Source organism: Arthrobacter sp. 49Tsu3.1M3, from assembly GCF_900168135.1.
Classification (GTDB): Bacteria; Actinomycetota; Actinomycetes; order Actinomycetales; family Micrococcaceae; genus Arthrobacter.
This window is the reverse complement of the sequence record NZ_FUZD01000014.1, coordinates 1-57,099: the sequence shown is the minus strand read 5'-3', so window position 1 is coordinate 57,099 and position 57,099 is coordinate 1. Positions and strand designations below refer to the sequence as shown.

The 57,099-nt window shown below is 67.7% G+C and carries 53 protein-coding genes and 1 pseudogene (1 of these 54 only partly in view); 30 read left to right on the top strand and 24 right to left on the bottom strand.

What is annotated here, in order from left to right; genetic code table 11:
• Positions 1-1,265: the 3' portion of a carboxylesterase family protein gene (locus tag B5X90_RS14640; RefSeq protein ID WP_079554272.1), read on the top strand. It extends 55 nt beyond the left edge of the window; the window shows 1,265 of its 1,320 coding nt (coding positions 56-1,320); its start codon lies off the left edge, out of view; the stop codon is at positions 1,263-1,265.
• A 26-nt stretch (positions 1,266-1,291) separates the two neighbouring features.
• Here the strand turns inward: B5X90_RS14640 and B5X90_RS14635 are convergent, their stop codons facing one another.
• The 3 genes from B5X90_RS14635 to B5X90_RS14625 all read right to left on the bottom strand — a co-directional run bounded on the left by B5X90_RS14635 (position 1,292) and on the right by B5X90_RS14625 (position 2,042).
• The gene (locus B5X90_RS14635) at positions 1,292-1,588 is read right to left on the bottom strand and encodes a hypothetical protein (RefSeq protein ID WP_179129155.1); all 297 of its coding nucleotides are present in this window, start codon (positions 1,586-1,588) and stop codon (positions 1,292-1,294) included.
• Positions 1,479-1,712: a GNAT family N-acetyltransferase gene (locus tag B5X90_RS21865; RefSeq protein WP_079554268.1), complete on the bottom strand. Its 234-nt coding sequence runs from the start codon at positions 1,710-1,712 to the stop codon at positions 1,479-1,481. Before B5X90_RS21865 ends, B5X90_RS14635 begins: the two co-directional genes overlap by 110 nt.
• A 72-nt stretch (positions 1,713-1,784) precedes the next feature.
• Positions 1,785-2,042: a hypothetical protein gene (locus tag B5X90_RS14625; RefSeq protein WP_079554266.1), complete on the bottom strand. Its 258-nt coding sequence runs from the start codon at positions 2,040-2,042 to the stop codon at positions 1,785-1,787.
• 177 nt (positions 2,043-2,219) lie between these two features.
• Between B5X90_RS14625 and B5X90_RS14620 the strand changes: the two genes are divergently transcribed.
• On the top strand, positions 2,220-2,507 hold the full coding sequence (locus B5X90_RS14620) for a hypothetical protein (protein ID WP_143264770.1): 288 nt from the start codon (positions 2,220-2,222) through the stop codon (positions 2,505-2,507).
• Positions 2,504-3,055, top strand: coding sequence for a GNAT family N-acetyltransferase (locus B5X90_RS14615; protein WP_079554261.1), 552 nt, complete (start codon positions 2,504-2,506; stop codon positions 3,053-3,055). Before B5X90_RS14620 ends, B5X90_RS14615 begins: the two co-directional genes overlap by 4 nt.
• A 46-nt stretch (positions 3,056-3,101) precedes the next feature.
• On the opposite strand, the gene efeB is transcribed toward B5X90_RS14615, so the two are convergent.
• Both efeB and efeO read right to left on the bottom strand, forming a co-directional pair.
• The gene (gene efeB / locus B5X90_RS14610; RefSeq protein ID WP_079554259.1) at positions 3,102-4,496 is read right to left on the bottom strand and encodes an iron uptake transporter deferrochelatase/peroxidase subunit; all 1,395 of its coding nucleotides are present in this window, start codon (positions 4,494-4,496) and stop codon (positions 3,102-3,104) included.
• Positions 4,493-5,413: an iron uptake system protein EfeO gene (gene efeO, locus B5X90_RS14605; protein WP_079554257.1), complete on the bottom strand. Its 921-nt coding sequence runs from the start codon at positions 5,411-5,413 to the stop codon at positions 4,493-4,495. Before efeO ends, efeB begins: the two co-directional genes overlap by 4 nt.
• A 218-nt stretch (positions 5,414-5,631) precedes the next feature.
• On the opposite strand from efeO, the gene B5X90_RS14600 reads away from it, so the two are divergent.
• Entirely contained in the window at positions 5,632-8,184 is a 2,553-nt protein-coding gene (locus tag B5X90_RS14600) for an AMP-binding protein (protein ID WP_179129157.1), read from the top strand.
• Between the two features lie 32 nt (positions 8,185-8,216).
• Positions 8,217-8,711, top strand: a complete 495-nt coding sequence (locus B5X90_RS21690) for a hypothetical protein (protein WP_256860253.1) — start codon at positions 8,217-8,219, stop codon at positions 8,709-8,711.
• 146 nt (positions 8,712-8,857) lie between these two features.
• On the opposite strand, the gene B5X90_RS14590 is transcribed toward B5X90_RS21690, so the two are convergent.
• From B5X90_RS14590 to B5X90_RS14580, 3 genes are all read right to left on the bottom strand, one after another.
• A complete protein-coding gene (locus B5X90_RS14590) occupies positions 8,858-10,099 on the bottom strand; it encodes a cytochrome P450 (protein WP_079554251.1) in 1,242 nt (413 codons plus the stop codon).
• A 54-nt stretch (positions 10,100-10,153) separates the two neighbouring features.
• Positions 10,154-11,785, bottom strand: a complete 1,632-nt coding sequence (locus B5X90_RS14585; protein ID WP_079554249.1) for an FAD-dependent oxidoreductase — start codon at positions 11,783-11,785, stop codon at positions 10,154-10,156.
• 158 nt (positions 11,786-11,943) lie between these two features.
• Positions 11,944-12,150 (bottom strand): hypothetical protein, encoded by a 207-nt coding sequence (locus B5X90_RS14580; protein ID WP_079554247.1) that lies wholly within the window; start codon positions 12,148-12,150, stop codon positions 11,944-11,946.
• Between the two features lie 142 nt (positions 12,151-12,292).
• On the opposite strand from B5X90_RS14580, the gene B5X90_RS14575 reads away from it, so the two are divergent.
• Complete coding sequence (locus tag B5X90_RS14575) at positions 12,293-13,081, top strand: GNAT family N-acetyltransferase (protein ID WP_079554245.1); 789 nt, start codon at positions 12,293-12,295, stop codon at positions 13,079-13,081.
• Between the two features lie 27 nt (positions 13,082-13,108).
• Here the strand turns inward: B5X90_RS14575 and B5X90_RS14570 are convergent, their stop codons facing one another.
• Positions 13,109-14,551, bottom strand: a complete 1,443-nt coding sequence (locus B5X90_RS14570) for an AAA family ATPase (RefSeq protein ID WP_079554242.1) — start codon at positions 14,549-14,551, stop codon at positions 13,109-13,111.
• Between the two features lie 57 nt (positions 14,552-14,608).
• On the bottom strand, positions 14,609-15,367 hold the full coding sequence (locus B5X90_RS14565; RefSeq protein WP_079554240.1) for a VOC family protein: 759 nt from the start codon (positions 15,365-15,367) through the stop codon (positions 14,609-14,611).
• Positions 15,368-15,562: 195 nt separating this feature from the next.
• On the opposite strand from B5X90_RS14565, the gene B5X90_RS14560 reads away from it, so the two are divergent.
• Entirely contained in the window at positions 15,563-15,886 is a 324-nt protein-coding gene (locus B5X90_RS14560) for a hypothetical protein (protein ID WP_143264769.1), read from the top strand.
• 449 nt (positions 15,887-16,335) lie between these two features.
• Here the strand turns inward: B5X90_RS14560 and B5X90_RS14555 are convergent, their stop codons facing one another.
• The 4 genes from B5X90_RS14555 to B5X90_RS14540 all read right to left on the bottom strand — a co-directional run bounded on the left by B5X90_RS14555 (position 16,336) and on the right by B5X90_RS14540 (position 19,038).
• Positions 16,336-16,836, bottom strand: a complete 501-nt coding sequence (locus B5X90_RS14555) for a DinB family protein (protein WP_079554236.1) — start codon at positions 16,834-16,836, stop codon at positions 16,336-16,338.
• A 67-nt stretch (positions 16,837-16,903) separates the two neighbouring features.
• Positions 16,904-17,566, bottom strand: coding sequence for an MBL fold metallo-hydrolase (locus B5X90_RS14550; RefSeq protein ID WP_079554234.1), 663 nt, complete (start codon positions 17,564-17,566; stop codon positions 16,904-16,906).
• Positions 17,563-18,648: an S-(hydroxymethyl)mycothiol dehydrogenase gene (locus tag B5X90_RS14545; RefSeq protein ID WP_079554232.1), complete on the bottom strand. Its 1,086-nt coding sequence runs from the start codon at positions 18,646-18,648 to the stop codon at positions 17,563-17,565. Before B5X90_RS14545 ends, B5X90_RS14550 begins: the two co-directional genes overlap by 4 nt.
• Positions 18,649-18,780: 132 nt before the next feature.
• A complete protein-coding gene (locus B5X90_RS14540; protein ID WP_011692168.1) occupies positions 18,781-19,038 on the bottom strand; it encodes a mycoredoxin in 258 nt (85 codons plus the stop codon).
• Positions 19,039-19,302: 264 nt separating this feature from the next.
• Between B5X90_RS14540 and B5X90_RS14535 the strand changes: the two genes are divergently transcribed.
• A complete protein-coding gene (locus B5X90_RS14535) occupies positions 19,303-20,049 on the top strand; it encodes an SOS response-associated peptidase (protein WP_079554230.1) in 747 nt (248 codons plus the stop codon).
• A gap of 66 nt (positions 20,050-20,115) precedes the next feature.
• Here B5X90_RS14535 and B5X90_RS14530 read toward each other — a convergent pair whose 3' ends face one another.
• Positions 20,116-20,538 (bottom strand): VOC family protein, encoded by a 423-nt coding sequence (locus B5X90_RS14530; protein ID WP_079554228.1) that lies wholly within the window; start codon positions 20,536-20,538, stop codon positions 20,116-20,118.
• Positions 20,539-20,552: 14 nt separating this feature from the next.
• On the opposite strand from B5X90_RS14530, the gene B5X90_RS14525 reads away from it, so the two are divergent.
• Complete coding sequence (locus B5X90_RS14525; protein WP_028277548.1) at positions 20,553-20,879, top strand: chorismate mutase; 327 nt, start codon at positions 20,553-20,555, stop codon at positions 20,877-20,879.
• A gap of 7 nt (positions 20,880-20,886) precedes the next feature.
• Here the strand turns inward: B5X90_RS14525 and B5X90_RS14520 are convergent, their stop codons facing one another.
• Positions 20,887-21,273, bottom strand: coding sequence for a hypothetical protein (locus B5X90_RS14520; protein WP_018773194.1), 387 nt, complete (start codon positions 21,271-21,273; stop codon positions 20,887-20,889).
• Positions 21,274-21,459: 186 nt separating this feature from the next.
• Between B5X90_RS14520 and B5X90_RS14515 the strand changes: the two genes are divergently transcribed.
• The 6 genes from B5X90_RS14515 to pdxS all read left to right on the top strand — a co-directional run bounded on the left by B5X90_RS14515 (position 21,460) and on the right by pdxS (position 29,871).
• Entirely contained in the window at positions 21,460-21,795 is a 336-nt protein-coding gene (locus B5X90_RS14515; protein ID WP_079554226.1) for a DUF6504 family protein, read from the top strand.
• A complete protein-coding gene (locus tag B5X90_RS14510; protein ID WP_079554224.1) occupies positions 21,792-25,304 on the top strand; it encodes a DNA polymerase III subunit alpha in 3,513 nt (1,170 codons plus the stop codon). The genes B5X90_RS14515 and B5X90_RS14510 overlap by 4 nt, the downstream gene beginning before the upstream one ends.
• Positions 25,305-25,440: 136 nt before the next feature.
• On the top strand, positions 25,441-27,450 hold the full coding sequence (gene thrS, locus B5X90_RS14505) for a threonine--tRNA ligase (RefSeq protein WP_079554222.1): 2,010 nt from the start codon (positions 25,441-25,443) through the stop codon (positions 27,448-27,450).
• 19 nt (positions 27,451-27,469) lie between these two features.
• Positions 27,470-28,105, top strand: coding sequence for an HIT family protein (locus B5X90_RS14500; RefSeq protein ID WP_079554220.1), 636 nt, complete (start codon positions 27,470-27,472; stop codon positions 28,103-28,105).
• Complete coding sequence (gene pgsA, locus B5X90_RS14495; RefSeq protein WP_079554218.1) at positions 28,098-28,736, top strand: phosphatidylinositol phosphate synthase; 639 nt, start codon at positions 28,098-28,100, stop codon at positions 28,734-28,736. Before B5X90_RS14500 ends, pgsA begins: the two co-directional genes overlap by 8 nt.
• A gap of 208 nt (positions 28,737-28,944) precedes the next feature.
• Positions 28,945-29,871 carry a pyridoxal 5'-phosphate synthase lyase subunit PdxS gene (gene pdxS / locus B5X90_RS14490; protein ID WP_079554216.1) on the top strand — a complete coding sequence of 309 codons (927 nt, stop codon included), beginning with the start codon at positions 28,945-28,947 and terminating at the stop codon, positions 29,869-29,871.
• Between the two features lie 136 nt (positions 29,872-30,007).
• Here the strand turns inward: pdxS and B5X90_RS14485 are convergent, their stop codons facing one another.
• Positions 30,008-32,020, bottom strand: a complete 2,013-nt coding sequence (locus B5X90_RS14485; protein ID WP_079554214.1) for a M3 family metallopeptidase — start codon at positions 32,018-32,020, stop codon at positions 30,008-30,010.
• A 253-nt stretch (positions 32,021-32,273) separates the two neighbouring features.
• On the opposite strand from B5X90_RS14485, the gene B5X90_RS14480 reads away from it, so the two are divergent.
• Together B5X90_RS14480 and B5X90_RS14475 are read left to right on the top strand one after the other, a co-directional pair.
• Positions 32,274-33,149 (top strand): alpha/beta fold hydrolase, encoded by an 876-nt coding sequence (locus tag B5X90_RS14480; RefSeq protein WP_256860252.1) that lies wholly within the window; start codon positions 32,274-32,276, stop codon positions 33,147-33,149.
• 69 nt (positions 33,150-33,218) lie between these two features.
• A complete protein-coding gene (locus B5X90_RS14475) occupies positions 33,219-33,998 on the top strand; it encodes an alpha/beta fold hydrolase (RefSeq protein WP_179129156.1) in 780 nt (259 codons plus the stop codon).
• Between the two features lie 34 nt (positions 33,999-34,032).
• Here the strand turns inward: B5X90_RS14475 and B5X90_RS14470 are convergent, their stop codons facing one another.
• Genes B5X90_RS14470 through B5X90_RS14460 form a run of 3 tightly spaced genes read right to left on the bottom strand, consistent with a single transcriptional unit; the run spans position 34,033 to position 36,610 of the window.
• Positions 34,033-34,521, bottom strand: coding sequence for a GNAT family N-acetyltransferase (locus tag B5X90_RS14470; protein ID WP_079554210.1), 489 nt, complete (start codon positions 34,519-34,521; stop codon positions 34,033-34,035).
• Between the two features lie 5 nt (positions 34,522-34,526).
• A complete protein-coding gene (locus B5X90_RS14465) occupies positions 34,527-35,324 on the bottom strand; it encodes a type 1 glutamine amidotransferase (RefSeq protein ID WP_079554208.1) in 798 nt (265 codons plus the stop codon).
• A complete protein-coding gene (locus B5X90_RS14460) occupies positions 35,321-36,610 on the bottom strand; it encodes a Mur ligase family protein (protein ID WP_079554206.1) in 1,290 nt (429 codons plus the stop codon). The genes B5X90_RS14465 and B5X90_RS14460 overlap by 4 nt, the downstream gene beginning before the upstream one ends.
• 113 nt (positions 36,611-36,723) lie before the next feature.
• On the opposite strand from B5X90_RS14460, the gene pdxT reads away from it, so the two are divergent.
• The 9 genes from pdxT to B5X90_RS14415 all read left to right on the top strand — a co-directional run bounded on the left by pdxT (position 36,724) and on the right by B5X90_RS14415 (position 46,817).
• Positions 36,724-37,425 carry a pyridoxal 5'-phosphate synthase glutaminase subunit PdxT gene (pdxT, locus tag B5X90_RS14455; RefSeq protein WP_079554204.1) on the top strand — a complete coding sequence of 234 codons (702 nt, stop codon included), beginning with the start codon at positions 36,724-36,726 and terminating at the stop codon, positions 37,423-37,425.
• 3 nt (positions 37,426-37,428) lie between these two features.
• Positions 37,429-38,184 (top strand): YebC/PmpR family DNA-binding transcriptional regulator, encoded by a 756-nt coding sequence (locus B5X90_RS14450; protein WP_079554202.1) that lies wholly within the window; start codon positions 37,429-37,431, stop codon positions 38,182-38,184.
• Between the two features lie 48 nt (positions 38,185-38,232).
• Entirely contained in the window at positions 38,233-38,811 is a 579-nt protein-coding gene (gene ruvC / locus B5X90_RS14445) for a crossover junction endodeoxyribonuclease RuvC (protein WP_079554348.1), read from the top strand.
• A 125-nt stretch (positions 38,812-38,936) separates the two neighbouring features.
• On the top strand, positions 38,937-39,581 hold the full coding sequence (ruvA, locus tag B5X90_RS14440; protein ID WP_018773177.1) for a Holliday junction branch migration protein RuvA: 645 nt from the start codon (positions 38,937-38,939) through the stop codon (positions 39,579-39,581).
• Positions 39,574-40,698: a Holliday junction branch migration DNA helicase RuvB gene (gene ruvB, locus B5X90_RS14435; RefSeq protein ID WP_079554200.1), complete on the top strand. Its 1,125-nt coding sequence runs from the start codon at positions 39,574-39,576 to the stop codon at positions 40,696-40,698. Before ruvA ends, ruvB begins: the two co-directional genes overlap by 8 nt.
• A gap of 262 nt (positions 40,699-40,960) precedes the next feature.
• Complete coding sequence (gene yajC, locus B5X90_RS14430; protein WP_079554346.1) at positions 40,961-41,383, top strand: preprotein translocase subunit YajC; 423 nt, start codon at positions 40,961-40,963, stop codon at positions 41,381-41,383.
• A gap of 104 nt (positions 41,384-41,487) precedes the next feature.
• Positions 41,488-43,263, top strand: a complete 1,776-nt coding sequence (gene secD, locus B5X90_RS14425) for a protein translocase subunit SecD (RefSeq protein WP_079554198.1) — start codon at positions 41,488-41,490, stop codon at positions 43,261-43,263.
• Complete coding sequence (gene secF, locus B5X90_RS14420) at positions 43,264-44,283, top strand: protein translocase subunit SecF (protein ID WP_079554196.1); 1,020 nt, start codon at positions 43,264-43,266, stop codon at positions 44,281-44,283.
• Positions 44,284-44,498: 215 nt separating this feature from the next.
• Positions 44,499-46,817 carry a RelA/SpoT family protein gene (locus tag B5X90_RS14415; protein ID WP_372702891.1) on the top strand — a complete coding sequence of 773 codons (2,319 nt, stop codon included), beginning with the start codon at positions 44,499-44,501 and terminating at the stop codon, positions 46,815-46,817.
• A 41-nt stretch (positions 46,818-46,858) separates the two neighbouring features.
• Here the strand turns inward: B5X90_RS14415 and B5X90_RS14410 are convergent, their stop codons facing one another.
• The 3 genes from B5X90_RS14410 to B5X90_RS14400 form a co-directional block, all read right to left on the bottom strand.
• The gene (locus tag B5X90_RS14410; RefSeq protein WP_256860249.1) at positions 46,859-47,377 is read right to left on the bottom strand and encodes a type IV toxin-antitoxin system AbiEi family antitoxin; all 519 of its coding nucleotides are present in this window, start codon (positions 47,375-47,377) and stop codon (positions 46,859-46,861) included.
• 291 nt (positions 47,378-47,668) lie between these two features.
• Positions 47,669-49,330 carry a DUF349 domain-containing protein gene (locus B5X90_RS14405; protein WP_079554190.1) on the bottom strand — a complete coding sequence of 554 codons (1,662 nt, stop codon included), beginning with the start codon at positions 49,328-49,330 and terminating at the stop codon, positions 47,669-47,671.
• 61 nt (positions 49,331-49,391) lie between these two features.
• On the bottom strand, positions 49,392-50,198 hold the full coding sequence (locus tag B5X90_RS14400) for a peptidylprolyl isomerase (RefSeq protein ID WP_079554188.1): 807 nt from the start codon (positions 50,196-50,198) through the stop codon (positions 49,392-49,394).
• A 279-nt stretch (positions 50,199-50,477) separates the two neighbouring features.
• On the opposite strand from B5X90_RS14400, the gene hisS reads away from it, so the two are divergent.
• Positions 50,478-51,821, top strand: coding sequence for a histidine--tRNA ligase (gene hisS, locus B5X90_RS14395; protein ID WP_079554186.1), 1,344 nt, complete (start codon positions 50,478-50,480; stop codon positions 51,819-51,821).
• On the opposite strand, the gene B5X90_RS14390 is transcribed toward hisS, so the two are convergent.
• Complete coding sequence (locus B5X90_RS14390; protein ID WP_256860248.1) at positions 51,818-53,197, bottom strand: APC family permease; 1,380 nt, start codon at positions 53,195-53,197, stop codon at positions 51,818-51,820. The two genes, hisS and B5X90_RS14390, sit on opposite strands and share 4 nt — an antisense overlap.
• 123 nt (positions 53,198-53,320) lie before the next feature.
• Here B5X90_RS14390 and aspS point away from each other — a divergent pair, with 123 nt between their 5' ends.
• The 3 genes and pseudogenes from aspS to B5X90_RS14375 form a co-directional block, all read left to right on the top strand.
• Complete coding sequence (gene aspS / locus B5X90_RS14385; RefSeq protein WP_079554184.1) at positions 53,321-55,105, top strand: aspartate--tRNA ligase; 1,785 nt, start codon at positions 53,321-53,323, stop codon at positions 55,103-55,105.
• Positions 55,106-55,212: 107 nt separating this feature from the next.
• A complete protein-coding gene (locus B5X90_RS14380) occupies positions 55,213-56,064 on the top strand; it encodes a GNAT family N-acetyltransferase (RefSeq protein WP_256860247.1) in 852 nt (283 codons plus the stop codon).
• Positions 56,065-56,215: 151 nt separating this feature from the next.
• Positions 56,216-57,099 (top strand): annotated as a pseudogene (locus B5X90_RS14375) (DUF222 domain-containing protein); the annotation flags it as partial.

The following is a 57,099-nucleotide window of genomic DNA, read 5'->3' as shown; positions in this document are numbered from 1 at the left end:
CCGTCGTGCGCGCTGCCGGCATTCCCTACGCCACCGCGGAACGCTTTCAGCCGCCCGCGCCGGCACCCGACTGGTCCGAGACGCTTGAGGCGACATCCCTGTCTCCGGCGTGCCCGCAGGCGCCGGTGCCCTTCCTGGATGACGTGCTCGGCACCCGCTATGGCGAACTTCCGGGCAGCGAGGATTGCCAGCGTCTGACCATCACCCTGCCTGCCGATCTCCACGACGGTGAACGGCTGCCGGTAATGGTGTGGCTGCACGGCGGGTCCTATACGTCCGGTTCCGGGGATCTGGCGATCTTCGACCCCGCAGCGCTGGTTGCCGAAACCCGGGTGATCGTCGTTTCGGTGACCTACCGGCTGGGCCTTTTCGGATATTTGTCCACCAGCACCGGCCGTCCGGCCAATCTGGGCCTGCTGGACCAGATCGAGGCGTTTCGGTGGGTGCAGCGCAACATTGCATCCTTCGGCGGCGATCCGGGCCGTGTCACCGCGTTCGGGCAATCCGCGGGGGGCGACGCCGTCGCGCACCTCATGGCGACCCCTGACGCGGCGTCGCTCTTCCAGCGCGCCATCATTCAAAGTGCCCCGCTGGGCATTACCCGGGGGCGGGAAAGGATGACCGCCGCCATGGGGGTGGCCGCGGAGGCGGTTACCGCCGCGACTCCGGCGATGGACGTCGTCGCTCTTGAAGAGGACGTGGCGCGGGCGGCGAGGAAGTTCGGGCTGATGGCTGCCATGCCGTTCGGGATCCAGTACGGGCATTCACCGCTGCCCGAGGAATCCGGGCTTGACCGGGCCTGGAATGCCGCTGCCCCGGCGATCGACATCCTGATCGGCTACACAGCCGAGGAAGCCCGGCTGTTTCTGCCGCGCAGCCCGCGCCTGGGCCGGGTGGCGAGGATTCCCGTGGTCGGCAGCGCAGTGCTCAAGGCGGTCACATGGGTGGTCACGGAATTGGTGTACGGCAAAGCGGCCAGGCAGTTTGCCAGGCGGCATGTACGTGCGGGCGGCCGGGCCCACAGCTACGTGCTGTCCTGGCGGGCACCAGGAAATCTCTATGGCGCCGCGCACACAGTTGACCTGCCCCTGCTCTTCGGCCACCAGCGCACGTGGGAAGGTGCCGGACTCCTGGCGGGGGCGACGTGGGACGAGATCAATGCCCACGGCCGGGCAATGCGGGCGCTGTGGGCGCGGTTCGCCTATGGGGAAGGCCTCGGACCACGGGGAGAGATTCCCGGCTCGCTCCGGTACCACTCGGTCTGAACTCCGAGGCCTCACCCGGTGCGCTTTCACCCCCACTGGATCAGGACCGCAGCGATCACCCAGAGGAGCACCACGACGCCGAGGGCGATAATCGGGCGGTTCCATGTCGTGGATACTGTTCCGCCGGAAGGGGGGAGTCCAGCGGCGCGGGCGTCGTGCCACGCCTGGGCGATCCTGTCACGGCCGGTGGCCACCTCCGGCTGCCGGATGCGCTCATTGCCGGGGAACATGCTGTGCGGCCGGCTCTTCAGATCCGGACCGGTGGACAAGGGTGAAACCCGGGTACTCGGGAAAGTCGCCCACACGATCAGGGTGGAAGCCAAGTGCCTCGTAAAAGTCGATGGCGGAGGGACTTGCCTGCCAGTCCAGGATCATTGGCTGGGGCCTGACGCGTGACCAGTCGAAGATGAAGTCCATGAGGGCACGGCCGGTGCCGGCCAGACGCATGTCGGGGTCTACAAAGACGTCATGGACCCGGCCCGTCGTGAAGGCAGCCCGCAGGCCTGGGCCGAAGGCTCCTTACCCAGTGAGCTCGGCCAGCACTTCGGCCGCGTCCGTATTGCCGGCGGATGCCAGACGCCGAAGCTCATCCAGATCTTCCTTCTCGGCTGCGAGTTCAACCAGCTGATCCTCAGCGTCGCGGCTGCCGCCGTCGGCAAGTTGCCGCAACTCGTCGAAGTCTTCCCGCTCCGCGGCCAGCTCGATTAGCTCACCGATGGCGTCGTTGTCACCGCGGGCAGCCCGCTCCCGGAGTGCCGAAAGATCAGAATCTGACATTGCGTGGACCTTTCCAAGAAACGGTTTCGTTCGCCGGTCCGGACCGCAGCGGGCGACGTGGCCTGGGAGGCCGACACGGTGTTAGTGCAGAGTACCGCGCTGAACCAATCGGCCCTAGTGTGATGTCAACCGGCGCTCGGCCGGCTTGAGCGGCCACTGCGGTGCGGAGGGGGAGTCGTGGAGGAAATGCCCCAGCCCTGCCCGCCCAAGAGATGGCCCTGGGCGCTGGCTATCCTGCTGGTGATCGCCGTCGACGCCTTGCTTCTCGGCTTTGGGACAGGCGAGTGCATCGACTACACGGCAGAGTCGGGTGCCGCCAGCACCTGCACGAGTGGCCCGGCCCTTGGATCCGAGGGCATGTGGGTCCTCGCGGCAGCCAGCGTCCTCGTCATTGGCTACCTTGCCCGCCGCCTCGCGCGCGCCGCATGGCGCCGCAGACCGCAGTTGATAGATTCTGGACCATGACCACTCCGGACATCAGCGTCAGGACCGCAACCGTGCACGACGCCGCACGGCTGGCCGAGATCCACATCGCGGCCTGGCGGGCCACTTACCGCGGCGTCATGACCGATGAGTACCTGGACCGTCTCGACGTCGACCGCGCGGCGTCCGCCTGGCGCCGAAACATCCTTGAACCCGGGCAAGGGACGATTCACCTCGTCGTCCAAAGCGCCGATGAGGTTGCCGGGTTCGCCATCCTCGGTCCAGCTGCCGGTGCCCCGGACCCAGGCGCCGGTCAGCTGCACGCGATCAACGTGCATCCGGACTGGTGGGCGCGGGGCGTCGGTTCCGTCCTGTTCGCGGCCGCGGAACAACAGTTGATCGACCTCGGCTATGACCGGGCATTTCTCTGGGTGGAGAAAGGCAACGCTCGGGCCATCAGCTTCTACACCAACCGCCGTTGGCTCGACGACGGAGGGACCCTGGAAGACACGAGATTCGATCCGGCTGTGGCCGAGCGACGCCACAGCCGGGTCCTCCTGCCCGGAACGGTCCCGTCCGCGACGCAGTGACCTTCCTCGGCTCCCGGCGGCCTGCCGGCAGCGGTGACTGCCGCCGTCATGTGAAGAGACCTTCGCCGATGAAGCCTCCCGCCCGGATGCCCGGCGGAACCGCGAATAGGCCCGAGCCGGTGTGCTTGAGGTATTCCAGGGCCAGTGTGTCCTCCTTCGTCATGGTCAGCTGCATGGGCACGTAGTGGGTCCTGGGGTCCGTGACGAACGCGATGAAGAACAGTCCGGCGTCGAGGTGCCCCAGGCCGTCCGAGCCGTCGGTGTAGTTGTAGCCGCGCCGGAGCATCTTGACGCCGTCGTTCTGGCTCGAGTGCGCGAGCCGGACGTGGGCGTCCAGTGGGATCAGCGGTTCCCCGCCGCGTCCCTGGATCTGGAAGTCGGGGGCGGTGCATTCCTCGCCGCCGGAGAGCGGGGCCCCTGCGCCCTTGGTGCGCCCGATCAGCGCTTCCTGTTCCCGCAGCGAGGTGCGGTCCCAGATTTCGATGTGCATCCGGATGCGGCGCGCCACGAGGTACGTGCCGCCGGCCATCCAGCTCTCTTCCGGACGCGTTCCCGGGCGCGCCCACGCGTGGTCCTGGAGCAGGGCGGTGTCCTCGGCCTTGAGGTTGTTGGTGCCGTCCTTGAAGCCGAAGAGGTTCCGCGGGGTGGCCTGTGACCTCGACGTGGAGGACGTCCGCCCGAAGCCGAGTTGGGACCAGCGGACGCGGGTCTGCCCGAAGCCGATGCGGGCAAGGTTGCGGATCGCGTGGACCGCCACCTGGGGGTCGTCGGCGCAGGCCTGCACCACGATGTCGCCGCCGGTGCGTCCCGGCTGGAGGTCGTCGCCTGGGAAGTGCGGCAGGTCGATCAGGGCGTCCGGGCGGCGCCCGTTGAGTCCGAAGCGGGCCTTGCCGCCCTTCTCGAACAGGCCGGGGCCGAACCCGAAAGTGAGGGTGAGCTTGCCGGCCCCGAGGTCCAGGGCCTCACCCGTGTCCTCGGGCGGGGCGTCGTAGGGGCCATCGACGGCGCCGCTGCTGCCCGTGCTGCGCCCCTCGGTCATCGCCACGGCGGCGGCCGTCCACTCCTTCAGGAGCCGGATGAGCTCTGCACGGTCCTCGGTGACGATGTCGAAGGCTGCCATGTGAAGGCGGTCCTGGGCCGGCGTGACGATGCCGGCTTGCCGGTCACCATGGAAGGGGATGATGTCGCCGGGCTCTGCCAGTGGGGCCGCCGCGGCCTCGACGGCGTCGTGGCCGAGGAAGCCCGCCGCCAGGCCGGCGACGGCGCCCGCGCCGCCGGCTCCTGCCAGGGACAGGAGACCGCGGCGGGACAGCCGGCCCTTTCCCGCACCGGGGGCTGCCGGCGGCACAGGTGAGGCGGCGGCTCCCGGGGCCGTGGCTGGTTCCGGGGTGCCGCCGTCGGGGGTCTGGCCGGGGCTGGCGCCGAAGGGGCAGCCGGTCACAGGGCTACTGCCGAAGTGAGCTTGGCCAGGGGCTCGCCCAGGGCATCAACCAGGGAGGCGAGCTGCTGCACCTGGGCCTGGCTGAGCTTGTTGTAGTAGGTGAAGCCGTCGCCGGTGGAGTGCTGCTTGAGCCCGGCCTGCAAGGCTGCGAACTTAGCCTCGAGCGCTGCGGCCAGGGCCGGGTCCTTCTGCGCCAGCACCGGCTTCAGGCTGTCGAAGGCGGTCCGGGCTCCGTCAACGTTCGCCTGGAAGTCCCAGAGATCGGTGTGGGACCAGATTTCTTCCTCCCCGGTGACTTTGCCGGTGGCTACTTCGTCCAGGAGTTCCTTGGCGCCGTTGCCGATCTTGTCCGCGGAGAGTTCCACGGTGCGGGTCCGCTGGGCCAGGTCCTCGGTGTCGGCAACAAGCTGCGTGGCGATGGCGGCCCGCTCCGACGGGGCGAGGGGGGTGTAGCCGGCCGGCGGGAACAGGTCCTTCTCAGCCCGGTGCCAGCCGGTCCATTCCTGGCCGGATTCGAGGTCGGCTTCACGGGCATCGAGCTTGGGGTCCAGGTCCCCGAACGACTCGGCGACCGGTTCGATGCGCTCCCAGTGCATGCGCGTGTCGGCATAGAGCCCGCGGGCCTTCGTCGTATCCCCGGCGGCGTAAGCCGCCGCGAACGCCCTCGTGCCGTCAAGCAGCTGGTCGGTCTGGTCCAAGACGAAAGCGGAGTACTGCCGGGTGCCGGTGTCCAGCAGGTTTTGAAGATGCGCGTCGACGGCGGGACTGCTCGTGACCTGGATGGGTCCGGCGGTGCCCGGGTCCTGTGGGGTTCCCACGCAGCCGGCCAGGGCCAGCGAAACAGCGGTTGCCGCGGCCAACAGGACAAGCGTCTTCCGGAACCGGGGGGCGTTTTTGGGCAGGGGGATGCTGGGCATGGTGTTTCCTAGGTGGATCGGTCGAGTGGAGCAGTGCGGTGCGGTGCGGTGCGGGGGAGCGGAGGGGTGCGGGCCCAGGTGGGCTTCCACGGCAACATCGCCGACGCAAACCCGTTTTAGGTGTACCTAAGCAAGGAGGATACCGATTCGCGGCGATTACGCAAACCTTTCGTACCCTAATTTGGATTAGGTAAGCCTAATCTAATAACATCGTTCGGGTGACCACGCAGCTTGACTTCATGCGGGTGCCCTTTGCCGCCGATCTTGCGAGCTACGGGGACAGCCCTGCCATCCTCACCGACACCCTGGCAATGACGTACCGGGAGCTGGCGGAGCGGGTCGATGCCTTCGCCCTCCGTCTTGGCACCACGCGTCGCCTCGTGGCGCTCGCCGCGGCCAACGACCTCGACTCTCTGGTGGTCTATCTGGCGGCCCTGGCCGGCGGCCACCCGCTGATCCTCCTGCCGGAGGACAAGCCGGCCTCCTTGGAGTCCCTCGTTGCGGCCTACGACCCCGACGTCGTCGTCCAATCCGGCAACGGGCAGCTCCTGCTGGACGAACGCCGGGCCGGCACCCGCCACGAGCTCCACCCGGACCTCGCGCTCCTGCTCAGCACCTCCGGATCCACGGGTTCGCCCAAGCTCGTGCGGCTCTCGCATGCGAACCTGCAGGCCAACGCCGAGTCGATTGCCCAGTACCTGAATATCGGGCCCGACGACCGTGCCGTGACGACTTTGCCGATGTCCTACTGTTACGGGCTGTCCGTGATCAACAGCCACCTGCTCCGCGGCGCCGGGCTGGTCCTGACCGGCCTTTCCGTGGTTGATCCGTGCTTCTGGGAGCTCTTCCGACGCCGGGCAGCCACGTCCTTCGCGGCCGTTCCGTACACCTTTGAACTGCTGGAACGGGTCGGGTTCGCGGACATGGATCTGCCCAGCCTGCGCTACGTCACCCAGGCCGGGGGCCGGCTGGGGCCGGATTCGGTGCGGAAATACGCCGACCTGGGCCGCCGCAGCGGCTGGGAATTTTTCGTGATGTACGGCCAGACCGAAGCGACGGCACGGATGGCGTACCTGCCGCCTGAGCTGGCCGCCGACGTGCCGGGCGCGGTGGGTATCCCGGTGCCCGGCGGGGCCTTCCGGATCGACCCCGTGCCGGGGCTGGAACACGGCGAACTTGTCTACAGCGGCGCCAACGTCATGCTTGGCTATGCCGAATGCCCGGCGGACCTCGCCGCTGGCCGGACCGTCACGGAGCTGCGCACCGGCGATCTCGCCCGGCTGCACCCGGCGGGCGTCTACGAAGTGGTGGGCCGGCGCAGCCGGTTCGTCAAGATCGTGGGGCTGCGCGTTGACCTGGGGCAGGTGGAGCGGCTCCTGGCGGACCTTGGGGTGCAGGCGGCCAGCGCCGGGACGGACGACGGCGTCGTCGTCGCCGTTGAAGGCGAGCACGACACGCGCCTGTTGGGCAAGGTTCTCGCCCAGGGCATGGGGCTGCCGCGTGCGGCACTCGAGGTCCACGCCGTCGAACGGCTCCCGCGCCTGGCCACCGGCAAGCTCGACTACAGGGCTGTCCTGGCCCTGTCCGGGCCGAAACCAGGGCCAGCACGCGCCCCCGTGACGGAAACCGGCGCCCCGGACACCAGAGCTCCGGACAGCGTTCGGAAGATTTTCCAGGACGCTTTGGAGTGTGCCGACATCGCGCCCAGCGACACGTTCGTGTCCCTGGGCGGGGACTCACTGTCCTACGTGGCCGCGTCGGTGCGGCTGGAACAGGCCTTGGGCCATCTCCCGCCGGACTGGCACGTGACCCCGGTACGGGACCTGGAGCCTCGAACTGCGCCGGGCCGGACGCGTCGACGCTTCTTTGCGCCCGTGGAAACGAGCATCGTGCTGCGGGCCGTAGGGATCGTCCTGATCGTCGGCACGCACGTGGGGCTGTTCAGCTGGCAGGGTGCCGCCCACGTCCTCATGGCGGTGGCAGGCTACAACTTCGCACGCTTCCAGCTCGCCGGGAAGCGGGTCCCGCGGCTGCGGCGGCAGCTGTCCAGCGTGGCAAGAATCGTCGTGCCGAGCATGGCGTTCATCGCGGTGGCCTTCCTGATCACCGACAACTACGCGCCCGCCAATATCGTGCTGCTCAACGCCGTCCTCGGGCCGGAAGCGGTGACCACCCAGTGGCACTTCTGGTTCATCGAGATTCTCGTCTACCTGCTTCTCGTGGCGACGGCGCTGCTGGCCATTCCGTGGGCGGACCGGGCCGAGCGGCGGTTCCCGCTGCTCTTTCCGCTGGCGCTGACCGGTGTGGGGCTCCTGACCCGGTATGAGCTGGTGAACCCGGGAGTGCCGCACACGGCGCCTGCGCTCTGGCTCTTCGCAATGGGCTGGGCTATCGCACGGTCCCGGACCATCGCCCAGCGTTGCCTTGTCTCGGTCATTGCAGTCCTGACCGTTCCAGGATTCTTCGAGAACCCCGTCCGGGAGGCCACACTCCTCGCCGGGATCCTGCTGCTCATCTGGCTCCCCAGCATTCCTGTGCCACAGGTCCTCCGCCGCCTCATGGTGGTGCTCGCCAGCGCCTCCCTCTATGCGTACCTGGTCCACTGGGTGGTCTATCCGCCGCTGGCCGGGATCAGCCCCGCCGTGGCCGTCGCAGGCTCGCTGGCCGCGGGCGTGGCCTACTGGGCGCTCTGTATGCGCTTGATGGGGGCGGTCAACCGCCGGCGGGCAGGCTCCGGCAGCGATCCGGGTACGAATCCAGCACAACAGTAGGCGTCGACTGCTGTACCAGCGACACTGACGGCATGGTTTTCTGTCTGAAAGACGGCGGGCGGCGCCCCGCGGTCCGTGCCACGGCTGGCGCGTTGGTACTGGCTGCCTCGATATCGGGGTGCTCGTCCTCCACGGACGGGGAGCCGGAGCCGCCGTGCTTCCCGCCCGCCTATTCGCTCACCCCGACGACGGCCGCACCGGGGCAAAGCGTGACGGTGGCAGCCCCGGATGCTGGCTGCAACCCCCGTTACGGCAAGAATGCGCGCATCCAGGTGAGCGTCACCGACGCAACCGGGGTGGAAGTCGTGAATACCACCAGCGCCATGAACGACGCCGGCGGGTTCACCTACACGTTTGTCGCGCCCGCCCGGACAGCCGCGGGGGACGCCGCCGTAACCGCGGTGCCGTACAACATTGACTGGTGCGATGACACCGGCAGGAACAACCGCGTGGCGGGCGCTGCTGACGTCCGCCTGGAACGGGTGTCCTGTGTGGTGCCGATGAAGCCGCTGACCGTCACCCGTTGAAGCGCATTTGGAGCAGCTCCTGCTGGTCCTCAACGACACGCTGTCAACGGCCGCCGTGCTGGGGGCTGATGGCCCGGCCCGGCAGGGCCTCGCCCTGGCGCGGCAGTTGGTCGCCGCCGCATGCACCTAGCCCGACGGCTGCCCGATCATGGGCGGGCGAGGACGCCGTCGATGTCTACCGGGAGGTGGGAGGGGCCGCGCAGGAACGGGCTCGGCCGGTACGGCGGTGGATCCGAGACCAGCCGCGGGTTCTCCAGCCTGGTGGCGAATTCGGTGAGTGCGATCTGCGCTTCCAGCCGGGCCAGGGGCGCCCCGAAGCAAAGATGAACGCCGCCCCCAAAACCGAGGTGCTGGTTGTTGCGCCGGTCAGGGATGAAGAGCCCGGGGTCAGCGACGTGGGCGGGATCGCGGTTGCCCGCAGCCAGGACCAGGGTGAGGGAGGCACCGGCCGGAATGGTGGTGCCGGCGATGTCGATGTCGTCGAGGGCGGTGCGGAACGGGACGAAATGCACGGGCGGCTCGTAGCGGAGCAGCTCCTCGACCATCGGGATGGCCAGGCCGGGGTCAGCCCGCAGCCGCTGGAGCTCGGCCGGGTGGCGGAGCAAAGTCAGTACGCCGTTGGAGATGAGGTTCACGGTGGTTTCGTGTCCGGCGATGAGCAGGAGAAGCCCGGTGCCCACCAGCTGTTCGTCCGGCATGCGGCCCTCCGGTCCATCGTCGGTGGCCATCGCTGAAAGCAGGTCATTCCCCGGGGCCAGCCGGTGGGCGTCGACCAACTCTTGCATGAACGCACGCAGTTCCCTGCCGGCCTCAATCCTCTTCTTTTGCTGGGTTTCGGGATCGAGGCCGGGATCGGTCGACTGCAGAGCGAGGTCCACCCAGACCCGGAAGCGCTGTTCATCTCCCGGAGGCACGCCGAGGAGTTCGCAGATCACCGTGACGGGCAAGGGATACGCCAGATCATCGACGACGTCGATCCGGCTGCGGTCCGCCATGGCATCGACCAGGTCGGTGAAAATTTCCGCCATCCGCGCCTCCATCCCGGCCACCCTGCCAGGCGTCGTGGGCGGCCCGAAGTGCCGCATGGCGATCCGCCGGAACTTGTCGTGATCAGGGGGATCCATGCTGAGGAAAGTCGGCGTCATGCCGGCGCCGTCCCCGTCCTCACCGATGGTGGCGCCCGCCGCGGCGGCAGCCGGGTTGCGGGTTATGTCGGAGCTGACCCGTGGATCGTGCAGCAGGGCGGCGATCTCCGCGTAGGTGCTCACGAGATAGCTTCCGTCCGGAAGCCGTCTCACGGGGGTTTTGCGGAGTTCGTCGTAGAACGGATAGGGGTTAGCCCGGTTGGTGTAGTCGAGGATCTGCTCCCAGGTGCTGGGCTCGGCCATGGCGAAGGCTCCTTGGGTCGTGGGCCGGTCGCTGCCGGTCTCCGGTGCGGCGCTTTACGGGAGGCGGCGGTCGGTCAATCTGGCGCGCCGCTCATTGGGATAGTGACCGGTCACGACGACGGTCGCATCCTGGGTGGGGTTGGCGGCGGGCTGGAACCCGGCCGGCACCGGCTGCGCGTCGGCCGGCTCGTCAATATGGTGGAAAGACGGCGGGAATGGCGCCGCCTGGTCAATCAGCGGTTCATAGAAGTCAAGCCATTTGTTCTGGTTGAACGCCACTGCAGCCACGATGCGGCCCTTGTAGCCGTAAACGGCCAGGAACCGCCGGGATCCGACCGATCCCTGCACGATGGCGACCTCATCGGCGACCGAGGGCACGCCCACGCTCTTGATTTCGGTGCCGAACTGGACGGACCAGAATTTGGGCACAGCCAGGTGCGGCCAGCGTTCCGTTTCACCGCTCACCATATTGTGCGCTGCAACCTCGGCCTGGGAGACCGCGTTGCCCCAGTGCTCGACGGCGAGGAACTGGTAGCCGAACATCGGCTGCGGGGCGCGGGATACGTCACCGGCGACGAAGACGTCATCGGTGACCAGCCCGTTGACGTCGAAAGCGCGGCAGCCGGCGTCGCACGCGACACCCCACACGCCGCTCGCCAATCCGGAGCCGGCGAGCCAGTCACCGTTGCGAACGGTCCCGAGCGCGGCGACCGCGATGTCCACGTCAAGAGTCGTGCCATCGGAGAGGCGGGCGCGGCGCAGCTGTCCGCCGGCATCGCCTTCCAGTGAGACGACCCTGACGCCGCAGCGCAGATCCACGCCGTTCTCGATCTGCAGCGCGCCGGCAATGGCACCGATCACGCTGCCGAGCGCCGCGCCGAGCGGTGCCGGGCCAGCCTCCGCCACAGTGACCGGCAGGCCAAGTTCGCGGCAGACCGAAGCGACCTCGCAGCCGATAAACCCGGCGCCAATGACCAGGACCCGGCGGGGGCGCGCGGCCAGGAGCTGCCGAAGCGTTGCCGCGTCCTCCCGGGTCCGCAAGGTCAGCACGCCTGCCAGCGCCGCCTCCGCCGCGTTTGGCCAGGACCGGGCCCGCACGCCAGTGGCGATCAACAACTTGTCGAATCCGATCCGGCCGCCGTCGGCGAGATGCACGTGCCTGGCGGCGAGATCCAGACCCGTGGCCGCGACGCCCAGCCGCCAGTCGGCGTCGACTGGCCGGCGGCGCGGCAGCGACGTGTCGGCGGACCGCACCGACCCGGCCAGGACCTGTTTCGACAGCGGCGGCCGGTCATACGGCTCGTGCGTTTCCTCACCAATGAGAGTCAGCGAGCCCGTGAACCCTTCCTCGCGCAGCCGCTCCGCCGCGCGCAGCCCGGTCAGTGACGTGCCCACGATGACAATCCTGCCGGATCGAAGGAAAGCGCCCCCGTTGCCCCCGGCGGCGGCGGCCGTCCGCGGGGCGTCGTCGGGAGTCCGCGGCCTGTGCGGCTCCTCAAGGTGGTCGAGTCGGATGGCCTGGATGGGGCAGGCCGCGGCGGCCCGCCGGATCCTCGTGCGCTGCGCCTCGTCAGGGTCCGGGTCGTAGGTAAGTGCCTCGTCCCCCTGGATGGTGAAGACGTCCGGGGCGAGGAAGGCGCATTGTGCGTAACCCTGACACTTAGTGAGATCGACGACGAGCCTCATGCCGAACTTCTCCCTGTTTGCTCAAGCCAGTCGAGTCTAAGCCTCCCGGGCCGGCCGCGGAAGAGGCCTGCGGCCGGGCACGACGGGGATGCGGAGGCGACGGTGCGCGCCGGCTGGGTGCGGGCCTGCGCGCCGTCACGGTCAGGGACCCCGGGGCGCTAGAAGGCGTCGAGTCGGCGCCGCAGTGACATGATGCCCACAACGAGGCCGCCCCCGGCCGTTAGCACCAGGACCGCCACGTCCCGGCCCAGGTTGTCGGTCGACTGGTAGAGGATCGCGGCCTCCAGCGCATCCACTCCGCAGAAGGTCGGCGTGAAGTGCGCTATGGTCTGAATCCACCCGGGCAGGATGGCCGTATCGGTCATGCCCTAATCTCCTTGGGCCAGAGGTGCGGGAGCCGGCCGGCAGTTTCCTCGGGCGGCGCCACGGCTCCATGATGAAACTGGCCCGAACAAAACACAAGCGGTCCCGTCTACGCACCGCTGCGGCGCTGTACCTTGGAGGCCAATGACACTTTCACAGCAACTTCTCATGGCGTATGACCAGCAACTCCGAACAGATGCGGAGACCCCAAGTGCCATCGCCGTCGAGCACCTGGGCCCCCTGCGGCTGGTGACCTTCGCAGCCGGCAGCGGCTTCGTGACCTATCAGGACCTCGATGGGGCCAACGCCCTGACGATCGCGCAGTGGGTGGCCGAAGCGCTCGCGTTTTACCGCAGCGATCCCGCAATCGTGCGGGTCGAGTGGAAGACCCGTGGCCACGATCATGCGCCTGGACTCCACAGGGCACTGCTCGACAACGGATTTGAGCCTGGTGAGACCGAGTCAATCATGATCGGTCCGGCAAACGCCTTGACGGTGGACGTGCAGCTCCCGACCGGCGTCAGCCTGCGTCGAGTGGCCGAGGAACGGGACATCCGGGCCATGAGCGCGATGCAGGACGAGGTTTTCGGCGTTGATGTCTCCGACGGTAACGCCGACGCAATCCTGCACCGCATGGCGCTCGACGACGGCATGGAACTGTGGGTCGCCGAACACGAAGGACTGATCGTGAGCGCGGGCCGCCTGGAGCCGGTGCCGGATACGGAATTCGCGGGCATCTGGGGCGGGGCCACGCGTCCAGAATGGCGTGGCCAGGGTATTTACCGGGCCCTCACCGCCGCCCGGGCTCGAGCCGCGCTGACGCTCGGGAAGAGACTGATCCACAGTGACTCGACTGAATATTCGCGACCGATCCTGGAACGCTATGGATTGCTGCGGGTCTCAACGACCACCCCGTACCGGTGGCGGCGCTGAGGGCCCAAGCGCACCGGCGCGGTACGCCTAGCCCCCGGGATGGAAGGCCGCCGGCGGTCCGGGGAACGGTCCGCCCATGCCCTCAGGTTCGCCTCCGGCGCCGCTGCCGAGGAGACTTCGGGTGAGCGCGGCGCTGTCGGCCATCAGGTCATCCACAGCCTTCTGAAGATGATGGTCCGCCACCGGAACGCCGTCCAATGCGCCGGCAACCACCGCACGGCGGACGAGTTCGCGAGCGAACGAGGCGGTGGTTCCTTCGGTGCGGGCGGCTGCGTCTTCAATCGAGCTCGGGCTGAGGGGAATACCACGGGCATACAGTTTGATCAGCGCAACCCGCTCCGCCTGGGCAGGCATAGGAATTTCCACGGCCAGGTCTACACGGCCCGGACGCTGTGCCAGGGCGCGTTCCAGCATGTCCACGCGGTTGGTGGTGAGCACGAACGCCACGTCGGCGTCGCTGGCCAAACCGTCCATGGCGTCCAGCACCTCGAATAGCAGCGGCTGGGGTCCATGCCCGAAGCTGCGGTCCTCGGCGATGAGGTCGCAGTCCTCAAGGACCACAATCGAGGGCTGCAGCGCCCTGGCCATAGTGGCGGCTTCAGAGATCCTGGCGAGCGATCCCCCCGAAAGAAGGATTGCTGTGGCACCTTCGCTCCGGCTCAACAAATACCGCACCGTGTGCGTCTTGCCCGTCCCCGGCCTGCCGTAGAGCAGGACGCCGCGTTTGAGGTGCTGGCCGTACCTGACCAGAGACTCACGGTGCTCGGCGATACCTAAGGCGTGGTCCGACACCTTCTCCAGCAGGCCATCCGGCAGGATGACGTCCGACGCGGCAAGGACGGGCCGTGCATGGAAGGTCACCCCGGCCGCGCTGGGACCATACTCGCCCATCACCAGGGAAATGATCTGTCCCTTGAGCACGCTCCGGTGCTGCATCCGACGGCGGAACTCTGAGAGGAAGCGTGCGGCCTTATCTGTAGCGCCGGCCAAAACCTCAAGGGACGCTGACTGCCGGCCATACCGGGGGTTGGCGTCCCGCTGCAGCACGGCGATGGGACTGCCGCCATGGCTGAATAGCCAGAGCCCCAGTGCCACGGCTTGCCGTTGTTCGTCCGGCCCGACAGCGAGGTTGGCGTAGTCCGGCTGTGACAGGGGGAACTGCGGATATAGCTGGGACTGCCGCAACATGTCGCTCAGAGAGTGATGGTGGCGTTGGTCGCCGCCGCCGATGCCCACGAGCCGGAACTCAGGATCCTCTGCGGCGAGCTCTTCCATCAGGATGTCCGCGTCCACGAATCGGTGCGGCGGAATCTCCTCAACCACGACTGACACAGATTCGGCCTGGACCGCCAGATGCCCGGTGAGCGTAGTCAGCAGCTGGGTTCCTGGTTGCCCCCGACGCTGCCCGGACTGCGCAAGCTCCACGAGCCGCGCGAAATCGTCGATGAACTTCCCCAAAATTTCATCCATGGGCTGACCCTACCAGCGCCCGAAATCGGGTGTGGTGCTCATGCCCTCCAGCAAGCGTCAGCCGGTGGCCGCGCTGACCGCGATGGTCCCGCCCTGGGGGTCCCTGATCACTGCGCTGCGGAAACCCGGCGAGTCCGTGGGTGCCATCAAGATGCCGCCGCCCAGTGTCACGGCCTGCCGGGCAATGGCGTCCGCGTCGCGGACGGCGAAATTGACGCTCCAATGCGGCGGGACCGTGACGCCGTCCGTGGCTGACACCACGGCCACTACCCGGCCGGAGCGGAGCCACCGCGAGAAGGGGGCGTCCGCGACGGGTTCGAGTTCCCAGTCGAACATTGCACGGTAGAACGCCTGGGCCCGCCCGACATCTGTGGTGTGCAGCGAGCTCATGGCCCAGGAATTCGGCTCATTGGCCAGCTGGGCGCCGTCGTTCCCTTCTGCCCGCCGCAGGCAGAACGGGATGCCGGTGGCATCGGCGAGCACAGCAATACGGTCATCCGGGCCGGCACCAAACGGCGCCAGGCGCTTGCCCCCCGCCCGCTCGGCACGAGCCAAGGCTTCCCCGACGTCTACGACACGCACGTGGGTGAGCCACCCCGGCGGCGATTGCGGCGGCGCCTGTCCGATGCCGGCCACCAGCTGACCGCGGAGGCGCGCAGCGTGGTAGTAGCCGTCGAGACCGGACGGCATCGGAACGGGGTCGTCGAAAGTCCAGCCGAAGAGCAGACCGTAGAAGTCCCTGGCCGCCCGGGGGTCGGGCTGCCAGGTATCGACCCAGCAGGGAGCACCGACTGAGGAGGTATCCCGCGCTGTCATTGAAACCCTTTCTCCGGGGCCCGTTACGCCGCGAACATTGTTTCCCAAGACCGCGGAGTGGATCAAGACCCAACTGGCGATTCCGGCGAGGCAAACTGCCGAATCTCCATGACCGAGGGGAAATCACCGTCGCGCGGGAAACCTGACACCCGTGCGGTAGGCTCGCCAACATATTTCTGGCCAATTGGGGGAACCATGAATAAAGCAATGAAAACTGGAATTGCAGCCATGGCGCTCACGCCACTTCTCGCGCTGGGGCTGTCCGCCGCATCCGGAACATCGAAATCCGGTCCTGCCGGCACGGCAGTTGATGCCCCGGATCATCCAGAGTGCTACAACGAGGCCAGGCTGAACGATCCGAATGACTTCTGTTACCGAACGATGGGGTCGTGGAACAGCACCCGGTCCTCTGACGAGGAAGTCCGGAGCGTGATGTCCGTTGAGCGAATGGTGAGGGCCGGCAAGACCGTTCAAGAGATCCAGCGTTACTACCCGGAATACGCCCCGTCCACGAAATGAGGGCCAGGTCATCGGGCGTTTGACCCCATCCGCAACCCACATCATGTCTGGACTGTGGTCCCTACAAACACCGTCGGCCCTGGAGACGGTGAGCGACGGACCACGGGGGATACCGGCCGGAATAGCCGCATATTAATTGTTACTCTTTTTTCCTTTTGTGCGGCAAATGCAATTGCTATTCTGAATTTGGTCAGGCAGAGGCTGCAAACTTCGTTGCGGGAGTTCCTATCTCATGGCCACCAGAGTCGTTGTCCCAGGCAGTGCTGCAGTCCCGGTCACGGCGTTCGCCTTTAGATCGGGTACGCCAGAGCCTGAGCCCGGGTTTCCCTAGACCAGCGCGGATGCGGCCCTGTGAAAACCAATCGGGGGTGGCCGCATCCGCGCTCACCAGCACCCATGGTTCAATGCCGTTCTTCTGGTTTAGAACCTTGACCGGGCGGCCTTTGCCGTCAGGTTCGCGCAGCGAGGATCTGCTCGCGCAGAATGTCCGCGTGGCCCCAGTGTTGGGCGAGTTCCCTGAGCATGTGCAGGTAGACCCACCGCAACGGCAGCGGGCCGCGCCGGTTGCCCCTGACAAGGTCGTCAAGGCCGAGGGAAGCGGCCCGACGGCGTGAGTCCCCGCAGGCCTGGAGGTAGGCTGCCTGAAGGCCCGCGATCGTGTCGTCGTCCGCCAGGATGAACGATTCGTCGGGGGTGGCCGGGATGCCGATCTCCGCCCGGGGCCGGCGCGTGATGGCCTCGTCAAACCAGACCTTCTCCACGAAGGCGGCGTGCTTGACCAGTCCCAGGAGGGTGGTCCGCGACGGCACCAGCGAGGCCCGGGCCTCCTCTTCGGTGAGCCCGTCCAGGCAGGCGTGCAGGTCCGCACGATGCTCATCGAGGAATGCATCGAACTGGGTACGCAGGTCCGCGGCCAGTGTTGCCGGATCCATGCTGGGGCGAGAGCTCATGGGCCCACATCCTATGGCGGAAAAGGCCGGTCCGGAAGCAGCGGACCGGCCTTTTCCGTGGACGCGGTCAGTGGCCGCGGGCGATCCATTCCTCAAGGTGCGGTGCTTCGGCGCAGATCGTCGTGGGATCCCCGTGGCCGGTCCGGACCGTCGTGTCGGCCGGGAGCGGAAGGAGCCGGGTCCGGATGGACTCGATGATGGTCGGGAAATCGCTGAAGGAACGGCCAGTCGCCCCGGGGCCACCCTGGAACAGCGTGTCCCCGCTGAACACAGTTTTTTCGCTAAGCACGGTGCCCTCGCTCTCGAGAAGGAAGCACACGGACCCGGGCGAGTGGCCGGGGGTGTGCAGTGCCACGAGCCTTGCCCCTGCGACGTCGAACGTGTCGCCGTCGGCAATGGCGTGGTCAGGCTCGGTGCCGGGGAACACCCGCTCCCACAGCATCCAGTCGTCCCGGTGCAGGTACACGGGCGCGTTCACGAGCGCCCGGACCTCGCCCACGGCGCTGATGTGGTCATCGTGGCCGTGCGTGAGCAGGATTGCCGTGACCTTCCTGCCCGAGACGGCCGCGGCCACAGCGGCGGGATCGTGGGCCGGGTCGATGATGACGCATTCGGCGTCGTCCCCGAGGATCCAGACGTTGTTCTCAACATCCCAGGTGCCGCCGTCGAGGGAAAACGTCCCGGAGGTCACCAGCCGGTCGATCCGGATGCCCGCAGGGCCGGCGTTCACAGCTCCACCACTGAGCGCAACACGGCGCCGGCGTGCATCTTCGTGAAGGCTTCCTCGATCTGGTCGATCGTGATCCGCTCCGTCACGAAGGCGTCCAGGTCCAGCTTGCCCTGCCGGTAGAGGCTGATGAGCATGGGGAAGTCACGCGAAGGCAGGCAGTCGCCGTACCAGGAGGACTTCAGCGAGCCGCCGCGGCCGAACACATCCAGCAGCGGCAGTTCCAGGGTCATCTCGGGGCTCGGCACACCCACCAGGACCACCGTGCCGGCGAGGTCCCGGGCGTAGAAGGCCTGCTTGTATGTTTCCGGGCGGCCGACGGCGTCGATCACCACATCGGCGCCGAAACCGCCGGTCAGTTCGCGGATCGCTTCAACGGGGTCGACGGCGGCGGAGTCCACCGTGTGGGTGGCGCCGAGGTCCTTGGCGCGCTGGAGCTTCTTGGCGTCGATGTCGACGGCGATCACGGTGGTGGCGCCGGCGAGCGCCGCGCCGGCGACGGCCGCCGTGCCGACTCCGCCGCAGCCGATCACGGCGACCGAATCGCCGCGCTGGACGTTTCCGGTGTTGATCGCCGCGCCGATGCCTGCCATGACGCCGCAGCCGAGCAGGCCGACGGCGGCGGGATCGGCGTCGTCGTCCACCTTGGTGCACTGGCCGGCCGCTACGAGGGTCTTTTCGGCGAAGGCGCCGATGCCCAGCGCGGCCGTCAGCTCCGTGCCGTCCTCCAGCGTCATTTTCTGGGTGGCGTTGTGGGTATTGAAGCAGTACTGCGGCTGGCCCCGGCGGCAGGCGCGGCACTCGCCGCAGACGGCCCGCCAGTTCAGCACCACGCGGTCCCCGGGGGCGACCTCGGTGACATCAGGTCCCACGGCGCTGACAACGCCGGTGGCCTCGTGGCCGAGCAGGAAGGGGAAGTCGTCGTTGATGGCACCCTGTTTGTAGTGCAGATCGGTGTGGCAGACACCGCAGGTGAGGATGTCCACGAGGGCCTCGCCGGGGCCCGGGTCCGGCACCAGGATCGTCTCCAGGGTGACGTCGGCATTCTTGGAACGGACTACTGCGGCTTTGACCTTATGGACCATGAAACAAGCTCCTCTGCTCTGGAACGCGGATTGCTGGCACAACTTACTGGTTGCTGGCACAACGGGCGGCGGCGCGGCCCTTGGGAGGCCGCGCCGTCGTGGTGTGGTGGTGTCCTAGGACGCAGGAAGGGCCTAGGCGGCGAGCCGGCTCTTGACCTCAGCTGCGGAGGGATTGGTGGCGGCGGTGCCGTCGGGGAACAGCACGGTGGGGACGGTGCGGTTGCCTCCGTTGAGCTGCTCGACGAGATCGGCCGTGCCTTCGACTTCCTCGATGTTGATCTCGGTGTACCCGATGCCCTGCGCGTCCAGCTGCTTCTTCAGCCGGTTGCAGTAGCCGCACCACGTGGTCGAAAACATGGTGATGGTGCCGGATTCGGGGGTGAAGTCCACGAAGTTCTCCTCAAGCTGGTGGTTGGGGCCGGCGTGTCGGGCCGGGCGCCCACTGAAGTCGTACGTCACTGCCAACAACCGTACCCCGCAGCCCGCTATTCCCGCAGGCGCGTTACCCACGATGGCGTCGGACGCGAATTCGCGGGAAAGCGGCGGAGTCGCCGCAAAGCTCCGGCGAATTCGCAGGTTTCCGGCGACCTCGGGCGGGCTCGGCCGGGAGGGTGGGCGGATGACATGGGATGGGTGCGGTGGCATGCTGGTGCCATGTGTGGACGCTACGTGATGGCCCGGGCCGTCGGAGACCTGCTGGCCGAGTTCGATGCCGCGCTGGAGGATGAGATCGCGATTCCGCCGTCGTGGAACGTGGCCCCGACGGCGGATGTGCCGATCCTGCTCGAACGCCTTGTGGAGGGAGAGCCGGTCCGCCAACTGCACATTGCGCGCTGGGGCCTGGTGCCGTCCTGGGCCAAGGACCCGGGCATCGGGTCCAAGATGATCAATGCCCGCAGCGAGACCGTGCTGGAGAAGCCCGCCTTCCGGAAAGCGACCCGCGCCCGTCGCTGCGCCGTCCCGGCGGATGGCTATTACGAGTGGAAGGGTGAGGGCCGCACCAAGCAGCCCTACTATGTCCATCCCAAGGACGGACGCCCCATTGTTTTCGCTGGGCTCTATGAGTGGTGGCGGGACCCGTCCAAGGCGGAGGGCGACCCGGAGCGCTGGATGCTCTCGACCTCGATCATGACCACCGACTCGCCGCCGGAGGGCTACGCCGGGGGGATGCTGGCCGAGCTGACCGCGCTGCACGACAGGGTTCCGCTGCCCATGAACCGCGAGACCATGCAGACCTGGCTGGACCCGCAGGCCGATGACGCGGCCGGGCTCGTGGATCTGGTCCGGGCCGGGGCGCACGACGTCGCGGAAGGCTGGACGATCGACGCCGTCGGCACTGCCGTCGGGAACGTCAGGAATGACTCGCCGGAACTCATCCAGCCGGTGGGGAGCCTGTTTTAGCGGGTGCCCCGGCCTGTCTGGCGGCTGCCCGGCGCTGCCCCGGCATGGGGCGCTGGCCACCTGAGGTTAGAGCGTTACTTTGCCGCCGCCGTCGACCGACCAGTCGGGGTTGAACGCGACTTCCCAGCGGTAGCCGTCGGGATCGGCGAAGTAGCCGGTGTAGCCGCCCCACGGCTGGGTCTTCGGCGCTGCAACGATGCGGGCTCCCGCGGTCTCGGCTTCGGCCATCACCCGGTCGACGTCCGCCGTGCCGGCCAGGTTGTGGCTGAGCGTGATGCACGCAATGCCGGCAGGGGGATCGGTGGCCGCCTCGGACTGCATTTGACCCGCGTCCCAGAGCGAGAGGATGAGGCCGTGGTTGACCTGGATGAAGAGCACCTCCCCGGGGACTTCCCGGTGGACCGGCCATCCGAGGCCATCGACGTAGAAGCGGCGAGAGGCGTCAACACTGCGGACACCTAGCGATATGAAGTCGACTCGTGGCTGCATCTTTCGATACTGTCATGCACATGCCCACAAATCACGCAGACGACAAGGCCGCCCAGGCCGACCGCGAACAGCTCGCCGCCGTGCGGGTGGCTGTTGACGAGGTGGACGAGCAGATCGTGTCCTTGATCGGGCGCCGGGAACGGCTGATCCGGATCGCCGGGACCCTCAAGGCGGACAGCGCCGAGGTCCGTGCGCCCGGGCGTGTGGAGCGGGTCATCGAACACGTCCGCGCCACGGCGGAAAAGAAGGACATCGACGTCGAACTAGTCGAGAAGACCTACCGGGCGATGATCGATGCCTTCATCACGCTCGAGCTGGAAGTGTATAAGTCCAGCTCCTAGAAGTTGCCTAGAGGGCTTCTTCGACAGGCACGTTGGCCTGGTAGTCCCGGCCGTCACAATCGCTGAAGGCCGTCATGAGATGGCCCTTGGGCAGGCCAAGCACAGTCGCGATGGGGAAGTTTCCCGTGATGGTGTTTCCTGAGTGTTCCACGCCTTTGAGGTCGAAGTTCTCTTCCGTGCCGTCATGGTTGAAGTAGTAGAAGGACACGGCCTCGCCGTTCATGAACTCAATGCCCAGTCTGCGCTGATGGGAGTAGTCCGGCCCGGCTGCCAGCAGGCCCACCACGTAGGCGCCCTGCCCCGGGATATTTCCGTCTATATCGAAGGTCGCCACCAAGGTTGAATTCTTGGCGGCGATCTTTACGTGCTTCAGGAGTGCGATATGGGAGCTCATGGCTCAATCCTGCTACCTGTGCAATCGTCCGTCCACCCCCGATCTGGGTTTTGCCGGCTCCGCGGCGTAGACTCTATTTATTCGAAGATATGTTCGAATAAACTCATTGCTTTGAAAGCGGAATGGACGTAGGAAGTCGAAGCGGGAACTGGGCCGGCTCCAGCCCGGACTGGGTCGGGAGGCAACGTGGGCATTTTCAGCGAGTCCGTGGATGTCGTCTGCACGCCTTCCGGCCAGCCACTGCGCCTCGACTGGGCCGGCCGGCGCTACACGGTCTGCGCGGATCCCGTCCGCTGGTACGAACGCCGCCAGTGGTGGGCCGAGGAACGCCGGGCGCCACTCGGAAGCGGGGCGGGCCTGGTGGATCACGAGATCTGGCGGGTCCAGGTGCGTGCGGCCGGGGATCATGCCGCGGAGTCCACCCTCACCCTTGACCTGACCCGGCATGTCGGCAGCGGCCGGTGGCGGCTCCTGAAGATCCACGACGCCCTGCAGCCCCTCCGGAAGCCCGAATCAGCATGACCTTCACCCATCTGCACGTCTCCACCGCGTTCAGCGCCCACTACGGCGTCTCCTGGCCGGATGAGCTTGCGGCTGCGGCCGCCGCAGACGGCGCCACCGCACTGGCCTGTACGGACCGTGACGGCCTGTACGGGACCGTCAAGCACCTGAAGGCGTGCATGGCCGCCGGGCTGGATGCAATCGTCGGGGTGGACCTTGCGGTCTTTGACGACGACGGCGACCACCGCACCCAGCTCGGGGGACGCGTCGTCGTGCTGGCGCACGGACGCAACAACGGTGCGGGCTACCGGGCGCTGTGCCGGCTGATCTCCGACGCCCACGCCCGCACCACGGGCAAGGCCGGGGGAGTAGTGCCGGTGGCGGTCACCCGGGCGGAACTGGCCTCCCGCACCCTGCACCCGGAAACCCTGAAGCCGGTCCTGACAGTGCTGATCGGCCCGGACTCCGACGTCGGCCGGGCCATGGGCGGCCGGCGCTACCTGCGGCCCCGCACCCTGTTCAAACGCTGGCTGGACGCCATGCCCCCCGGAACGCTGGCGGCAGAGGTGGTGTCCCAGCTCAGCCCGCCCGGGGAACCGCTGAGCACCGCGCACGCGGTGCGCATGCTCAAACTCGCCGCAGAACACGGGGTGCCCGCCGTGTTGAGCAACGCCGTGCGGTACGTGGCTGAGGACGGCGCGGCCACCGCCGATGTGCTGGACTCGGCCCGGACGCTGAAATCCCTCCCCGAGCTCTCCGCCGCCCCGCTGCTGCAGCCCAACGGGCAGGGCTGGCTCAAATCGGCGGCCCGGATGCTGCAGCTGGGCAAGGAGATCATCCACGCCGCCGGCTACGGCACAGCGGACCTCAAGCGGCTCCTGGCCCAGACCGAGGCGCTCGCGGACCGCTGCCGCATGGATCCTGAAGCCGACATGGGCTGGAAACAGCCCGTGGTCCCGGAGGCCTCGGTGATCGGGATCGACGGCGACGCGCTCGCCGAACTTACCCTGCGGTGTGAGGCCGGCATCGGCCGCCGCTTCCCGGGCATTTCCGGGCAGCGGGAACAGCAGCTGCGGGCCAGGTTGGAACACGAGCTCCGGATCATCGACTCGCTGGGCTTCGCCTCGTATTTCCTGACCGTCGCAGAGGTCTCCCGGATGATCCTGGCACTGGGCGTCCGGGCGGCCGCGCGCGGTTCGGGGGCCTCCAGCCTGGTCAACTACCTGATCGACATCAGCCAGGTGAACCCGCTCCAGCACGACCTCATTTTTGAACGCTTCCTCTCCCGCGACCGTGCCACGCTGCCGGACATCGACATCGACGTCGAAAGCGCCGAACGGCACAACGTCTACCGGAAGATCTTTGAGCGCTTCGGAGCCGAACGCGTCACGCTGATGAGCATGCAGAACGGTTACCGCGCCCGCGGTGCCGTGCGCGACGCCGGCCTGGCCCTGGGCATGGACGACGGCGAGGTCGGGGAAATCGCCAAGCAGCTGTGGCGGTTCTCGGCCCGGCACTTCCGCGAAGCCCTCGTGGAGAAACCCGAGCTGAAGGAATTCGCGGACCGGGTGGAGCAACGCGGCTACTTCGAGAACCAGCAGCTGGACCTGCTGGTGGACCTCACGGAGCGGCTGGACCGGCTGCCCCGCCACATCTCCATGCACCCTTGCGGCGTCATCCTCGGCGACGCCACCCTGCTGGACCGCACCCCCGTGCAGCCCAGCGGCCTGGGGTTGCCCATGAGCCAGTTCGACAAGCACGACATGGACCCCATGGGCATGCTCAAACTCGATGTCCTGGGCGTCCGGATGCAGAGCGCCATGGCCTTCGCCGTCCGGGAGGTGATCCGGCTCCACCCCTCCAAGGCCGAGGTGATGGCCGCCGGTGCGCATCCGGCCGGGCCGGACGGGACGGGGCCGGATTACATCTCAGTGGACGGGCGCATCGACCTCAACGCGGTCCCGCTCGATGACGAGCCAACCTATGAACTGATCCGCAGCACCCACACCCTGGGCTGCTTCCAGATCGAGTCCCCTGGCCAGCGCGAACTGATCGGCAAGTTGGCCCCCCGGGAATTCAACGATCTCATCATTGACATCTCGCTGTTCCGCCCGGGTCCGATGAAATCCGACATGGTCCGGCCCTTTCTGGAGCACCGGCACGGATTCGCCCCCGAGGTCTACCCGCATCCCGACCTCAAGCCTGTCCTGAAAGAGACCCACGGGGTCACGGTCTTCCACGAACAAATCCTCAAGACCTTCGACGTCATGACCGGGTGCGGGCTGGCGCGGGCCGACGAGTTCCGCCGTGCGCTGGGCAATGAAGTGCTTGAAGCCAGGGTTGAGGAGTTCTTCCGGAAGGAGGCGCGTGCCCGGAACTACAGTCCCGAAGTGGTGGACAAGGTCTGGGGCACGCTGAAGGCCTTTGGCAGCTTCGGGTTCTGCAAGGCTCACGGAGCCGCCTTCGCCGTGCCCACCTACCAGTCGGCCTGGCTGAAAGCGCACCACCCGGAGGCGTTCCTCGCCGGGCTGTGGGAACACGACCCTGGAATGTACCCCAAACGCCTGCTCGTGGCCGAGGCCCGCCGGCTGGGGATCCCCATCCTTCCCCTCGACATCAACCGGAGCCAGGCCGAGTACCGGGTGGAGCGTGTGGAATCCGGGCCGGACCGGGGCAGGCTGGGCATCCGGCTGAGCCTGAACGGCATCTTCGGACTCTCCGGCGCCGAGCTGAAACGGATTGTGGCCGGCCAGCCCTACGACTCCCTGGCGGACCTGCGCGCCAGGTCTCGGCTCAGCCGGCCCAGCATCCAGCGGCTGGCCCAGCTGGGCGCGTTCGATTCGCTGCACCGGGCGTCCGGGGGAGCCGCCAACCGGGCGGACCTGGTCCAGCACCTGCAGAAACTCCAGGCCCGCCCCCTCCGGAAGGGCGTGGAGGTCATTGAGGGCCAGCTGGCGTTGCCGCTGGGGGACGTGGAGCTGACGAACCTCAAGGCGGCACTGCCCGCGCCCAGCATGGTGGACAACGTCCGGGCGGAACTGGACCTGATGGCCGTGGACGTCAGCGAGCACCTCATGACCAGCCACCGCCCGCTGCTGGACCGGCTGGGCGTCACCACCGCGGACAAGTTGCTGGGACTGCGCAACGGCACGGAGGTGCTGGTTGCCGGGGTCCGGGTGGCCACCCAGACACCGCCCATGCGGGGCGGCCGGCGGGTGGTGTTCATCAGCGTCGACGACGGCACGGGCTGCGTGGATTCGGTGTTCTTCCACGAGGCGCAGGAGCAGTCCGGACCCTTGCTGTTCGGCACCCGCCTGCTTTTGATCCGCGGCACCACCCGCCGGACCGGGCCGCGGGGGATCAGCATCAGCGCCTCCATGGCCTGGGACCTCAGCCGCCCGGAGACCCTCCCGTTCCCGGCGTCGGCTCCCGGCGCCACCGGCCGGCAGGAGCCTTACCTGGCCGGCCCCCTGTCCAGCCCCCTGGACGGGATCAGCAGGAACCTCGCCATCACCGGGCTGGGCGGCTGACCGGCCATCGGCGTGTCCACCGTTGCGCTCGTGGCGCGTTGGTTGGCCTCTGGAGAAACCGATAGCATGGACGAGGCTGGCTGTGGTCCCCGTACGCCACAAGCTACGAAGCCTTAACTTTGAATAGGAGACACCCGTGTCAGATGCCCAGCAGATCACCCTTCTCGTCGACGGCGAAGAGACCAAGGTGACTACCGGGACCACCGGCGCGGAACTCTTCTTTGAGCGCCGCGACGTCGTTGTGGCCCGCGTCAACGGCGAGTTGAAGGACCTGGACCAGCCCCTCCCCGAGGACGCCAATGTCGAGGCCGTCACCATTGATTCCCCGGACGGGCTCAACGTCCTGCGCCACTCCACGGCCCACGTCATGGCCCAGGCCGTGCAGCAGCTGCGCCCCGACGCCAAGCTCGGCATCGGCCCCTACATCACGGACGGCTTCTACTTCGACTTCGACGTCGCGGAACCCTTCACTCCGGAAGACCTCCGCCAGCTCGAAAAGATGATGCAGAAGATCATCAACCAGAACCAGAAGTTCGTGCGCCGGGTGGTGTCCGAGGACGAGGCCCGCGAGGCGATGAAGGACGAGCCCTACAAGCTCGAACTGCTGGGCAGGAAGAACGACGCCGCCGAGGCCGGCGAAGGCGTCAACGTCGAAGTCGGCGCCGGCGACATCACCATCTACGACAACGTGGACCGCAAGAGCGGCGACAGCATCTGGTGCGATCTGTGCCGCGGCCCGCACCTGCCGAACACCAAGCTGATCTCCAACGCCTTTGCCCTGACCCGTTCCTCGGCCGCCTACTGGCTGGGTAACCAGAACAACCAGCAGCTGCAGCGCATCTACGGCACCGCCTGGCCCACCAAGGACGCGCTCAAGGCTTACCAGGAGCGCATTGCCGAGGCCGAGCGCCGCGACCACCGCAAGCTCGGCGCGGAGCTTGACCTGTTCTCCTTCCCGGACGAGCTCGGCTCCGGCCTGCCGGTCTTCCACCCCAAGGGCGGCATTATCCGCAAGGCCATGGAGGACTACTCCCGCCAGCGCCACGTCGACGCCGGCTACGACTTCGTCTACACCCCGCACATCACCAAGGGCCACCTCTACGAGGTCTCCGGCCACTTGGACTGGTACCGCGAGGGCATGTTCCCGGCGATGCACATCGACGCGGAACTGAACGAGGACGGCACCGTGCGCAAGCCCGGCCAGGACTACTACCTCAAGCCGATGAACTGCCCCATGCACAACCTGATCTTCCGGTCCCGCGGCCGCTCCTACCGCGAACTGCCGCTGCGGCTCTTCGAGTTCGGCTCGGTCTACCGCTACGAGAAGTCCGGCGTGGTGCACGGCCTGACCCGCGTCCGGGGCATGACCCAGGATGACGCCCACATCTACTGCACCCGCGAGCAGATGAAGGATGAGCTCACCAGCACGCTGAACTTCGTCCTGGGCCTGCTCAAGGACTACGGCCTGGACGACTTCTACCTCGAGCTCTCCACCAAGAACGAGGACAAGTTCGTCGGCGACGACGCAACATGGGACGAAGCCACCCGCACCCTCGCCGAGGTGGCCGAAGCCTCCGGGCTCGAGCTCATCCCGGATCCGGGCGGAGCCGCCTTCTACGGCCCCAAGATTTCCGTCCAGGCCAAGGATGCGCTGGGCCGCACCTGGCAGATGTCCACCATCCAGCTGGACTTCAACCTGCCCGAGCGGTTCGAACTCGAGTTCCAGGCCGCCGACGGAACCCGGCAGCGGCCCGTGATGATCCACCGCGCCCTGTTCGGCTCGGTGGAGCGCTTCATGGGCGTGCTCACCGAGCACTACGCCGGTGCCTTCCCCGCCTGGCTGGCACCGGTCCAGGTCGTGGGCATCCCGGTGGCGGAGGCCTTCAACGACTACATGTTCGACGTCGTGGACCAGCTCAAGGCCGCCGGCATCCGCGCCGAAGTGGACATCTCCTCGGACCGCTTCCCGAAGAAGATCCGAACGGCCAGCAAGGACAAGATCCCGTTCGTGCTGATCGCCGGCGGGGACGACGCCGAGGCGGGAGCCGTGTCCTTCCGCTTCCGCGACGGCAGCCAGGACAACGGCGTGCCCGTGGCCGAGGCCGTGCAGCGGATCGTCGACGCTGTCCGAAACCGGACCAGCTAGGCAGACGGAAGGGCAGCGCGTGCAGGAAACCACAGGGGCCGGACCGGAATATCCGGGCGACCACGCCGTGACGGACGACTTCAGCCTGGCCGGGGTCCCGGACGCTTTCCAGCGCCTGTGGACCCCGCACCGGATGGCGTACATCAAGGGCGGCCAGCACCAGTTCAAGAACCCGGACGACTGCCCGTTCTGCGCCGCGCCCGAGCGGGGCGATGAGGACTCCCTGATCGTCTACCGGGGAAGGACGAGCTACGTGGTGCTGAACCTCTTTCCGTACAACCCGGGCCACCTGCTGGTCTGCCCCTACCGGCACATCCCGGACTACACGGACCTCACGGTCGAGGAAACGGCGGAATTTGCCGAACTGACCCAGACGGCCATGCGGGTGCTGCGCAAAGTCGCCAACCCTTCCGGTTTCAACCTGGGCATGAACCAGGGCGTCACCGGCGGGGCGGGCATCGCCGGCCACCTGCACCAGCACGTGGTGCCGCGCTGGGGCGGAGACGGAAATTTCTTCCCCATCATTGCCCAGACCAAAGCGGTCACGCAGACCCTCGGCGAGGTCCGTCAGCAGGTCGCCGACGCATGGCCGCAGGAAATGCCGGAACAGAAAATACCAGCGCAGCAGGACACAGCCGGGGAGAAGGATGCTTAACAGGCACGCCCGGGGCTTCTTCACCGCCCTCTTTTCCCCGGTTGCCCGCTGGCTCCTAAGGATCGGGGTCTCTCCCGACGCCGTGACCGTGGTCGGCACGCTCGGCGTCGTGATCGGCGCTCTCGTGTTCTACCCGCTCGGGCAGCTCTTCTGGGGGACCGTGTTCATCACGGCCTTCATTTTCTCCGACGTTATTGACGGCATCATGGCCCGGATGCAGCAGCGCGGCGGCCGGTGGGGCAACTTCCTGGACTCCACCCTTGACCGCGTGGCCGACGGCGCCCTGTTCGCCGGCGTCGCCGTCTGGTTTTTCACCGGTGGCGCCAACCCGGCCGTCGCCGTCGCCGCCATTCTCTGCCTGGTGCTCGGCATGGTGGTCTCCTATGCGCGGGCCAAGGCCGAGGCCCTGGGCTTCCACGCCAACGTGGGCATAGCCGAGCGCGCCGAGCGCCTCGTGTCCGTGCTGGTGGTCACGGGGCTCACCGGACTGGGCCTGACCCCGGTGGTGCTCTTCGTGACGCTGTGCCTGCTCGCGACAGCGAGCCTGGTGACCGTGATCCAGCGCATCGTGACAGTGCACCGCCAGTCGCTGGCGGAACCTGAAGGTACCGCGACGGAACGTCCGGCCTGACGGCGCCGCACGGCGCCCCGGCGGCCGCGCCGGATCCCTGTTCCCGCGCGAGATTCGACTGCTGTAACCCGAATTCTGCCGCGCCCCGGCCGGGGGATAGTATTAGCTTTACCGGCCAATGGATCCGGTAATCCGGTGTGTGCGAGACACGGCATGAACGTGCCGTCCGCGCCCCGGCGAGGTCATCTATCTACCCATAGGGGTTTTTGTGTCTACACCTGATGTAAGCAGCGAAGCCGGCGCGTCCGCGAAGAACGTCACGGGCAGCAGCCGCGTCAAGCGCGGCATGGCTGAGATGCTCAAGGGCGGCGTCATCATGGACGTCGTCAACGCCGAGCAGGCCCGCATCGCCGAAGACGCCGGTGCCGTGGCCGTGATGGCGCTGGAACGAGTTCCGGCCGATATCCGCGCCCAGGGCGGCGTGTCCCGCATGTCCGATCCCGACATGATCGACAAGATCATTGCGGCCGTGTCCGTGCCCGTCATGGCCAAGGCCCGGATCGGGCACTTCGTCGAGGCGCAGGTGCTGCAGTCCCTCGGCGTTGACTACATCGACGAGTCCGAGGTCCTGACTCCGGCGGACTACACCAACCACATCGACAAGTGGAACTTCACCGTTCCGTTCGTCTGCGGTGCGACCAACCTGGGCGAGGCCCTGCGCCGCATCAACGAGGGTGCGGCGATGATCCGGTCCAAGGGCGAGGCCGGCACCGGGGACGTCTCCAACGCCACCACGCACATGCGCCAGATCCGCGCCGAGATCAAGAAGCTCGCCGGCATGGCCGAGGACGAGCTCTACGTCGCGGCCAAGGAACTGCAGGCCCCGTACGAACTGGTCAAGGAAGTTGCCGCGAGCGGCAAGCTCCCGGTGGTGCTGTTCACCGCCGGCGGCATCGCCACCCCGGCCGACGCCGCGATGATGATGCAGCTCGGCGCCGACGGCGTGTTCGTCGGCTCCGGCATCTTCAAGTCCGGCAACCCGGCCCAGCGTGCCGCCGCCGTCGTGAAGGCCACCACGTTCTACGACGACCCGGACGAGATCGCCAAGGCCTCCCGCGGCCTGGGCGAGGCCATGGTCGGCATCAACGTCGACGAGATCCCGCAGCCGCACCGCCTCGCCGAGCGCGGCTGGTAACAGCAGTAAAGCTTTATCCCCGACGACGGCGGGTCACCATTCTTAGGTGACCCGCCGTCGTCGTTTTTCCCCGTCGATTGCTCCGTAAACGCCGTTTAGAGGGTTCAAAACGGCGGTTACGGAGCAACCGATGGGGTTAGTCGAGGCCGCGGCGCTTCAGCAGCGGCCCGAGATCCGAGTCCCGGCCGCGGAAGGCGCGGAAGGACTCCAGCGGGTCTCGGCTGTTGCCGCGGGAAAGCAGTTCGGCGCGGAAGAAGTTGCCGTTCGCGCGGCTGAGGCCACCGTTTTCCTTGAACCATTCCACGGTGTCAGCGTCCAGGACCTCGCTCCAGATGTAGGAGTAGTAGCCTGCGGCATACCAGCCTCCCGCGAAGATGTGCTGGAAGTAGCCGGTCCGGTAGCGCGGCGGGATCAGGCTGTGCGCCACGCCGGCCGCGGCCAGCGCCTTCGCTTCAAATTCGACGGCGTCATCCGGGATGTCAGAGCCGTCCAGGACATGCCACGCCAGGTCCAGCAGGGCAGCGCCGAGGTATTCCGTGGTGCCGAAGCCTTCGCCCCAGAGCTGGGCGGCGTTGAGCTTGTCCACGGTCTCCTGCGGCAGGGGCTCGCCGGTGGCATGGTGCCGGGCATAGTTGGCCAGGACTTCGGGCCACATGATCCACATTTCGTTGACCTGCGAAGGGTATTCCACAAAGTCCCGCGGCACGTTCGTGCCGGAGAACCGGGGATAGGTGACGGCGGAAAACAGGCCGTGCAGGGCATGGCCGAACTCGTGGAAGGTGGTGCGGAGCTCGTCCAGCGTCAGCAGGGTGGGCTCGCCGGCCGGCGGCTTGGAGATGTTGAGGTTGTTGATCACCACAGGGCGGGTGTCCAAGAGCCCTGACTGCTCCACGAGGGAATTCATCCACGCGCCCCCGCGCTTCGTCTCCCGCGTGTAGTAGTCGCCCAGGAAAAGGCCCAGGTCCGTGCCGTCCGAATTCTTTACCTCCCAGACGCGCACGTCCGGGTGGTAGCCCGCCAGGTCGGTGCGTTCGTGGAAGGTGACGCCGTACAGGGCGTTCGCCGCGAAGAACACACCATCATTCAAAACCCGGTCCAGCTCGAAGTAGGGGCGCAGGGCCTGTTCGTCCACGGCATACCGCTCCCGCTTGACCGTGGCAGAGTAATACGCCCAGTCCCAGGCCTCGAGGGGGTGGCCGGCGGCCTCGGACAGCGCCTCTGCCTCTGCGTCGGCATTGCGGACGGCGGCGGGGGCCAGCCGGCTCATCATTGCCTGAACGGCCTGGAAGTCCGGTGCCGTCTGCCGGTCCACGCTGAGTTCGGCGAAGTTCGCGAACCCGAGAAGGCCGGCCTTCTCGGCGCGGAGCCGGACCATGTCCTTGACCAGGTCGAGCACATCGAAACTGCCGCCGTCACTGCCGCGGCCGATAGAGGCCTCGTAGAGGCGACGGCGGATCTCCCGGTTCGCCAGCGCGGCCATGGCTGGCTGGTTGCTCGGCTGGATCAGGGTCAGCAGGAACTTTCCCTCGTGCCCGGCGGTCCGGGCGGCCTCGGCAGCGCTGGCGACGTCGTCGGCGGGCAGGCCCGCGAGGTCCACGGCGTCATCCAGCAGCAGGGCAGCGGACTTCATGCCCTCCTTGACGCGCTGGCCAAACTCGGTGCCGAGCCGGGAAAGTTCGGCGTTGACGTCCTTGAGGCGCTCCTGGCCGGCGTCGTCGAGCTGGATACCGGAGGCCCGGAACTCCTTGAGGTATTCCTCCACGAGCCGGGCGGACTCCGCGTCCAGGACCGTTGCGTCCAGCGCCGCGAAGCGCTCGTAGAGCCCGCGGTTGAGGTAGACGGCGTCCTGGTGGGCGGCAAAGAGCGGGGACAGGCGGGTCTCGAGGTCGCGGATGGTGTCTGAGGCGTCTGCGGAAACCAGAGTGAAAAAGGAGGCGGCGGCCCGGTCCAGGAGCCGGCCGGAGCGTTCCATGGCGAGGGCCGTGTTTTCGAAGGTCGGGGCCGCCGGGGTGTCCACGATGGCCTGGATTTCGGCAAGGTGCTCGGCCAGGCCGGCCTCGACGGCCTCGGCGTAGTGCGCGTCTTCGATGTCCGCGAACGGCGGCAGTCCGTAGGGCAGGGTGCTGGGGCTCAGGAGGGGATTGGTCATGAAATGACTCTTTCATGCAGGCGGCCGCTTCTCAACGATTGCCTCCGTGTGTTGTGATGCCGCCCACCCCAGGAGGAGCGGCATGGGGGAGCACGACCGGAACGCCACCGGAAGGCCGCGCGGCCGGATGCCGCCTCGCCGCCGCGGACACACCGCCGGGGACACGTCGGTCCACCTCCAGCCTGATCGACTGCCACCGCAGCCCTTTGGTGCTGTTTAGCCAGAACGCCCCGGGGCCCTATGCTTGGGCGGCATGGAGATGATCAACGAACGACGGCGCACCGTCGCGTCCAGCGGGGCCGAGCTTGCCGTGTTCGAGTACGGCAGTGAGCCGGGACCGGAAGTGCCGACGCTGCTGCTCGTACACGGCTATCCGGACGATCATCAGGTCTTCCTGCCGGCCATCCGCGATCTGGCCCGAAGCCACCACGTCGTCGCCTACGACACCCGGAACGCGGGCGCATCCGCCGTCGTCGGCCTCCCCGGGGACTTCACCCTGAAGACGCTCGTGGATGACATGTTCGCCGTGCTGGCCGCCGTCGGAGCCGCGGATGTCCATCTTGTGGGCCATGACTGGGGATCGATCCAGGGCTGGGCCGCCGTCCAGGACCCCAGGGCCGCGGGCCTGATCGGCCGGTACACGTCCGTCTCGGGCCCGGACCTGCGGCACTTCGCCCGCTGGGTGCACAGCCGGTATGCACGTCCCAGGGCGTGGCCGCAGCTGGCCGGACAATTGGCCCGCAGCTGGTACATCGCCGCGTTCCTTGTGCCGAAGCTGCCGGAGGCCGCCTGGCGCCTCTTCCTCACCAAACGCTACGCCCAGACGGCCAAGCGCGACGTCGGCGATGATCCCATCCGCGGCCTGGCCCTTTACCGTGCAAATTTCTTCTCGGCCGTGAACTGGCCGGCCGGCGGCAGCGTGACGCTGCCCGTCCAGGTGGTCGTGCCGCTGAAGGATTCCTTCCTGTCGCCGGACCTCGTGGAGGGACTGGAGTCCTGGGTGGATGACCTCACGGTGATCCGGGTAGACGGCGGCCACTGGTGGCCGGCGTCCCGACCGGCGGAGTTCGCGGAGCTGCTGCGGCAGCCGCAGCCGACGACGCAGCCGACGCCGCAGATAGCACCGTAGGCCGGCGGCGTCATGGCCCGGGCAAACCGGCGGGATCGGGACTCCCGGAGCGGGACGTTCCGCAACGGGATGGAATACCTGACGTGGGGACGGGGCCCGAAGACGCTCTTGTTCCTCCAGGGCGGACCCGGGAGCTTCGTGCCCCAGGGGGTGCTGCGCGGAGTGTTCCGGCGGGAGTTTGCCGCCTATCAGGAGGCCGGCTACTCCATATGGATTGTCACCCGCCGGCGGAACATGCCGGCGTCGCACACCAGCGCCGACATGGCGGACGACTACGCCCAGCTGATCGCCGAGGAGTTCGGCGGCCGGGTGGGCCTGGTGGTGGCCGAGTCATTCGGCGGGATGATCGGGCAGTACCTCGCCGCCCGCCATCCGCAGTCCTTCGGGCACATCGCGATGGTGGTGACGGCGGCCGAACTGAGCGCGTGGGGCAAGGACGTGGACGAGCGGATGGCCGCCGCCGTCGCTGCCGGTGACCCGGGCCGCGCCGGGACGGTCCTGGCCGAGTACCTCTTACCGGGTCCGCGGACCCGCTGGCTGCGGGAACTGCTGGGACCTGTCGTCGGCCGGCGGGTGCTGGACCCCTCCGGGTGCCCCGCCGCGGACGTCCTGACGGAGGCGCGGGCCGAGTTGGCGTTCGATGCGCGGGCGGTGCTGCCGCTCATTCGTCCGCCCGTCCTGCTGCTCTGCGGCGGCCGGGACCCGTTCTTCCCGAGGACCGTTGCGGAGGAAACCGCGGAATTGATTCCAGACTGCACCCTGATCGTCTACGAGCGATGGGGCCACCTCCGGGCCGGATCGAGCAGGCGGGTGCCGCGTGACGTCCTGGCCTTCGTCCGGAGCCGATAAGGGCAGACCGGGACCATGGAACGCTGCCGGGCAGCTACCCGGCGCCGAGGTGCAGGCTCATGAAGACGCTGTTGGGGTCGGCTTCGTAGCCGGCGAACGGCGGGCAGTCCGTGAAGCCGTGCCGCGCATACAGCCGCCGCGCGGGGGCGAAGAACTCCTGGCTCCCCGTCTCCAGGAACAGCCGTTCGCAGCCGCTGCGCCGGGCCTCGGCCAGGAGGTGGCGGAGCAACGCCGAGGCGACGCCGCGCCCGCGGGCCGCATTCGCGGTCCGCATCGACTTGATCTCGGCGTCGCCGGGAGCCAGGTGTTTCAGCGCCGCGCAGCCCAAGAGCAGGGAGTCCTGCCGGGCGGTCCAGAACCTGATGCCGGGTCCGGCCAGCGCGGCGGGATCAAGGGCATGGACGCTTTCCGGCGGGGAGGTCGCGTACATGTCGGCGAGGTGTTCGCCCAGAAGCTGCAGGACGTCCTCCCGCTCCGGGGTGTCGCGCCCAATCCGGATCGTGCCGCCGCCGGCGCCCGCCACCGGGGTCAGCGGGGCCGGCGGGCGGCGTGTTCGCGCGCCAGCACCGCGTAGGAGTCATCCGGCGTGCCCGGGGTGAAGCTGCCGTATTTGCGTTCGACGGCGGTCCGGATGAGGAAATCGGCGAGAGCCGGGTTCTTGGGCAGCAGCGAGCCGTGCAGGTAGCTTGCCACGATGTTGCGGTAGCGGGCGCCCTCCTGGCCGTCGGTGCTGTTATTGCCGGTGCCTTTGGCCGTCGTCCCGAGCGGTTCGACGCCCGGTCCCAGCGTGGTCTGGCCGCTGTGGTTTTCGTAGCCGAGGATGCTGCCGAATTCGGGGGAGGAGACCGTGACGTTGCCGATCAGGCGCTCGTCGGTGCCGTGGGTTTCCACGTCCAGGATGCCGATTCCCGGGAGGACGGACCCGAGCCGGGTCTTGAAGAATTTCCCGAACAGCTGGTACAGCCCGCAGATCACGAGCATCGGGGTGCCGTCGTCGGCCATTTGCTTCAGGGTGGACTCGCGCGAGAGGAGGTCGTCCTGGATGACAAGCTGTCCGCTGTCCTGTCCGCCGCCACCGACGATCAGGTCAACGTCTTCCGGGAACGGGTCACCAACGTTGTATTCGAGCAGTTCCGGCGTGTAGCCGTGCCAGCGCAGGCGCTGCGCGAGGACCAGGGCGTTGCCCCAGTCGCCGTAAATGTTCATGTCCCGCGGGTAGAGCTGCAGGACCCGGATGGTTCCCTTGCTGGGGGCCGCGGAGCCTTCGGGCGGAAGTTCGTGCCCGAAGGAGAGCTCGTGCGGGGTTTCGGGGGACCGGGGGGTCATGAGACCACCTCCACTGTGGTGATTTTGGACAGCTCGCGGCGGATGGCCAGCATGGCCGTGTAGGTGCAGAAGATCCTCTTCGGCTTGCCCTCGCCGCCGCGGATGAACGCTGCCAGTGCCGGCGCAATGTCCGTGTCGACGGCGCCGATCGCGACGTCGTCGTACTGCAGCCGCAGCGCCATGTCATACGCGCGGGAGCCCGTGAGCTGGTCCACGCCGCCGTCGCGGAGCGTGTCGAATTCGACGTCCCAGAGCCAGGACATGTCCCGGCCGTCTGCGTAGTTGTCGTTGATCGCGATCATCGTGGCGTACCCGGCGGCGGGGAATGATTTGAGGCCGAGCCGGAAGCCGCTGGGGTTCTTGACCAGGACCAGTTCCAGCGGCAGGCCATCGACCACGAGGCTTTCGCCGCGGCCGAACGCCGGCGCCACCTTGGACAGTGCCGTGAGCAGGCCGGCCTGGTCGGTCCCGGCGCCGCGGGCGCCGGAGACGCCGCGGGCCAGGGTCAGTGCGGCGGCGGCATTGAAGATGTTGTAGACGCCGCGCAGTTTCATCCCCGTGGTGACCGTCGCGCCGTCATACTCGAAATCGGCGTCGTCGGCGCCCACGCGGCGCAGCACGACGTCGGCGGCGGGCCGGGCGGGGGCGGCCGGCACCGGGCTGCCCGGGGCGGCCCGCATGTCGTCGTCGTTGGGGAAGGTGCTCAGCAGCGAATCGTCGAGCCCGAAGTAGAGCACCTCCGGCCCGTCCAGGGTCTGGGCGATCCGGGCGACGCGCGGGTCTTCCCGGTTCAGGACCACGGTCCCGGTGGTCTTGGAGGCGATGTGCTGGAGCAGTTCGGCGGTCTTGTCGATCTCACCGAACCGGTCCAGCTGGTCGCGGAGGACATTGAGCAGGAGGCTGTACCGCGGCGGGACCTTGTTGACGAAGTGCACGGCATGCGCCTCATCCAATTCCAGGACCGCGACGTCGGCATCGAGCCGGCCCCGCCAGTCCACCTCACCCAGGAGCGCCGCGGCCACGCCGCGGGTGAAGTTGCTGCCGGTGCGGTTGGTGAAGACCTTCAGCCCCTGGCTCTCGAGCAGTTCGACCACCATCTTGGTGGTGGTGGTCTTCCCGTTTGTGCCACTGACGACGGCGACCCCCAGCGGCAGGGTGGACAGCGTCCGCCGCATGAAATCGGGGTCGATTTTTTCGACCACTAGCCCGGGGAGGGCCGAGCCTCCGCCCCGGAGCCGGGAGACCCGGCGGACGAACTTGCCGAGCGGAACGCTGAAGTAAAGCATGCTCTGTAATATATCCCAGCAGCGGCATGGAACCCGGACGCCCGGGGCCGTTGCATGCGCCTTCCATGCTCCTTCCATGCGTACAGTGCGGTGCAGAGCATTATGCTGTGGGGATGACCACCCCCTCTTTTTCCCCTGAATCCCGCGCGGGTTCGGGCCTCCGGATCGGCGTCCTGGCGCTTCAGGGCGATTTCCGGGAGCATCTGCATGCCGTTGAAGCCGCCGGCGCCGCCGGCGTCGGGATCCGGCGCCCCGCCGAACTCGACGGCCTGGACGGGCTCATCATCCCCGGCGGCGAATCGACCACGATTGACAAGCTCTCCCGGATCTTCGGGCTCCGGGATCCGCTGCGCGAACGCATCAAGGCCGGCCTGCCCGTCTACGGCTCGTGCGCCGGGATGATCCTGCTGGCGGATGAGATCGCGGATCCGGCGACAGACCTGGCCGGAAACCCGCAGCAGACGTTCGGCGGACTCGACATCACCGTGCGCCGCAACGCCTTCGGCCGGCAGCGCGAGTCCTTCGAGACGGACCTGGACTTCAGGGGCCTCGAGTTCAGCGCCGCCGGCGGGGCAGTGGCCCCGGTCCACGCCGTCTTTATCCGCGGGCCCTGGGTGGAGCGCGTCGGCGACGGCGTCGAAGTCCTTGCCCAGGTGGAACCGTCCAAGGCCGGCCACCCCGAATCCCTCGACGGGACGGCTAGAATTGTTGCAGTGCGTTCCGGCAAGCTGCTGGCCACCTCCTTCCACCCGGAAGTGACGGGGGAGAAGCGCGTGCATGAACTGTTTATTCGAATGATCAGAGGAGAAGCGTAAAGCATGTCAGGCCACTCCAAATGGGCGACGACCAAGCATAAGAAGGCCATCCTTGACAGCCGCCGGGCCAAGTCGTTCGCCAAGCTGATCAAGAACATCGAAGTCGCCGCGCGCATGGGCGGCCCTGACCTGTCCGGCAACCCGAGCCTGGAACTGGCCGTCACCAAGGCCAAGAAGACGTCGGTGCCCGCAGACAATATCGACCGCGCCATCAAGCGCGGCGCCGGGCTCACCGGCGAGGTCGTCGACTACACCGAAATCATGTACGAGTGCCGCGGCCCGCAGGGTTCCGCGCTGCTGATCGAGTGCCTCACGGACAACAAGAACCGTGCCGCCTCCGAGGTCCGGCTCGCCATCTCCCGCAACGGCGGCACGATCGCCGATCCCGGCTCTGTCAGCTACCTCTTCAGCCGCAAGGGTGTCGTGTCGCTGCCGAAGAACGGCCTGACCGAGGACGACGTACTGATGGCAGTGCTGGACGCCGGGGCCGAGGAAGTCAAGGACAACGGCGACAGCTTCGAGATCCACTCCGAGCCGACCGACCTCCAGGCCATCCGCGATGCCCTCAAGGAAGCCGGCATCGAGTACGACACCGACGAGGCCGAGTTTGTACCGTCCATGCAGGTGCCGCTGGACCTGGACGCCGCCAAGAAGTTCATGAAGCTGGTGGACGCCCTGGAAGAGCTCGACGACGTCCAGAACGTCTACAGCAATGCCGACCTCAGCGACGAAGTGCAGGCCGCACTGGAAGCCGAGTGACGCGCTCACCCAAACGTGATCTTGGGGCCCGGTCTTGACGGCCCAACCGTGACGCTGCGCGTGTTGGGGGTTGACCCGGGCCTCACCCGTTGCGGGATCGGCGTAGTCGACGTCGAGCGGAACCGGCGGGCCACCTTGGTGGCCTTCGGTGTTGTTGGCACCTCTCCCGAGGAGAGCCTGGACCAGCGGCTGCTGGTCATCGCCACGTCCATCGATGAGTGGCTGGACCGCTACGAACCTCAGGTCCTCGCCGTGGAGCGGGTCTTTTCCCAGCTCAACGTCAGCACGGTCATGGGGGTGGCGCAGGCCTCCGGGGTGGTCATTGCGGCCGCCGCGCGCCGCGGCATCCCGGTGGCGCTGCACACCCCGTCCGAGGTCAAGGCCGCCGTGACGGGAAGCGGGACCTCGAACAAGGATGCGGTCACCAAGCTGGTCACCAAGATTCTCCGGCTGGACGCGCCCCCGCGCCCGGCCGACGCCGCCGACGCCCTCGCGTTGGCGATCACCCACGCCTGGCGGGCAGGCAGCGGCGCCGCCGTCGCGACGACGGGGCCGGGCAGCCAGTCCCTCACTCCGGCGCAGCGGGCGTGGGCGGACGCGGAGGCAAAAGCGCGCCGTGCGCGCTGAATGTCCGGCTGTGACGCCGCGGGGCTTGGTAGGGTATTCGTAGATATGTTCGGATAGCCGGCGCGCCCGGCTGTACGTTCCCTCATCACCCAGTTGTAGATGCCAGTTAGACCAGGAGCCCGGCCTTGATCAGTTTTCTTCGCGGAACCGTTGCGCATGTTGGCCTGTCCTCCGCCGTGATCGACCTCAACGGCGCCGGCATGAGCGTCAACGCCACACCGCAAACCCTCAGCGGCCTCCGGGTGGGTGAGGAGGGAAAGCTGTTCACGTCCCTGATCGTGCGGGAAGACTCGCTGACCCTGTTCGGCTTCGCCAGCGATGATGAGCGCGAAGTCTTTGACGTGCTCCTCAGCGTCAGCGGCGTCGGTCCCCGCCTCGCCCTGGCCGTGCTGGCCGTCCACGAGCCCGAAGCCATCCGGGTGGCTGCCCACTCCGGCGACGGCAAGGCCTTCACGAAGGTCCCCGGCATCGGGCCGAAGGTGGCCGGCCGGATCGTGCTCGAACTCGCCGGCAAGCTTGTACCGCACGGCACCGCCGGCGCGCCCGTCGCGGCCGTGTCCGCTGAATCCGTCTGGAAGCCGCAGGTGGTGGCCGCGATGACCAGCCTGGGCTGGTCCGAGAAGGATGCCACGGCGAGCATCGACAAGTCCCTGGCCGATTCCCCGGACCTGGCCGCGAACGGGAATGTGGCGGAGATCCTCCGCGCGACGCTGCGCTGGCTGGGCCAGGACGGCGCCCGCGCCGGGAACCGGGTAGGCGCGCGTGGCTGAGCCGTCGATCGTCGCCGGGGGAGAGGAACCGGAGGAGCGGGTCATCGAAGCCGCCCTGCGGCCCAAAAACCTGCACGACTTCGTGGGCCAGCACCGCGTCCGAAAGCAGCTCTCCCTCGTGCTGGAAGCCTCGCGCATGCGCGGGCGCAGCGCGGACCACGTGCTGCTCTCGGGCCCTCCCGGCCTGGGCAAGACCACGCTGTCCATGATCATCGCCGCAGAAATGAACGTCCCGCTGCGGATCAGCAGCGGCCCGGCCATCCAGCACGCTGGCGACCTCGCCGCCATTTTGTCCTCCCTCTCGGAGGGCGAGGTCCTGTTCCTGGATGAGATCCACCGCATGTCCCGGCCGGCCGAGGAAATGCTGTACATGGCGATGGAGGATTTCCGCGTCGATATCGTCGTCGGCAAGGGCGCCGGAGCCACGGCCATTCCGCTCGAGCTGCCGCCCTTCACCCTCGTGGGCGCCACCACGCGGGCCGGCCTCCTTCCCGGCCCGCTGCGGGACCGGTTCGGCTTCACCGGCCACCTCGAGTTTTACTCCGTCGAGGAGCTGGAACTGGTCCTGCGCCGCTCCGCCGGCCTGCTGGACCTGAAGGTCAACTCCGCCGGATTCAGCGAGATCGCCGGCCGGTCCCGGGGCACGCCGCGCATCGCCAACCGGCTCCTGCGCCGCGTCCGGGACTGGGCACTCGTGCACGGCATCGAGCAAATCGACGCGCGGGCGGCCTCTGCGGCCTTGGACATGTACGAGGTGGACAAGCGAGGGCTGGACCGGCTGGACCGTGCCGTCCTCGAGGCCCTCATCACCAAGTTCGGCGGCGGGCCGGTAGGCCTGTCCACCCTCGCGATTGCCGTCGGCGAGGAAACGGAGACCGTCGAAACGGTTGCCGAGCCCTATCTGGTGCGGGAAGGTCTCCTGGGCCGGACACCGCGCGGCCGGATTGCCCTGGCGCCGGCATGGACGCACCTGGGCTTCGCCATTCCCGCCGGCGCCTTCGGCCAGGACCCGCTGGAACTGTTCCAGGCCGACGAGCTGGGCGAGAGCCCGATGGGCGCGTCCGGCGGGGATCTGGGCGAAGAAACCGATCCTCAGTGGATCCGAAACAGCCGTTAGCACCGTTCTTTCAGCTTTTCCCTTTAGACTGGTATGACGCTCGGCACGTCCGGGTTTTGTTTCCGTGGGCGGAGAGCAGGTAGCCGCCGGCGGTCTGGGGGACGGTCTCGCTGCCAGTTTGTTGCGCAGACCCCTGCCCGCGCCGCCCGGAGCAAACGGACGTTGCTGAAAAACAGCTATGCAAGTACAGAACGGAACAATCCCTGTGTTCGGACTTATTTCTGCCCAGACCCAGCCGCAGGCCGGCGGCGGCATCGACATCATGACGATTCTCCTGTTCGTCATGCTCGGACTCTTCGTCTTCATGATGTTCCGCCGCAACAAGAAGACCCAGCAGCAGCAGGCCCAGCTGCAGTCCAAGTTCGAGCCCGGTGTCGAGGTCATGACCAGCTTCGGGTTGTTCGGCCGGATCGTCAACATCGATGAGGCCGAGAACAAGGTCACGCTGGAGCTCTCCCCGGGGAACACTGCCACCGTGCACCGTCAGGCCGTCACCAAGATTGTGGAGCCGGTTGTCGCCGCCGAGGAGCCCACGGTAGTTCCCGACGACGCGTCCTCGCTGACCACCGAGAAGCTGGGTGCTGAGGGGACCGACGCCAGCGCCCCCGTCCACGACGCGCCGCGCACCGAAACGGCCGAGGAAACCCTGCGCCGCCTCAACGACGAAGGCAAAAAAGACAGCTAGTCTGCCTACCTGAGCTATCCCGCGAAGCAACGGTTGCGGGCATCCGTCGGCGGGGCCCAGAGCCCGCGCCGGCGGATCCGCCGTAAATAATAGAAAGATCGACAATGGCACGAACTGGCCCCAAAAACTCAGCCATCAGGATGCTGGTCTGGCTTGGCGTAATCATCGCCGCCATGACGGCTGTCCTGGCGGGCGGCACGATGGCCGGCCAGGCGGGTTGGGCTCCAAAGCTCGCACTGGACCTTGAAGGTGGCACCCAGATGATTCTGGCGCCCAAGGTTGAGGGCGGTTCGGGTATCACCGAAGACCAGCTCAACCAGGCCGTGGCGATCATTCGTCAGCGCGTGGACGGCTCGGGCGTCGCGGAAGCGGAAATCAGCACGCAGTCCGGCCGCAACGTTGTCGTCAGCCTCCCGGGAACCCCTGCCAAGGAAACCCGTGCGCTGATCCAGGCTTCCGCCGACATGAACTTCCGCCCGGTGATCCAGACCGGCCCGGGCGCAGCCGTCCCCGCCGCCTCCAGGACCCCGGACGCCCAGCTGCCGAAGCCGACAGCCGCACCCGCCAACAGCAGCGACGAGAACTGGGTTACCCCCGAGGTCTACAAGCAGTTCGAGGCCCTCGACTGCGACAACCCCTCCCAGGACAAGCAGCAGCGCTCCGACCCGACCAAGCCCCTGGTGACCTGCGAGCCGGCATCGGCCAAGTCGCCGGCCATCAAGTACATCCTCGGTCCGGTGGAGGTGAAGGGCTCGAACATCAAGTCCTCCTCGTTCCAGCTGCAGCGCGGCGCCCAGGGTGCCGTGACCAATGAATGGGCCGTCAACATCCAGTTCGATGACGCGGGCACCACCAAGTTCAAGGAAATCACCGAGCGCCTGTACCAGTTCTACGCCGCCGGCGGCGGCCAGACCGGCTCGGATCCGAAATCCCAGTTCGCAATCGTCCTGGACGACCAGGTCATCTCCGCCCCGCGCTCCCTCGCCGTCATCACCGACGGCCGGCCGCAGATCACCGGCGGATTCACCGAGGAATCGGCCAAGGCCCTCTCCGACCAGCTCCGTTTCGGTGCCCTGCCAATCAGCTTCGAAATCCAGAGCGAACAGCAGATCTCGGCGACCCTGGGCGGGGAGCAGCTCCGCATGGGTATGCTCGCCGGCCTGATCGGCCTGCTGCTCGTGGTGATCTACTCGCTGTTCCAGTACCGGGCCCTTGGCTTCGTGACCGTGGCCTCCCTCGTGATCGCCGGTGTGCTGACGTTCCTGGCCATCGCCATCCTCGGCTGGACCGAGAACTACCGGCTTTCGCTCGCCGGCGTCGCCGGCCTGATCGTCGCCATCGGCCAGACGGCCGACTCGTTCATCGTCTACTTCGAACGCATCCGCGATGAGCTCCGCGAAGGCCGCGGCCTGGTCTCTGCCGTCGAAAACGGCTGGAAGCGGGCCAAGCGCACCATCCTCGCGTCCAAGGCCGTGAACCTGCTCGCCGCCGTCGTGCTGTTCTTCGTGGCAGTGGGCAACGTCCGCGGCTTCGCGTTCACCCTCGGCCTCACCGCGATCGCCGACCTCATCGTCGTCTTCATGTTCACCCACCCCACCCTGCAGCTGCTGGCCCGCACGAAGTTCTTCGGCGAAGGCCACCGGTTCTCGGGCCTGGACCCGAAGCGCCTCGGCGCCGTTCCGCTGTACCGCGGTGCCGGCCGGATGCGCACCCCGGAGGACAAGCCCGTGGCAGTCGTGCGGGCGAAGAACACCGGCGCCGCCGCCGAGGCAGAACGCCGGATGACCATTGCAGAACGCCGTCTCGCCGAAAAGCAGGATCAGGCACAACAGGCACAGCTCGCCGGTACCTCCAAGAGCGCGTCCAAGGAGGGCAAGTAAATGGTCAACTTCTCAACGTTCGGCAATGAGCTTTACACGGGCAAGCGCTCGTACGACTTCGTCGGCTACAGGAAGCTGTGGTTCCTGATCGCCGGAATCGCCGTCGCGCTCTCCATCCTGATCCCGGTCGCCAAGGGTGGGTTCAACCTCGGCATCGAGTTCCGTGGCGGCTCCGAGTTCACGGTGTCCAACGTCAAGACCACCGAGGCCTCCCTCGGTGAAAAGGCTGTCAAGGACGTCGTTGCGGGGTCCGTGCCGCGCGTGGCGAACGTGGCCGGCACCACCATGCGGATCCAGACGGACAAGCTCTCCGACGACGAGACGCTGCAGATCAAGGAAGGCCTCACCAAGGCCTACGGCGTGACCGATAACGAAGTCACGTCAACCTTCGTCGGCCCCACCTGGGGTGCGGACGTCACGAAGCAGGCGCTGATGGGCCTGGCGATCTTTGTGGGCCTGGCCGCCGTCCTGATGGCGCTCTACTTCCGGACCTGGAAGATGTCGCTCTCCGCACTCGTCGGCATGGCCGTCACGCTGTTCATGACCGCCGGCGTTTACGGCCTCAGCGACTTCGAAGTGACGCCGTCGGCCATCATCGGCTTCCTCACGGTGCTCAGCTACTCGCTGTACGACACCGTGGTGGTGTTCGACAAGATCCGGGAGAATACCTCGGACATGCAGGCCTCCACCCGGCGGACCTTCGCCGAAGAGGTCAACCTCGCCATCAACCAGACCCTGGTCCGGTCCATCAACACCATGGTGGTGGCCATCCTGCCGGTCGGCGCGATCCTCTTCATCGGGGCCGGGCTGCTCGGTGCCGGAACCCTGCGGGACCTGTCCCTGGCGCTGTTCGTGGGCATCCTGGTGGGTACTGCCGCCACCATCTTCATCGCGGCTCCGCTGTACGCCGCGCTGCGGCAGGGCGAACCCGACCTGGTCAAGCAGGCCAAACGGGTGGAACAGAGGCGTGTTGACGCGGCAGCCAAGGCCGAGTCGCCGGCATCGCCCGCCAAGGCCTGAACCGTCCCAAGTGGCCACAAACGGGCCGGAGACCGTCGTTTTCGACGGCCTCCGGCCCGTCGCCGTATCCCCGCCGGTTATCGAAGTATCCTGCTGCGGGAATACACTTGAATAATTAACCGGTCGCGAGAGGTGCTCCATTGGAAGAACGTTCGACGCCGGTGCCGGAGGCACCTGCGGACAAGGGCCAAGGCCAGGGTTCACAGACTGGCCTGGTGGTTCCCGGACGCCCCGATGTTCCCGTGCCGGTGGACAACTCCGGTGCCCGGCCCACTTTTCCCGGCCGGCGCGAGCGCACGAGGTCCCGCCTTGCCCGGCTGACGGGCCGTGGCGCTCCGGCGTACTCGCCGATCCTGGAGCCGTTGCTGCGCACTGTGCGCGCCAACAACCCCAAAGAGGATTTCGACCTCATCCAGCGCGCTTTCGTGGTCGCCGAGCGCTGCCACCGGGGCCAGAAGCGCAAGAGCGGTGACCCGTACATCACCCACCCCGTCGCAGTGGCCACCATCCTGGCCGAACTCGGCCTCAGTGGCACCACGCTGGCCGCGGCCCTGCTGCACGACACCGTCGAAGACACGTCCTACACCCTCGCCGACCTCAAGACCGAGTTCGGTCCGGAAGTGGCCATGCTGGTGGACGGCGTCACGAAGCTGGACAAGGTCAGTTTCGGTGAGGCGGCCCAGTCCGAGACCGTGCGCAAGATGGTCGTCGCGATGGCCAAGGACATCCGCGTCCTGATGATCAAACTCGCCGACCGGCTCCACAATGCCCGCACGTGGCGTTTTGTCTCGGCTGAGTCCTCGGCCCGCAAGGCCCGGGAAACGCTGGAAATCTTCGCGCCGCTGGCCCACCGGCTTGGCATGAACACCATCAAATGGGAGCTGGAGGACCTGTCCTTCGCTGCCCTCTATCCCAAGGTGTACGAGGAAATCGTGCGCATGGTGGGGGACCGGACCCCGGAACGCGAAAAGAACCTGGCGGTTATCCGCAACCAGATCACCGAGGACCTCAGGGCCGCGAAGATCAAGGCCACGATCACCGGGCGGCCCAAGCACTACTACTCGATCTACCAGAAGATGATCGTCCGCGACAAAGACTTCGACGACATCAACGACCTCATGGGCGTGCGCGTCCTGGTCGATTCTGTCCGGGACTGCTACGCGGCCCTGGGTGCGATGCATTCGCGCTGGAACCCCCTGCCCGGGCGGTTCAAGGACTACATCGCGATGCCGAAGTTCAACATGTACCAGTCGCTGCACACCACGGTGATCGGTCCCGGCGGCAAGCCGGTGGAAATCCAGATCCGCACCCACGAGATGCACCGCCGGGCCGAGTATGGCGTCGCCGCGCACTGGAAGTACAAGGACCAGCCGAACCGGACGGCGGCCGGGCCCGGCAGCCCGCGCGACGGCGACATGGGCTGGCTGCGTTCCCTCGTGGACTGGCAGCAGGAAACGTCGGACCCCGGCGAATTCCTCGACTCCCTGCGCTTTGAAATCAACGCCCGGGAAGTGTTCGTCTTCACCCCCAAGGGCGAGGTCATGGCCCTCCCCGCCGGGTCCACGCCCGTCGACTTCGCGTACGCCGTGCACACCGAGGTGGGCCACCGGACTATCGGCGCACGCGTCAACGGCAAGCTCGTTCCGCTCAACAGCGAACTGAACCACGGCGACTGGGTCGAGATCTTCACCTCGAAAGCCGAAGGCGCCGGCCCCAGCCAGGACTGGCAGCACTTCGTCAAGAGTGCCAGGGCCCGGAACAAGATCAGGCAGTGGTTCAGCAAGGAACGCCGCGAGGAAGCGATCGACCGCGGCAAGGACCTGTTGACCAAGGCGATGCGGAAGCAAAACCTCCCCCTGCAGCGGCTCATGACCCACGACGCCCTCGCGGCGATCGCCGAGGACTTCAAATACGCTGACATCTCCGGGCTCTACGCCGGCGTAGGCGACGGCCACACCTCCGCCCAGTCCGTGATGGAACGCCTGGTGGAGAGCCTGGGCGGGAACGAGCACCCGGATGATGCCCTCACCGAGGTCTCCATCCCCACCCAGGTCAGCAAGGCCCGCTTCTCCGATTCCGGCGTCGTTGTCCGCGGCGTGGATGACGTCTGGGTCAAGCTCGCCCGGTGCTGCACGCCGGTCCCGCCGGATCCGATCCTGGGCTTCGTCACGCGCGGCTCCGGGGTCTCCGTGCACCGGACCGACTGCACCAACGTCAGCGGCCTGATGGACCAGCCGGACAGGATCGTGGAGGTGGACTGGGCCCCCACACAGTCCAGCGTGTTCCTGGTGGAAATCCAGGTCGAGGCGCTGGACCGCAAATCGCTGCTCTCCGACGTCACCCGCGTGCTCTCGGAAAACCACGTCAACATCCTGGCGGCGAGCGTGCATACGTCCACGGACCGGGTGGCAATCTCCAAGTTCGCCTTCGAGATGGGCGACCCGAAGTACCTCAGCCACGTGCTCAGCGCGGTCCGCAGGATCGACGGCGTCTTCGACGTGTACCGCACCACCGGAAACCGCCGCCGCAGCTGACCCGGCAGTTCGCGCCGCGGTCCACCGCGTACTGCACGGGATCAATCCGGCGCCGCCGGCTCTGCCGCGAGGGCGGCGAGCTTGGCGAGGGCCGCCCGTTTATGCGGAACGCGCGGACTCGCCTCCACGGCAAGCCTGAGCAGCCGCAGGCGGACGCCCAGCTCGGGACGAGCCAACAGCGCCCTGAGGGCCGGCACGGCACGTTCCGCGTCCACGTGCATCGCCACGTCCACGGCCGTGCGAAGCGGACTGGACACCAACAGGCCTCCCATGCTCACGACGTCGAACGGCCCCAGGCGAACTTCGTGGAAGGTGCAGCCGCGTACGGACCGCAGACTGGAAATCCGCCGGTTGGCGTCAACCAAGAGCGCCAGACGGTCCGGCTCCGTGGCACACCCATAAATCCATGCCGCGGTCATCCGGCCCGCCACGACCCGCTGCCGGATCGCCGGCGCCACCGCCAGGGACGCGGCGCGCGCGCGAAGCTGCGGACTGGCATGGGCCCCGGGTGGGAGGTAGCCGCGTTGATACAGCTGCGTCAGCACGCCGTCCGCGGCCATGGCCTGCAGCTCCGGCCAGGAGAACAGCGCTCCGGGGGAGTAGAGCTCGCAGTGTCCCGGACCTGGACGTGGATTCTCCGGACCCGGAGCTCCTGGCCCCGGACCTGGACTTGGAGTTCCCGGAACCGGCCGAGTGGTGGGAGCGCGGGGCATGACTACCATTCCGCCATCGTTCCCCGTTCCCTGGACATAGAACAGGCCCCGTACCGGTCATGTGGATAACCGAAACGGGGCCTGGACTGACGTGCTGGTGTACTTCCTGCTGTGTACTTCGTGCTGGGTGCCGGGTGCCTAGGAGAGTTCGCTCGCTGAGCGCTCGAGCTGCTCCAGCCAGGCCTGGCGTGCCTCGAGGGCTTCCCGGGCGGCCTTGATCTTGCGCTCGTCGCCGGCCTTCTCCGCCTTGGCCAGATCATCCTTGAGGCCGGCAATGGCGGCCTCAAGCTGGGTGAGGGCGCTGTTGGTGCGCGCCTTCGTCTCCGGGTTGGAGCGCTTCCAGTTTTCGTCCTCGGCGTGGCGGACAGCGTCCTCCACCTTCCGCAGACCGGCCTCGACGCGGCCCATGTCGGCGCGCGGAACCTTGCCGGCTTCTTCCCAGCGGTCACGGATGGACTGCAGCGCCTTCTTGGCTGCCGCGAGATCCTTGATCGGCAGGAGCTCGTTGGCTTCCACCAGGAGCGCTTCCTTGACCACCAGGTTCGCACCGTATTCCTGGTCAATTTCGTCGTTGGCTGCCTGGCGGTTGGTGAAGAAGACGTCCTGGGCGGCGCGGAAGCGGGCCCACAGCGCGTCGTCGTCCTTGCGGCTGGCGCGGGGTGAGGCTTTCCACTCATCCATCAGGCGGCGGTACTCGCCGGCGGCAAAACCCCAGTCTGTCGAGGAGGAAAGGGCCTCGGCCTCGGTGATCAGCTTCTCCTTAGCGGCCTTGGCCGCAGAATTGTTGCTGTCCAGCTGGGAGAAGTACGCGCGGCGGTGCCGGTCAAACACCGTGCGGGCGGCGCGGAACCGCTTCCACAGTGCGTCCTCATTGCTGCGGCCGAGCCGGACGCCGCTCTTCTGTGCGGTCTTCCAGCTCTCGAAGAGTTCGTTCATCCGCGCGCTGGACGTCTTCCACTGGATCTGCGCGGGATCGTGGCCGGCAATTTCCTCGGCCTCGGCCACAATGGCCTCGCGGGCGGCAAGCTCAGCGGCGCGGACGGCGTCGTGCTCGGCCTTCTCAGCCTTTTCCAGCTCGCCGATCTGCGTCACCAGAGCGTCCAGCCGGGCCTCGGCGGAGCGGATGTCGCCCACCATGTTCCGCTCGGCGAGCTGCTCGCGCAGGTGCGTGACGGTCTTCTGCATGTCCGTGGTGGGCGCCTTGGAGCTGACGCGCTGCTCAAGCAGGACGATCTGGGCCACGACGTCCTCGAACTTCCGGGCGAAGTAGCCCAGGGCCTCGTCCTCGCTGACGCCCGGGTACTGGCCGACGGGATATTCCGTGCCGTCAACGGTCAGGAAGACGTGGCCGTCACCTTCAACACGGCCCCAGCGGGCCGCCTCGGCCAGTGAAGCTGCGGAGGACACGGCCACCGGCGCGGGAGCCGGAGCGGCCGCAGATGGCTTGGCCTTCGGCCGGCCGGCAAATGCCGCCGGGCTCGGTGCGGGACGCGCGGCCGGCGCGTGACCCGGGGCCGGAACCGGAGCGGCAGCGGCTTCGTCAACAGGCTCAGCCGTTTCGGGTGCCTCGGCAGGTTCCGCTGCCTCGGGCGTCTCGGCAGGTTCTGCCGGAACGGCGGGTTCAGTGGGCTCGGATGCCTCGGCGGCTTCCTCGCCTGCCGCGGCCGGGGCCTCGGGTGCCGCAGTCTCGCCGGCGGCGTCTACGGCAGCGCCTGCACTCTCGGCGGGGGTTGCCTCGGTTTCGGTTTCGTTGGCAGCTGCTGTTGCCAATGTTTCGTCGGATTTCTGACTGTCTGTCACCGCTAGAAGTCTTTCGCTTGGAGGGAAATACCGGGACCAGGGCCTTAAGGGCCGCGGCTGGTTACTTCAGTGAGAACGAGTCTATCGTGACTGGTTCCGCAGGTGCGCCGTCGGTGGCGTTGTCGCCGGGCTTCAGTCCGGCGGCGGCAATGCCGCCCACCACGTCGAGTCCCGAGGTCACCTTGCCCACCACCGTATAGCCCCCGGCCGCATCCGCTGGAATGACGGTGTCCTTGTACACAATGAAGAACTGGGTGCCGTTGCCGTTGGCATTCCCGCCGGTCCGGGCCACTGCGATCGTTCCGGCCGGGTACTTGTTGTCCTGCGGGGTGTTTTCCAGCGGGCCCCAGGTGTAGGCCGGGTCGCTGCTGCCGTCGCCGGCCTTGGAACCGCACTGGAGCACGCCGAAGTTCTCGGCCGTGGTCAGCCGGTGGCAGCTGACGCCGTCGTAGAACTTTTGGTCGGCAAGGGATTTGAAGACCGCGGCGGCCTGGGGGGCCTTCGTGCCGTCGAGTTCGACGCCGAGCGTGCCGCGGTTCAGCTTGAGCTCGCCCGTGAACGTCTTGCCCGCGGCGGTCTCCGGCTTGGGGATGTTCGCGCCGTTCGTCGGGGCCGCCGTGGGGGTGGCGGATGCCGAAGGGCTGTTCAGTCCCTCCTGCGCGGCCGCGAATTCCTCTTCGGTCGGGTTTGAGGCGAAGGCGGTCAGCTGCAGCACCAAAGCCAGGCCAATGGCTGCCGTGCCGGCGCTGATGGCGAAGACGTTGTCGCGCTTGCGGCGCTTGTCCTGGTCCCGGCGCAGGCCGCGCCTTGCCTCCATCTGCTGGACGCGCCGCTTCGCCTCGCGTGCGCTGCGTGAACTGGCCGCCAAAGGTCCTCCTGGTTGTATGGCCGCCACCATGACGTGGCCGTAGGCGCCGTCGCGGCAGCAGCAGCAAGCTGCCGGCAGTCCCGCCGGGGCCGGCTCCGTTGGAAGAAGCGGGCGCCGAACGCATAAACTGACTGCCGCACACAGTTTATGCACGACTGGCCGGTCTGCCGCTTATCTTCGTTACGTTTCGACAGAGAGAATGCCGCCTGACGCCCGCGCCCGAAGATACTGCAGTAGCAACGAGATACCGCAGTGGTAACCAGAGGAGAAAATTTCACCATGGCACGCACAGCCTCCCTGTCAGGATTCCCCGAGTGGCTTCCCGAGGAGCGGCTGGTGGAACTCCATGTGCTGGACACGCTGCGCCGGACCTTCGAACTCCATGGCTTCTCCTCGATCGAGACCCGCGCTGTAGAGACGGTGGGCCAGCTGCTGCGCAAGGGGGAAATCGATAAAGAGGTCTACGGCCTGAGCCGGCTCCAGGACGAGGACGCGGACACCGCTGCCAAGGTTGACCCGCACGCCCTTGCCCTGCACTTCGACCTCACCGTGCCCTTCGCCCGGTACGTCGTGGAAAACGCCGGCTACCTGGCGTTCCCGTTCCGCCGTTACCAGATCCAGAAGGTCTGGCGCGGCGAACGTCCCCAGGAGGGACGGGCCCGCGAGTTCACCCAGGCGGACATCGACGTCGTCGGCGACGGCGAACTGCCGTTCCGGTACGACGTCGAAATCGCGCTGGTGATCGCCGAGGCGCTCAACGCGCTGCCCATCCCCGACTTCCTGCTGCGGATCAACAACCGCAAGCTGGCCGAGGGCTTCTACACCGGGATCGGCCTCACGGACACCGCAGGCGTCCTGCGCAGCATCGACAAACTCGAGAAGGTCGGGCCGGCGAAGGTGGCCGAGTTGCTCAAAGAGGAACTCGGCGCCACCGACGATCAGGCGCAGGCTGCCCTGAAGCTCGCAGGCATCCGCACCACGGACACGTCCTTTGTGGAGCAGGTCCGGGCGCTCGGCGTCACCAACGAGCTGTTGGAGGAAGGCCTGAACGAGCTGGAGCAGGTCATTGCGGCCGCCGTCCAGCACGCGCCGGGACGGGTCGTCGCCGATCTCAGCATCGCCCGCGGCCTCGATTACTACACCGGCACCGTGGTGGAAACCGTCCTGGTGGGGCACGAGCAGCTGGGCTCGATCTGCTCCGGCGGCCGCTACGACGCCCTGGCGAGCAAGGGCAACCGCAAGTTCCCCGGCGTCGGCCTCTCGATCGGCGTGACCCGACTGGTGTCGCGGATCCTGAGCCAGGACCTGGCCAAGGCCACGCGCTCCGTGCCGACCGCCGTGCTGGTGACGCTCAACAACGACGACAGCTGGGCCGCGGCGCAGGATGTCGCCGCGCAGCTGCGCAGCCGGGGCATCGCCACAGAGGTCGCCGCGAAGGCCGAGAAGTTCGGCAAGCAGATCAAGTTCGCCGACCGTCGCGGCATTCCGTTTGTCTGGTTCACCGACGACGACGGCAAGCACCAGGTCAAAGACATCCGCACGGGCGAGCAGTACGACGCCGACCCGGACTCGTGGACGCCCGCCGAGGAGGACCTGCACGTGCGAGTCATCGCCGCGAGCTAGGTCTTCCGGGCAGGCCCCTCAATGTCCCGCGTCCTGCGCACCAGCAGGACGAGGAACCTCCCGGCCACCCCTGCCGCCAGCACCGCCGCCATGAACAGCACGGAGGCCGGCGGCAGGGTGACGGCCAGGACCAGGCAGCCGAGGAAGCCCAGCACATTGAGCCAGCGCGGCGCATGCCAGGGGCGGCCGGCCAGCGTGAAAGCCGCGGCGTTCGTCACCGCGTAATAGACCAGCACACCGAAGCTGGAAAATCCGACCACGGTCATCACGTCGGTGCTCAGCAGCAGGACCACGACGGCGGCCGCGACGGCCAGTTCCGCCGTGAAGGGGACGCTGCGGGCGCGGCCCACCCTGGCCAGCGGGGCGGGCAGGTCCCGTTCCCGCGCCATCGCCAACGTGGTCCTGCCGACCCCGGTGATCAGGGCCAGCAGCGCGCCAAGGCAGGCCGCCGCCGCTCCGGCCTGGACGAACGGGACGCCGGCGCCGAGGCGGGAGACCCCCACCGCGTCCAGCAGCGGCGCCGTCGAACCCGCCAGCTGCTGCGGCGGCAGGTGCCATTGCAGCAGGGCCGCCAGGCCAAGGTAGATCACGAAGGCCCCGGCCAGTGCGGCCAGGATGGCCCGCGGGATGGTACGGGCGGGGTCCTTGACCTCCTCGCCGAGAGTCGCGATCCGCGCATAGCCCGCGAAGGCGAAGAACATCAGCCCCGCCGCGGGAAGGACGCCCCAGCCGCCGGAGGGCGGCGCGGGATAGGCCGGCGCCGCCGACACCGCGGGGGCGCCCGCCGGGTGCGGACCCAGCACGGCGGCCACGGCGACGAAGACGAGCGTGGCCAACACGACGGCCAGCAGGATCCTGGTCAGCAGTGCGGTCCGCGTGATGCCGAGCAGATTAACTCCCGTGAGAACGACGACGCCGGCGACCGCCAGCGGCGTGGCATAGGCCGGCGCCACGTAGTGCCCGAACGTCAGCGCCATCGCCGCGCAGGACGCCGTCTTGCCCGTAATGAAACCCCAGCCCGCAATGAAGCCCGGCCACTGGCCGAGCTGCCGGCGCCCGTACACATAAGTGCCCCCGCTGTCGGGGAACCGTGCCGCCAGCTGCGCCGACGCGACGGCATTGCAGTAGGCGATGACGCCGGCCACGGCCACGGCGAGTGTCAGCAGCGGCCCGGCCAGGGCTGCGGCGGGGGAGAACACGACGAACACGCCGGCGCCCAGCATCGAACCCAGGCCGATTGCCGTGGAATCGAACACGCCGAGGCGGCGCTGCAGCCGCTGCTGTGGCCGCCGCGGGCCGGGGCGGCCGCCGGGCTGATCGCGGGGCTCACCCGAAGGCTGGTCACCGGGCTGCGTTCCGTTGTGCCGGGTTGCCATGGCAAAAGGGGCCTTTCCAACGGGTAAACTCGAACGGGATCGTTCCCGTAGCGATCCTATTAGAACGTCATTGTTTTGATACCGCTTTTGATTTTCCCTCTGTCTTCTTCAGAAAGGCGTGCTGTGCTGCGCACACATGACCTCGGATCACTTCGCTCCGAGCACATTGGACAAACCGTAACCCTCGCCGGCTGGGTCGGCCGGCGTCGTGACCACGGTGGTGTCGCATTCGTCGACCTGCGCGACGCGTCCGGCGTCGCCCAGGTTGTGGTCCGCGAAGAAGAGGTCTTCCACGGACTGCGCAACGAGTATGTGCTGCAGATCGTCGGCACCGTCTCCCAGCGCCCCGAGGGCAACGAGAACCCGGCGCTTCCCACCGGCGAGATCGAGGTCATGGCCGAGAAGGTCACGATCCTCAACACCTCGGATCCGCTGCCGTTCCAGATCGACGAACACGTTGAGGTGGGCGAGGAAGCACGCCTGAAGCACCGCTACCTGGACCTGCGCCGCCCCGGCCCCGCCCGTAACCTGCGCCTGCGTTCGGAAGCTAACCGGGTGGCCCGCGAGCTGCTCCACCAGGACGGCTACGTGGAGATCGAAACCCCCACGCTGACCCGTTCGACGCCGGAAGGCGCCCGCGACTTTGTGGTTCCCGCCCGCCTGGCGCCCGGTTCCTGGTACGCGCTGCCGCAGTCCCCGCAGCTGTTCAAGCAGCTCCTTCAGGTGGGCGGCTTCGAAAAGTACTACCAGATCGCCCGTTGCTACCGCGATGAAGATTTCCGTGCGGACCGTCAGCCGGAATTCACCCAGCTGGACATCGAAGCCAGCTTCGTGGAACAGGACGACATCATCCGTCTGGGCGAGAACATCGTCAAGGCCCTGTGGAAGCTGATCGACGTCGAGATCCCGACACCGATCCAGCGCATCACCTACCACGACGCCATGGCCCGCTACGGCTCGGACAAGCCGGACCTGCGCTTCGGCCAGGAGCTCACCGAGCTGACCGAATTCTTCAAGGACACCAACTTCGGTGTCTTCAAGGCGCCCTACGTCGGCGCCGTCGTCATGCCCGGCGGCGCCTCCCAGGCCCGCCGGGCCCTCGACGCCTGGCAGGAGTGGGCCAAGCAGCGCGGCGCCAAGGGCCTGGCGTACGTCCTGTACAAGGAGGACGGCGAGCTCGCCGGTCCCGTCGCCAAGAACCTCACCGAGACCGAGCGTGCGGGCCTCGCCGACGCCGTCGGCGCCAAGCCCGGTGACTGCATCTTCTTCGCAGCCGGCGAGAAGACCCCGTCCCGCGCGCTCCTCGGCGCTGCCCGCGTCGAGATCGGCCACCGCACCGGGCTCATCAACCCCACGGACTGGGCCTTCTGCTGGGTCGTGGACGCGCCGATGTTCGAGCCGGCCGCCGCGGCGGTCGCCTCCGGCGACGTCGCCGTCGGCGCCGGCAAGTGGACCGCCGTCCACCACGCGTTCACCTCGCCCAAGCCCGAGTTCATGGACTCCTTCGACGCCGATCCCGAGTCGGCGCTGTCCTACGCCTACGACATCGTCTGCAACGGCAACGAAATTGGCGGCGGCTCGATCCGTATCCACGAGCGCGACGTCCAGGAACGCGTCTTCGAGCTCATGGGCCTGGACAAGGAAGACGCCCAGACCAAGTTTGGCTTCCTGCTGGAGGGCTTCAAGTTCGGTGCCCCTCCGCACGGCGGCATCGCGTTCGGCTGGGACCGCGTGGTTGCCCTGCTGGCCGGCGTGGAGTCCATCCGCGACGTCATCGCGTTCCCGAAGTCCGGCGGCGGGTTCGACCCGCTGACCCAGGCTCCCGCTCCCATCACGGCGCAGCAGCGCAAGGAAGCCGGCGTCGACTTCAAGCCGCAGCCCAAGAAGCCTGAGGACGGCAAGGACTAGCCTGTGAGCTTCAGACGGCAGGGGCTCCCCGGGCAACCGGGGAGCCCCTGCCGTCTGTCATTAGTTACCCGAAAATTGCCCGAATTCGTCCCCGACGGAGTAACTCGATGAACCTGCACCCGCACCCCGGAATGATTCCTGAGTCCCTCCCGGGGCTGGAGACGCTGGAGACGCTGGTGGATTCAGCGTGGCCTGCCGCGGAGCGCGTGGAATCCGGAGGGTGGGTGCTGCGGGCGGCGTCCGGGGTGACCCAGCGGGCGAACTCGGTCTGGCCGAGGGATCCCGGCGAGGATCCGCACCTTCAGTTCGCCGCAGTCCGCGAAGCCCGGCTTTGGTACCGCAGCCGGCGGCTTCCGCTCATCTTCCAAATTTTTGACGACCCACGCCACGCAGCGCTCAACGCGGTGCTCGACGCCGAAGGGTTCACCCGGCAGTCCGAAACCCTGGTGCTGGTCCATGTTCCCGGCGCGGAGTCCGGGCCGGAGTCCCGCGCGGACTCCGGCGGCCCCGAACCTGCCGTGGAAATTTCGGCCGGGCCGTCGGCGGAATGGCTGGAGCTGTGGTGGAGCGTCGACGGCCGCGGGGGAGCGGACGAGCTCGCCGTGGCCCGCCGCATTCTCGAAGGGTGCCCCTCGCTGTACGCCCTCGTGCGGGACGACGGCGGCGCGCCGGCCGCCGTCGCACGCCTCGCCTTGCCCAACGCCGGCCCGTCCGGGCCCGCGTTGGGCGGGCTGTACTGCGTGGCAACGCGTCCGGATGCACGCCGCCGGGGCTATGGCGGCCGGGTGGTCCGGGCGTTGCTGGACGAGGGCGGGGCCTGCGGCCTCGCGGGATACTGGCTGCTGGTCATGGCCTCCAACGCCGGTGGCCGTGAGCTGTATGCCCGCGCCGGCTTCCGCGAAGCCTGCCGCTATCTCTACCGTCAGGACAGGCCCAAGCGGCACTTGACCGGCTGCTAAGGGTTCCGGCTCCCGCCGTTCTGGTCGCTCCGGGTTCGCGGGAGTGTCCCTCGGTCAATGCCCACCCACGAGGACAGCCCATGTCGCTATTTCTGTCGGTGGCTCCTGAGATGATCAGAGTGTGGAGGGCAGGACAGCGTTCAGTGCGGAGATGTTGAGTGCGGAGAGCGTGGCGGCCGTGGAAGCCGTCGTCGCGTCTGTTGCCGTGCTTGCTGCGTTGGGTGGCGCCGGCGCTGACCGATCCAATGCGCCTGCTGCGGACCTGCTGAGAGCCGGCGATCCTACTAGCGCCACAGACCTGGCTGGCGCCGGCACTGACCGATCCGATCCGCCGGTCGTCGATTCTTTGCCGGACGGCGATCCGTTGCGGCGGTTGGCGGACGGTTGCCTGGACGGACTCGCCGAGGTCGCCCGGCTGGAGGCCCGGACCGCGGCGCTGAAGGTCCGGCTGGCCGCCGACTACGTCCAGGCAACCAGGGCCTTGGCCCCACCGGCACCGTCCCCGCGGGACCGTGCCGTACAGGAGATGGCCCTGGTCGCCGAGGTCGGCTGTGTCCTGACCGTCAGCGAACGCGCCGCCGCGGCCCTCCTCGCCGACTCCCGGGCGCTGATGTCGGAGCTGCCGCTGACCCTGGCCGCGCTGCAGGCCGGCACGGTCTCCTGGGCCCACGCCCGGATCCTCGTGCAGGAAACCGCCGGCCTGGACCGGGCCGGTACGGCCGGGCTCGAGGCGCACTTCCTGGACCCCGACGCGCCGAACCCGGCCCGCGGCTGCCCGGCCGGGGAGCTCGTGGCGTCCCGGTTCCGGGTCAAGGCACGTACCTGGCGTGAACGCCACCACCGGGCCGGCATCGAGGAACGCCACGCCACGTCCGCCGCGGACCGGCGGATCGAGTACACCCCGGACCGGGACGGCATGGCCTGGCTCTCGGCCTATTTCCCGGCCGACACCGCCGCCGGGATCTGGGAACGGGCCACCGCCGCCGCCCGCGCCCTGCAGGGCCCGGACGAGCCCCGGACTCTCACCCAGCTCCG

Coding starts and splice junctions, on each gene's coding strand:
- B5X90_RS14590 (WP_079554251.1), bottom strand. CDS start 10,099: ATGGCCGAGCCCAGCACCTGGGAGCAGATCCTCGACTACACCAACCGG.
- B5X90_RS14410 (WP_256860249.1), bottom strand. CDS start 47,377: ATGGCCGCGGACGGCGTGCTGACGCAGCTGTATCAACGCGGCTACCTC.
- B5X90_RS14380 (WP_256860247.1), top strand. CDS start 55,213: ATGAACCTGCACCCGCACCCCGGAATGATTCCTGAGTCCCTCCCGGGG.
- B5X90_RS14570 (WP_079554242.1), bottom strand. CDS start 14,551: ATGGATGAAATTTTGGGGAAGTTCATCGACGATTTCGCGCGGCTCGTG.
- B5X90_RS21865 (WP_079554268.1), bottom strand. CDS start 1,712: ATGCGTCTGGCCGGCACCGGCCGTGCCCTCATGGACTTCATCTTCGAC.
- B5X90_RS14530 (WP_079554228.1), bottom strand. CDS start 20,538: ATGCAGCCACGAGTCGACTTCATATCGCTAGGTGTCCGCAGTGTTGAC.
- B5X90_RS14585 (WP_079554249.1), bottom strand. CDS start 11,785: ATGAGGCTCGTCGTCGATCTCACTAAGTGTCAGGGTTACGCACAATGC.
- B5X90_RS14580 (WP_079554247.1), bottom strand. CDS start 12,150: ATGACCGATACGGCCATCCTGCCCGGGTGGATTCAGACCATAGCGCAC.
- yajC (WP_079554346.1), top strand. CDS start 40,961: ATGACGATTCTCCTGTTCGTCATGCTCGGACTCTTCGTCTTCATGATG.
- B5X90_RS14450 (WP_079554202.1), top strand. CDS start 37,429: ATGTCAGGCCACTCCAAATGGGCGACGACCAAGCATAAGAAGGCCATC.
- B5X90_RS14480 (WP_256860252.1), top strand. CDS start 32,274: ATGGAGATGATCAACGAACGACGGCGCACCGTCGCGTCCAGCGGGGCC.
- B5X90_RS14525 (WP_028277548.1), top strand. CDS start 20,553: ATGCACATGCCCACAAATCACGCAGACGACAAGGCCGCCCAGGCCGAC.
- B5X90_RS14575 (WP_079554245.1), top strand. CDS start 12,293: ATGACACTTTCACAGCAACTTCTCATGGCGTATGACCAGCAACTCCGA.
- efeO (WP_079554257.1), bottom strand. CDS start 5,413: ATGCCCAGCATCCCCCTGCCCAAAAACGCCCCCCGGTTCCGGAAGACG.
- secD (WP_079554198.1), top strand. CDS start 41,488: ATGGCACGAACTGGCCCCAAAAACTCAGCCATCAGGATGCTGGTCTGG.
- pdxT (WP_079554204.1), top strand. CDS start 36,724: ATGACCACCCCCTCTTTTTCCCCTGAATCCCGCGCGGGTTCGGGCCTC.
- B5X90_RS14475 (WP_179129156.1), top strand. CDS start 33,219: ATGGAATACCTGACGTGGGGACGGGGCCCGAAGACGCTCTTGTTCCTC.
- B5X90_RS14565 (WP_079554240.1), bottom strand. CDS start 15,367: ATGACAGCGCGGGATACCTCCTCAGTCGGTGCTCCCTGCTGGGTCGAT.
- B5X90_RS14545 (WP_079554232.1), bottom strand. CDS start 18,648: ATGGTCCATAAGGTCAAAGCCGCAGTAGTCCGTTCCAAGAATGCCGAC.
- B5X90_RS14390 (WP_256860248.1), bottom strand. CDS start 53,197: ATGGCAACCCGGCACAACGGAACGCAGCCCGGTGACCAGCCTTCGGGT.
- B5X90_RS14560 (WP_143264769.1), top strand. CDS start 15,563: ATGAATAAAGCAATGAAAACTGGAATTGCAGCCATGGCGCTCACGCCA.
- B5X90_RS14460 (WP_079554206.1), bottom strand. CDS start 36,610: ATGCTTTACTTCAGCGTTCCGCTCGGCAAGTTCGTCCGCCGGGTCTCC.
- B5X90_RS14485 (WP_079554214.1), bottom strand. CDS start 32,020: ATGACCAATCCCCTCCTGAGCCCCAGCACCCTGCCCTACGGACTGCCG.
- B5X90_RS14615 (WP_079554261.1), top strand. CDS start 2,504: ATGACCACTCCGGACATCAGCGTCAGGACCGCAACCGTGCACGACGCC.
- hisS (WP_079554186.1), top strand. CDS start 50,478: ATGGCACGCACAGCCTCCCTGTCAGGATTCCCCGAGTGGCTTCCCGAG.
- pgsA (WP_079554218.1), top strand. CDS start 28,098: ATGCTTAACAGGCACGCCCGGGGCTTCTTCACCGCCCTCTTTTCCCCG.
- B5X90_RS21690 (WP_256860253.1), top strand. CDS start 8,217: ATGGTTTTCTGTCTGAAAGACGGCGGGCGGCGCCCCGCGGTCCGTGCC.
- B5X90_RS14510 (WP_079554224.1), top strand. CDS start 21,792: ATGACCTTCACCCATCTGCACGTCTCCACCGCGTTCAGCGCCCACTAC.
- B5X90_RS14555 (WP_079554236.1), bottom strand. CDS start 16,836: ATGAGCTCTCGCCCCAGCATGGATCCGGCAACACTGGCCGCGGACCTG.
- B5X90_RS14465 (WP_079554208.1), bottom strand. CDS start 35,324: ATGACCCCCCGGTCCCCCGAAACCCCGCACGAGCTCTCCTTCGGGCAC.
- B5X90_RS14520 (WP_018773194.1), bottom strand. CDS start 21,273: ATGAGCTCCCATATCGCACTCCTGAAGCACGTAAAGATCGCCGCCAAG.
- secF (WP_079554196.1), top strand. CDS start 43,264: ATGGTCAACTTCTCAACGTTCGGCAATGAGCTTTACACGGGCAAGCGC.
- B5X90_RS14625 (WP_079554266.1), bottom strand. CDS start 2,042: ATGTCAGATTCTGATCTTTCGGCACTCCGGGAGCGGGCTGCCCGCGGT.
- B5X90_RS14535 (WP_079554230.1), top strand. CDS start 19,303: ATGTGTGGACGCTACGTGATGGCCCGGGCCGTCGGAGACCTGCTGGCC.